This is a genomic window from Bacillus sp. HY001 (assembly GCF_007558965.1).
Lineage (GTDB): Bacteria > Bacillota > Bacilli > Bacillales > Bacillaceae_G > Bacillus_A > Bacillus_A mobilis.
The window spans coordinates 57,672-115,342 of the sequence record NZ_VLTE01000057.1; the positions used below are offsets into that span (position 1 = coordinate 57,672).

Annotated in this window: 63 protein-coding genes, 1 tRNA gene, 1 other RNA gene, 2 pseudogenes, 1 riboswitch and 1 other annotated feature (2 of these 69 cut by a window edge); of the genes and pseudogenes, 19 read left to right on the forward strand and 48 right to left on the reverse strand. The window is 35.9% G+C overall.

What is annotated here, in order from left to right:
- From tyrS to FOT98_RS23380, 5 genes are all read right to left on the reverse strand, one after another.
- Nucleotides 1-1,240: the 5' portion of a tyrosine--tRNA ligase gene (tyrS, locus tag FOT98_RS23360; protein WP_063263150.1), read on the reverse strand. It extends 20 nt beyond the left edge of the window; 1,240 of the gene's 1,260 nt are visible here — the first part of the coding sequence; it begins with the start codon at nucleotides 1,238-1,240; its stop codon lies off the left edge, out of view.
- 52 nt (nucleotides 1,241-1,292) lie between these two features.
- Nucleotides 1,293-1,508 (reverse strand) — a binding site (T-box leader).
- 97 nt (nucleotides 1,509-1,605) lie between these two features.
- Nucleotides 1,606-2,523, reverse strand: a complete 918-nt coding sequence (gene murB, locus FOT98_RS23365) for a UDP-N-acetylmuramate dehydrogenase (RefSeq protein WP_061679268.1) — start codon at nucleotides 2,521-2,523, stop codon at nucleotides 1,606-1,608.
- A gap of 388 nt (nucleotides 2,524-2,911) precedes the next feature.
- Nucleotides 2,912-3,307, reverse strand: a complete 396-nt coding sequence (locus FOT98_RS23370; protein ID WP_000573651.1) for an SET domain-containing protein — start codon at nucleotides 3,305-3,307, stop codon at nucleotides 2,912-2,914.
- A 197-nt stretch (nucleotides 3,308-3,504) separates the two neighbouring features.
- The gene (locus FOT98_RS23375; RefSeq protein ID WP_063263149.1) at nucleotides 3,505-5,007 is read right to left on the reverse strand and encodes a DUF4077 domain-containing protein; all 1,503 of its coding nucleotides are present in this window, start codon (nucleotides 5,005-5,007) and stop codon (nucleotides 3,505-3,507) included.
- A gap of 27 nt (nucleotides 5,008-5,034) precedes the next feature.
- Entirely contained in the window at nucleotides 5,035-6,093 is a 1,059-nt protein-coding gene (locus FOT98_RS23380) for an endonuclease/exonuclease/phosphatase family protein (protein WP_063263148.1), read from the reverse strand.
- A gap of 220 nt (nucleotides 6,094-6,313) precedes the next feature.
- Nucleotides 6,314-6,373: riboswitch (Fluoride riboswitch) on the forward strand.
- 55 nt (nucleotides 6,374-6,428) lie between these two features.
- Between FOT98_RS23380 and crcB (FOT98_RS23385) the strand changes: the two genes are divergently transcribed.
- Nucleotides 6,429-6,833, forward strand: a complete 405-nt coding sequence (gene crcB / locus FOT98_RS23385; protein WP_063263147.1) for a fluoride efflux transporter CrcB — start codon at nucleotides 6,429-6,431, stop codon at nucleotides 6,831-6,833.
- Complete coding sequence (gene crcB / locus FOT98_RS23390; RefSeq protein WP_063263146.1) at nucleotides 6,830-7,186, forward strand: fluoride efflux transporter CrcB; 357 nt, start codon at nucleotides 6,830-6,832, stop codon at nucleotides 7,184-7,186. The genes crcB (FOT98_RS23385) and crcB (FOT98_RS23390) overlap by 4 nt, the downstream gene beginning before the upstream one ends.
- 33 nt (nucleotides 7,187-7,219) lie before the next feature.
- On the opposite strand, the gene FOT98_RS23395 is transcribed toward crcB (FOT98_RS23390), so the two are convergent.
- The 7 genes and pseudogenes from FOT98_RS23395 to FOT98_RS23420 all read right to left on the reverse strand — a co-directional run bounded on the left by FOT98_RS23395 (nucleotide 7,220) and on the right by FOT98_RS23420 (nucleotide 12,525).
- A complete protein-coding gene (locus tag FOT98_RS23395; protein WP_063263145.1) occupies nucleotides 7,220-7,459 on the reverse strand; it encodes a DUF3947 family protein in 240 nt (79 codons plus the stop codon).
- Between the two features lie 60 nt (nucleotides 7,460-7,519).
- Entirely contained in the window at nucleotides 7,520-7,747 is a 228-nt protein-coding gene (locus tag FOT98_RS32520; protein WP_179194688.1) for a DUF3955 domain-containing protein, read from the reverse strand.
- A pseudogene (locus FOT98_RS32525) lies at nucleotides 7,721-7,927 on the reverse strand (DUF3955 domain-containing protein); the annotation flags it as partial. The pseudogene FOT98_RS32525 and the gene FOT98_RS32520, both read right to left, overlap by 27 nt.
- A gap of 197 nt (nucleotides 7,928-8,124) precedes the next feature.
- Nucleotides 8,125-9,318 (reverse strand): MFS transporter, encoded by a 1,194-nt coding sequence (locus tag FOT98_RS23405; RefSeq protein WP_140384192.1) that lies wholly within the window; start codon nucleotides 9,316-9,318, stop codon nucleotides 8,125-8,127.
- A 5-nt stretch (nucleotides 9,319-9,323) separates the two neighbouring features.
- Nucleotides 9,324-10,871, reverse strand: coding sequence for an ABC-F family ATP-binding cassette domain-containing protein (locus tag FOT98_RS23410; protein WP_063263143.1), 1,548 nt, complete (start codon nucleotides 10,869-10,871; stop codon nucleotides 9,324-9,326).
- Between the two features lie 437 nt (nucleotides 10,872-11,308).
- Complete coding sequence (gene speG / locus FOT98_RS23415; RefSeq protein ID WP_063263142.1) at nucleotides 11,309-11,824, reverse strand: spermidine N1-acetyltransferase; 516 nt, start codon at nucleotides 11,822-11,824, stop codon at nucleotides 11,309-11,311.
- A 149-nt stretch (nucleotides 11,825-11,973) separates the two neighbouring features.
- The gene (locus tag FOT98_RS23420; protein WP_061679276.1) at nucleotides 11,974-12,525 is read right to left on the reverse strand and encodes a PadR family transcriptional regulator; all 552 of its coding nucleotides are present in this window, start codon (nucleotides 12,523-12,525) and stop codon (nucleotides 11,974-11,976) included.
- A gap of 148 nt (nucleotides 12,526-12,673) precedes the next feature.
- Between FOT98_RS23420 and FOT98_RS23425 the strand changes: the two genes are divergently transcribed.
- On the forward strand, nucleotides 12,674-13,834 hold the full coding sequence (locus FOT98_RS23425) for an MFS transporter (RefSeq protein WP_063263141.1): 1,161 nt from the start codon (nucleotides 12,674-12,676) through the stop codon (nucleotides 13,832-13,834).
- Nucleotides 13,834-14,163: a DUF1516 family protein gene (locus FOT98_RS23430; protein WP_061679278.1), complete on the forward strand. Its 330-nt coding sequence runs from the start codon at nucleotides 13,834-13,836 to the stop codon at nucleotides 14,161-14,163. The genes FOT98_RS23425 and FOT98_RS23430 overlap by 1 nt, the downstream gene beginning before the upstream one ends.
- 31 nt (nucleotides 14,164-14,194) lie before the next feature.
- Here FOT98_RS23430 and psiE read toward each other — a convergent pair whose 3' ends face one another.
- From psiE to FOT98_RS23500, 14 genes are all read right to left on the reverse strand, one after another.
- Nucleotides 14,195-14,596, reverse strand: a complete 402-nt coding sequence (psiE, locus tag FOT98_RS23435) for a phosphate-starvation-inducible protein PsiE (RefSeq protein ID WP_000671178.1) — start codon at nucleotides 14,594-14,596, stop codon at nucleotides 14,195-14,197.
- A 43-nt stretch (nucleotides 14,597-14,639) separates the two neighbouring features.
- Nucleotides 14,640-15,599 (reverse strand): nuclease-related domain-containing protein, encoded by a 960-nt coding sequence (locus FOT98_RS23440; protein ID WP_063263140.1) that lies wholly within the window; start codon nucleotides 15,597-15,599, stop codon nucleotides 14,640-14,642.
- 369 nt (nucleotides 15,600-15,968) lie between these two features.
- Nucleotides 15,969-16,721: an iron ABC transporter ATP-binding protein gene (locus FOT98_RS23445; protein WP_063263139.1), complete on the reverse strand. Its 753-nt coding sequence runs from the start codon at nucleotides 16,719-16,721 to the stop codon at nucleotides 15,969-15,971.
- Nucleotides 16,718-17,782: an iron chelate uptake ABC transporter family permease subunit gene (locus FOT98_RS23450; protein ID WP_063263138.1), complete on the reverse strand. Its 1,065-nt coding sequence runs from the start codon at nucleotides 17,780-17,782 to the stop codon at nucleotides 16,718-16,720. The genes FOT98_RS23445 and FOT98_RS23450 overlap by 4 nt, the downstream gene beginning before the upstream one ends.
- Complete coding sequence (locus FOT98_RS23455; protein WP_063263137.1) at nucleotides 17,779-18,795, reverse strand: ABC transporter permease; 1,017 nt, start codon at nucleotides 18,793-18,795, stop codon at nucleotides 17,779-17,781. The genes FOT98_RS23450 and FOT98_RS23455 overlap by 4 nt, the downstream gene beginning before the upstream one ends.
- Nucleotides 18,796-18,814: 19 nt before the next feature.
- Entirely contained in the window at nucleotides 18,815-19,828 is a 1,014-nt protein-coding gene (locus FOT98_RS23460; protein ID WP_063263136.1) for a siderophore ABC transporter substrate-binding protein, read from the reverse strand.
- Between the two features lie 344 nt (nucleotides 19,829-20,172).
- A complete protein-coding gene (locus FOT98_RS23465; protein ID WP_063263135.1) occupies nucleotides 20,173-20,850 on the reverse strand; it encodes a response regulator transcription factor in 678 nt (225 codons plus the stop codon).
- Between the two features lie 361 nt (nucleotides 20,851-21,211).
- Nucleotides 21,212-21,566, reverse strand: a transfer-messenger RNA (tmRNA) gene (gene ssrA / locus FOT98_RS23470).
- 126 nt (nucleotides 21,567-21,692) lie between these two features.
- A complete protein-coding gene (gene smpB, locus FOT98_RS23475) occupies nucleotides 21,693-22,160 on the reverse strand; it encodes an SsrA-binding protein (RefSeq protein WP_001123922.1) in 468 nt (155 codons plus the stop codon).
- 373 nt (nucleotides 22,161-22,533) lie between these two features.
- Nucleotides 22,534-24,978, reverse strand: coding sequence for a ribonuclease R (gene rnr, locus FOT98_RS23480; protein WP_063263134.1), 2,445 nt, complete (start codon nucleotides 24,976-24,978; stop codon nucleotides 22,534-22,536).
- A gap of 144 nt (nucleotides 24,979-25,122) precedes the next feature.
- Nucleotides 25,123-25,863 (reverse strand): carboxylesterase, encoded by a 741-nt coding sequence (estA, locus tag FOT98_RS23485; RefSeq protein ID WP_161940854.1) that lies wholly within the window; start codon nucleotides 25,861-25,863, stop codon nucleotides 25,123-25,125.
- A gap of 162 nt (nucleotides 25,864-26,025) precedes the next feature.
- Nucleotides 26,026-26,259 (reverse strand): preprotein translocase subunit SecG, encoded by a 234-nt coding sequence (secG, locus tag FOT98_RS23490; RefSeq protein WP_000557263.1) that lies wholly within the window; start codon nucleotides 26,257-26,259, stop codon nucleotides 26,026-26,028.
- 94 nt (nucleotides 26,260-26,353) lie between these two features.
- On the reverse strand, nucleotides 26,354-27,046 hold the full coding sequence (locus tag FOT98_RS23495) for an LrgB family protein (RefSeq protein ID WP_000078299.1): 693 nt from the start codon (nucleotides 27,044-27,046) through the stop codon (nucleotides 26,354-26,356).
- The gene (locus FOT98_RS23500) at nucleotides 27,043-27,411 is read right to left on the reverse strand and encodes a CidA/LrgA family holin-like protein (RefSeq protein WP_000673220.1); all 369 of its coding nucleotides are present in this window, start codon (nucleotides 27,409-27,411) and stop codon (nucleotides 27,043-27,045) included. Before FOT98_RS23500 ends, FOT98_RS23495 begins: the two co-directional genes overlap by 4 nt.
- A 415-nt stretch (nucleotides 27,412-27,826) precedes the next feature.
- On the opposite strand from FOT98_RS23500, the gene FOT98_RS23505 reads away from it, so the two are divergent.
- On the forward strand, nucleotides 27,827-28,777 hold the full coding sequence (locus FOT98_RS23505; RefSeq protein WP_063263133.1) for a nucleoside hydrolase: 951 nt from the start codon (nucleotides 27,827-27,829) through the stop codon (nucleotides 28,775-28,777).
- 51 nt (nucleotides 28,778-28,828) lie between these two features.
- Here FOT98_RS23505 and FOT98_RS23510 read toward each other — a convergent pair.
- The 8 genes and pseudogenes from FOT98_RS23510 to FOT98_RS23545 all read right to left on the reverse strand — a co-directional run.
- Nucleotides 28,829-28,930: pseudogene (locus tag FOT98_RS23510) on the reverse strand (hypothetical protein); the annotation flags it as partial.
- A gap of 197 nt (nucleotides 28,931-29,127) precedes the next feature.
- Nucleotides 29,128-29,754: an NUMOD3 domain-containing DNA-binding protein gene (locus FOT98_RS23515; RefSeq protein ID WP_063263132.1), complete on the reverse strand. Its 627-nt coding sequence runs from the start codon at nucleotides 29,752-29,754 to the stop codon at nucleotides 29,128-29,130.
- Between the two features lie 207 nt (nucleotides 29,755-29,961).
- Nucleotides 29,962-30,498 (reverse strand): hypothetical protein, encoded by a 537-nt coding sequence (locus tag FOT98_RS23520; protein WP_063263131.1) that lies wholly within the window; start codon nucleotides 30,496-30,498, stop codon nucleotides 29,962-29,964.
- Nucleotides 30,499-30,581: 83 nt separating this feature from the next.
- Entirely contained in the window at nucleotides 30,582-31,016 is a 435-nt protein-coding gene (locus tag FOT98_RS23525) for a hypothetical protein (RefSeq protein WP_063263130.1), read from the reverse strand.
- An 82-nt stretch (nucleotides 31,017-31,098) separates the two neighbouring features.
- Entirely contained in the window at nucleotides 31,099-31,719 is a 621-nt protein-coding gene (locus FOT98_RS23530) for a hypothetical protein (RefSeq protein WP_063263129.1), read from the reverse strand.
- A gap of 568 nt (nucleotides 31,720-32,287) precedes the next feature.
- Complete coding sequence (locus tag FOT98_RS23535; protein ID WP_063263128.1) at nucleotides 32,288-32,500, reverse strand: hypothetical protein; 213 nt, start codon at nucleotides 32,498-32,500, stop codon at nucleotides 32,288-32,290.
- Between the two features lie 191 nt (nucleotides 32,501-32,691).
- Entirely contained in the window at nucleotides 32,692-32,937 is a 246-nt protein-coding gene (locus tag FOT98_RS23540; RefSeq protein ID WP_063263127.1) for a helix-turn-helix domain-containing protein, read from the reverse strand.
- A 69-nt stretch (nucleotides 32,938-33,006) separates the two neighbouring features.
- Nucleotides 33,007-33,252 (reverse strand): hypothetical protein, encoded by a 246-nt coding sequence (locus FOT98_RS23545; protein WP_063263126.1) that lies wholly within the window; start codon nucleotides 33,250-33,252, stop codon nucleotides 33,007-33,009.
- 525 nt (nucleotides 33,253-33,777) lie between these two features.
- Between FOT98_RS23545 and FOT98_RS32530 the strand changes: the two genes are divergently transcribed.
- From FOT98_RS32530 to FOT98_RS23585, 10 genes are all read left to right on the forward strand, one after another.
- Nucleotides 33,778-33,936, forward strand: a complete 159-nt coding sequence (locus tag FOT98_RS32530) for a hypothetical protein (protein WP_186292134.1) — start codon at nucleotides 33,778-33,780, stop codon at nucleotides 33,934-33,936.
- Between the two features lie 29 nt (nucleotides 33,937-33,965).
- A complete protein-coding gene (locus FOT98_RS23550) occupies nucleotides 33,966-34,307 on the forward strand; it encodes a hypothetical protein (RefSeq protein ID WP_063263125.1) in 342 nt (113 codons plus the stop codon).
- 51 nt (nucleotides 34,308-34,358) lie between these two features.
- Nucleotides 34,359-34,520 (forward strand): DUF5659 domain-containing protein, encoded by a 162-nt coding sequence (locus tag FOT98_RS32535; RefSeq protein ID WP_161940852.1) that lies wholly within the window; start codon nucleotides 34,359-34,361, stop codon nucleotides 34,518-34,520.
- A gap of 28 nt (nucleotides 34,521-34,548) precedes the next feature.
- Nucleotides 34,549-35,328: a hypothetical protein gene (locus FOT98_RS23555; RefSeq protein WP_063263124.1), complete on the forward strand. Its 780-nt coding sequence runs from the start codon at nucleotides 34,549-34,551 to the stop codon at nucleotides 35,326-35,328.
- Between the two features lie 56 nt (nucleotides 35,329-35,384).
- On the forward strand, nucleotides 35,385-35,771 hold the full coding sequence (locus tag FOT98_RS23560) for an HNH endonuclease (protein ID WP_063263123.1): 387 nt from the start codon (nucleotides 35,385-35,387) through the stop codon (nucleotides 35,769-35,771).
- Nucleotides 35,772-35,944: 173 nt separating this feature from the next.
- On the forward strand, nucleotides 35,945-36,439 hold the full coding sequence (locus FOT98_RS23565; RefSeq protein ID WP_063263122.1) for a phage terminase small subunit P27 family: 495 nt from the start codon (nucleotides 35,945-35,947) through the stop codon (nucleotides 36,437-36,439).
- 2 nt (nucleotides 36,440-36,441) lie between these two features.
- Complete coding sequence (locus FOT98_RS23570) at nucleotides 36,442-38,130, forward strand: terminase large subunit (RefSeq protein WP_063263121.1); 1,689 nt, start codon at nucleotides 36,442-36,444, stop codon at nucleotides 38,128-38,130.
- Between the two features lie 165 nt (nucleotides 38,131-38,295).
- Nucleotides 38,296-38,526, forward strand: coding sequence for a hypothetical protein (locus tag FOT98_RS23575; protein WP_235608029.1), 231 nt, complete (start codon nucleotides 38,296-38,298; stop codon nucleotides 38,524-38,526).
- Between the two features lie 298 nt (nucleotides 38,527-38,824).
- Nucleotides 38,825-40,156 carry a phage portal protein gene (locus tag FOT98_RS23580; protein ID WP_063263120.1) on the forward strand — a complete coding sequence of 444 codons (1,332 nt, stop codon included), beginning with the start codon at nucleotides 38,825-38,827 and terminating at the stop codon, nucleotides 40,154-40,156.
- Entirely contained in the window at nucleotides 40,137-41,864 is a 1,728-nt protein-coding gene (locus FOT98_RS23585; RefSeq protein ID WP_063263119.1) for a phage major capsid protein, read from the forward strand. The genes FOT98_RS23580 and FOT98_RS23585 overlap by 20 nt, the downstream gene beginning before the upstream one ends.
- A gap of 287 nt (nucleotides 41,865-42,151) precedes the next feature.
- Here the strand turns inward: FOT98_RS23585 and FOT98_RS23590 are convergent, their stop codons facing one another.
- From FOT98_RS23590 to FOT98_RS23650, 13 genes are all read right to left on the reverse strand, one after another.
- Entirely contained in the window at nucleotides 42,152-42,646 is a 495-nt protein-coding gene (locus FOT98_RS23590) for a DUF6998 domain-containing protein (protein ID WP_063263118.1), read from the reverse strand.
- A gap of 137 nt (nucleotides 42,647-42,783) precedes the next feature.
- Nucleotides 42,784-43,521 carry a hypothetical protein gene (locus tag FOT98_RS23595; RefSeq protein WP_063263117.1) on the reverse strand — a complete coding sequence of 246 codons (738 nt, stop codon included), beginning with the start codon at nucleotides 43,519-43,521 and terminating at the stop codon, nucleotides 42,784-42,786.
- Between the two features lie 130 nt (nucleotides 43,522-43,651).
- Nucleotides 43,652-44,557 (reverse strand): tyrosine-type recombinase/integrase, encoded by a 906-nt coding sequence (locus FOT98_RS23600; protein WP_063263116.1) that lies wholly within the window; start codon nucleotides 44,555-44,557, stop codon nucleotides 43,652-43,654.
- Nucleotides 44,558-44,701: 144 nt separating this feature from the next.
- Complete coding sequence (gene eno / locus FOT98_RS23605) at nucleotides 44,702-45,997, reverse strand: phosphopyruvate hydratase (protein ID WP_000103948.1); 1,296 nt, start codon at nucleotides 45,995-45,997, stop codon at nucleotides 44,702-44,704.
- Between the two features lie 30 nt (nucleotides 45,998-46,027).
- Nucleotides 46,028-47,557, reverse strand: coding sequence for a 2,3-bisphosphoglycerate-independent phosphoglycerate mutase (gpmI, locus tag FOT98_RS23610; RefSeq protein WP_001231145.1), 1,530 nt, complete (start codon nucleotides 47,555-47,557; stop codon nucleotides 46,028-46,030).
- Complete coding sequence (gene tpiA, locus FOT98_RS23615; RefSeq protein WP_063263115.1) at nucleotides 47,554-48,309, reverse strand: triose-phosphate isomerase; 756 nt, start codon at nucleotides 48,307-48,309, stop codon at nucleotides 47,554-47,556. The genes gpmI and tpiA overlap by 4 nt, the downstream gene beginning before the upstream one ends.
- Nucleotides 48,310-48,341: 32 nt before the next feature.
- Entirely contained in the window at nucleotides 48,342-49,526 is a 1,185-nt protein-coding gene (locus tag FOT98_RS23620; RefSeq protein ID WP_001036332.1) for a phosphoglycerate kinase, read from the reverse strand.
- Nucleotides 49,527-49,665: 139 nt separating this feature from the next.
- Nucleotides 49,666-50,670 carry a type I glyceraldehyde-3-phosphate dehydrogenase gene (gap, locus tag FOT98_RS23625; RefSeq protein WP_000161234.1) on the reverse strand — a complete coding sequence of 335 codons (1,005 nt, stop codon included), beginning with the start codon at nucleotides 50,668-50,670 and terminating at the stop codon, nucleotides 49,666-49,668.
- A 26-nt stretch (nucleotides 50,671-50,696) separates the two neighbouring features.
- Nucleotides 50,697-51,725, reverse strand: a complete 1,029-nt coding sequence (cggR, locus tag FOT98_RS23630; RefSeq protein ID WP_001258183.1) for a gapA transcriptional regulator CggR — start codon at nucleotides 51,723-51,725, stop codon at nucleotides 50,697-50,699.
- A 135-nt stretch (nucleotides 51,726-51,860) separates the two neighbouring features.
- On the reverse strand, nucleotides 51,861-52,106 hold the full coding sequence (locus FOT98_RS23635) for a glutaredoxin family protein (RefSeq protein ID WP_063263114.1): 246 nt from the start codon (nucleotides 52,104-52,106) through the stop codon (nucleotides 51,861-51,863).
- A gap of 9 nt (nucleotides 52,107-52,115) precedes the next feature.
- Nucleotides 52,116-53,423 (reverse strand): RNA polymerase factor sigma-54, encoded by a 1,308-nt coding sequence (gene rpoN, locus FOT98_RS23640; protein ID WP_063263113.1) that lies wholly within the window; start codon nucleotides 53,421-53,423, stop codon nucleotides 52,116-52,118.
- Between the two features lie 297 nt (nucleotides 53,424-53,720).
- Nucleotides 53,721-53,987 carry a hypothetical protein gene (locus tag FOT98_RS23645; protein ID WP_063263112.1) on the reverse strand — a complete coding sequence of 89 codons (267 nt, stop codon included), beginning with the start codon at nucleotides 53,985-53,987 and terminating at the stop codon, nucleotides 53,721-53,723.
- Nucleotides 53,988-54,335: 348 nt separating this feature from the next.
- Nucleotides 54,336-54,411, reverse strand: a tRNA-Arg gene (locus tag FOT98_RS23650).
- A 343-nt stretch (nucleotides 54,412-54,754) separates the two neighbouring features.
- Here FOT98_RS23650 and FOT98_RS23655 point away from each other — a divergent pair.
- Nucleotides 54,755-54,958, forward strand: coding sequence for a hypothetical protein (locus FOT98_RS23655; protein WP_063263111.1), 204 nt, complete (start codon nucleotides 54,755-54,757; stop codon nucleotides 54,956-54,958).
- A gap of 414 nt (nucleotides 54,959-55,372) precedes the next feature.
- Here FOT98_RS23655 and FOT98_RS23660 read toward each other — a convergent pair whose 3' ends face one another.
- Nucleotides 55,373-56,227: a hypothetical protein gene (locus tag FOT98_RS23660; protein WP_063263110.1), complete on the reverse strand. Its 855-nt coding sequence runs from the start codon at nucleotides 56,225-56,227 to the stop codon at nucleotides 55,373-55,375.
- 206 nt (nucleotides 56,228-56,433) lie between these two features.
- On the opposite strand from FOT98_RS23660, the gene FOT98_RS23665 reads away from it, so the two are divergent.
- From FOT98_RS23665 to spoVAC, 3 genes are all read left to right on the forward strand, one after another.
- Nucleotides 56,434-56,640, forward strand: a complete 207-nt coding sequence (locus FOT98_RS23665; protein WP_000216160.1) for a DUF1657 domain-containing protein — start codon at nucleotides 56,434-56,436, stop codon at nucleotides 56,638-56,640.
- A 93-nt stretch (nucleotides 56,641-56,733) separates the two neighbouring features.
- On the forward strand, nucleotides 56,734-57,219 hold the full coding sequence (locus FOT98_RS23670; RefSeq protein WP_071721503.1) for a YhcN/YlaJ family sporulation lipoprotein: 486 nt from the start codon (nucleotides 56,734-56,736) through the stop codon (nucleotides 57,217-57,219).
- Nucleotides 57,220-57,248: 29 nt separating this feature from the next.
- Nucleotides 57,249-57,671, forward strand: the 5' portion of a protein-coding gene (gene spoVAC, locus FOT98_RS23675) for a stage V sporulation protein AC (protein ID WP_063263108.1). Its footprint extends 54 nt past the window's final position; the window shows 423 of its 477 coding nt (coding positions 1-423); the start codon lies at nucleotides 57,249-57,251; its stop codon lies off the right edge, out of view.

Sequence of the window (57,671 nt, forward strand, 5' to 3'; positions counted from 1 at the left end):
TGTAGTTTTTCTTCCCTTTACGAATAATGATAAATCGTCCATCAAATGAATTTTCTACAGTAACATCTGTCCCCACATCTGTTACCTTTTCGCCATTCATCGAAATAGCTCCATTATTAATATCTTCACGCGCTTGTCGTCTAGATGGTTCAATTCCTAAATCAACTAGCCATTCTACGATGTTTTTCGTCTCTTTTGAAGACTGGAATGTTGGCATCTCTTTAAAGCCTTGTTCAATTTCATCAGCTGTTAACGATTTAATATCTCCGCTAAATAATGCTGCTGTAATTTTCACGGCTTGTGAAAATGCCTCTTCGCTATGAACGAATTTCGTCATTTCTTCCGCTAATACTTTTTGTGCTTCACGTTTATGAGGCTCTGTTTCTACCTTCACTGCCAATTCATCGATGCGCTCTTTCGTTAAGAACGTAAAGTATTTCAAGTATTTCACTACATCACGGTCATCTGTATTCACCCAGAACTGGTAAAATTCAAATGGTGTTGTTTTTTCAGGATCAAGCCAAACTGCACCACCTGCAGATTTACCAAACTTCGTACCATCTGATTTCAATAACAACGGAATTGTTAGTCCGAATACTTTCGCTTCGTGCCCTTCTAACTTACGAATTAAATCTAAACCACTCGTAATATTTCCCCATTGGTCACTACCACCAATTTGCAGTTGAACATCTTCTTTCGTGTATAAATGATGGAAGTCCATCGCTTGCAAAATTTGGTACGTAAATTCTGTGAAAGAAATCCCTGTATCTAAACGACTTGCTACAATATCCTTCGCTAACATGCTATTAACGCTAAAGTTCTTACCGTAATCACGTAAAAACTCAATAATATTTATTTCATGTGTCCAGTCGTAGTTATTTACCATCTTCACTTCACTATTTCCGCCAAAATCAAATAGCTTTTTCATTTGTGCTGTTAACGCATCCACATTATGCTGAACAACTTCTAACGTTTGAAGTTGACGTTCTGATTGACGTCCGCTCGGATCACCAATTGTTCCTGTTGCACCGCCAATTAAAATAACTGGATGATGGCCAGCTAACTGGAATCTCTTCATCATCATAAACGGAATTAAATGTCCGATATGCATACTATCACCAGTCGGATCAACTCCGCAGTATAATGAAATCTGTTTCTCTTCTACTAGCTTACATAAACCTTCTTCGTCCGTTTGTTGATTAATGGCGCCGCGCCATTCTAATTCATCAATGATATTCATCTTTTGTCATCCCCTCTATTTTTTTGAAAACAAAAAGTCCCTATGTCTATGACATAGGGACGATTATTCACCGTGTTACCACCCAGTTTGTATAAATAGCATAGCTACTCATACCACTCTTAGCAATAATATCGATTGCCAATCCGCTTAGCATTACCTAAGATACTCCAGAGTGTAATTCGCAAGTTTGTTTGTGCTAGGTTCCAGCAACCCCTAACTCTCTCGTTAACAGTGACAAACTGCTACTGGGCTCTTTCAACGTATATTATTTGTTAAATTATTAGCCATTATATTGAATTGAAAACAAATTGTCAACAATACCCAAATGTTATTTTAAAATAATTCACAGTTTCATACGTATTTCGTTACTCTTTATCTTCTCCAATAATCCTTACTTCTCGCTCTAACTTCACGCCAAATTTCTCTTCAACAGTCTTTTGTACAAAGTGAATTAAATCGATGTAATCTTGTGCTGTTCCGTTATCCACATTCACCATAAATCCAGCATGTTTTAAAGAAACTTCCACTCCGCCAATTCGCTTACCTTGTAGTCCTGATTCTTGAATCAACTTACCAGCAAAGTTATTTGGTGGGCGCTTAAATACGCTACCACATGAAGGGTATTCTAGAGGCTGTTTTGACTCACGTTTAAACGTTAAATCATCCATTTTCTCTTTAATTTCTTCGCGCACACCTTCTTCAAGCTCAAATCTCGCTTCAAGAATAATGTAATGGTTGTTTGCAAATACACTCTTACGATATCCAAATTCAAATGCTTCTTTCGTTAAAGTACGTAGCTCTCCATCACCTGTCATTACGACAGCTTCTGTTAATACAAACGATACTTCACCGCCGTAAGCACCAGCATTCATATATAATGCTCCGCCAACTGAACCTGGAATACCACAAGCAAACTCAAGGCCCGTTAAATTATGATCTAATGCAATACGTGATACATCAATAATCGCTGCACCACATTGCGCCACAATCGTCGTTCCTGTTACAGTCACACCTGTAATGTGAATTAAACTTACTGTAATCCCGCGAATTCCACCATCTTTAATAATGACATTCGATCCATTTCCTAAAAACGTAACTGGAATATTATATTCGTTCGCATATTTGATAACTTCTTGAATTTCATCATAATTTGTCGGCGCAACGAACACATCTGCTTTTCCGCCAACTTTAATATGCGTATGATTCTTTAACATTTCATCTTGTTTCACATGACCTTCAGGCAATACCGTACTTAAATATTTATAAACCTCTTGCATATTCATTTTACGATTCCTCTATTTCTATATTCTTTTTATCCCGTTATACGGGCCCATAATATCCCCACATACATGAACGAACCTAAAGTGGTGGATACAGTGTACCCAAAATCAATTCGAGACACCTATAAACCTCTTAATTTATAAGAGGTGCCACTCATATTAAAATATATATTGCATAATAAAGCAACCCAAATGGGCTACTAAACTTGACATGTCATCAGAAAGACAACAATTTGTAAAATATATTACTTTTTCAACACACTATCCTTCAGTATCTTACTATACCACACGAAAGGGAAGTGGTATTTTTTTGTAATTTTTACTTTTTTTTCATCAATAAAAAGGATGCTTTTACCTATGTAAAAGCATCCTTTTCATCACTTATTATAAATTACTTTTCGTTCTCTTCTTTTTCCTTATCGAACCATAATAATTCGTCATCATCAACTTCACCGTTATAGTTGATTAAAATTTCTTCTCCCGCTTTTATATCCTTATAAGCGAAGAAGTTAAACGTATGATTCTCGAAGACAATTTCATACGTTGCATTCGGATTATATGCATGATTAAATAACATGCCGTATCCTAACAGGAATGCTGTATGATTTACCCCATACTCAAATGCGTAGTCAGCAAGTAACGTTTTCTCAATGTGTTCATGCTGTTCATTCGGATAAGAGATAACTGGTGCTGAGTGAATCAACTCACCCTTTTTAATATCACGAGTTGCAAATACACCTCTATTAAATTCTCCATCACTAAGTTCAGAAGTCTTAACTTCAATCATATGCGTCACCTATATAATTCTTTCTTTGAAGTATTTTATCCCGCTATTTGCAGGGGTTCAACTAATAATCAGTAGGTATTAGTCTCACTTTATCTCCTTAAGCTTGGCAGAAAACGCGCAGAAAAGCAATTAAATTACTATCACGTATTCATTTAAATGAAAAAAGAGCACACATAGTGTGCCCTTTTCAAGAGATATTACTTTTCTAGAATATCTTCTAGCAACTTCACTTGCTCGCTAACCGTATGTAACGTCTTCACCGATATATCATTTCGATGTTTTTCTTCTTCCACACTTGCTAACACTTCTTCCGTAGCAGCAGAAGTTTGCTGAATTACATGAGAAGCATGTGTAACATCCTTTACGATATTCGTCGTTTTAACTTGGAAACTTTCTTGATGCCCAACAATTTCTCTCATTACATCATTAATTGTATCAATAAACTTCCCTAAATCTGTTACATTCGTTAAAACACTTGCTAACATTTCGTTACATTCTTCTTGTACTCTTTCTGATTTCTCTACCTGTACTTCCACTTTACTTGCTTGATTACTAAAATCCTTCAAAATACCTTGAATTCTCCCCGCTGAACGATTTGATTCTTCAGCAAGCTTTAATACTTCATTCGCTACAATAGCAAATCCTTTTCCATGCTCTCCTGCTCTTGCAGCTTCTATATTTGCATTTAGAGCTAGCAAACTCGTCTGACTTGAAATATTCGTTATTACATCTACAATTTCATTAATCTGCTTCGACTGCATCATTAAATCTCTAAATATAATTCCTGATTGTGAAACAACATCATTTAAACTTCTCATATTTGCTTCAAAATTTCGTAAAGTTTGTACACTGCCCTTTGAAATTTCTAAACTTTCATCCACACGAATCGATGCATTTCTTACTTGAGAAATGATTTGTTCAATATTTCCTTCCATATCATTCAATACTTCTACCGAACGATGCATCATCTCTGATTGTGATTGAGTGCCAACTGCCACTTCTTCAAAAGCAAAATTAATTTCACTCATCGACTCCATCGATGTATTCATATTTTGTCTTAAATGATTGAAATTACTATCTAACTTTACAACCGTTTCCTCAATAAGTCTTTGCGTTTCTTCTAACTCCTGAGCTTTTCTCATTACTTCTTGCTTCTCATCACTTAAGCGAGCTAGCAGATTAGAGCCAATCTTCGTTACGCCCCACATAGCGATCGTTACGATTGCTAACAAACTTGCGAAGTTTGCAGCTTCAGACGCCGCTGTATAAGCAAAAAATTGCTCCGGCCAATAACTACAAAGAATAAATGTAATAACAACCGCCACTCCGCCGAGAATAATAACGAGACGTTCACTTAAATAAATAAGTGAAACTGCTAAAGTAAAGTAGACCATTTGGAATACAGCCGGGCTTTCATTAAAAGCTTGTACCATAATGAAAGACATAATAAGCAACATAAATGTCATGATATATTTATACATCGCTTCCATGCTTTCTATAAAAGTAAGAAGCGTTCCAAATACAACAACTGAAATACCGCAAACCCAAAACGCTATTGCTCTCTCTGTAAAAATATATCCGTAATACCCAATCGCGATTATTCCGAGGAAGAAACTACAAATCGTGATAAACAGCAATAAATGATTTTTCTGTGATTCTTTCTCCAGGTTAGAAAAACAAGTTTTCTTTAACCACTCCATATATAAAGTCCCACCTTCTGCACTTAATTACTTCAACTTAAAGACCGCACTCACTGGGTTATGATCACTATTCTCAAACTTTAGATCTTTCCCTTGTACATTTACAATCTCCACATTCGGTGAAACGATAAAGCCATCAATAATCGTGACAAAGTTTTCACCTTCCACATACTTCTTCACATCATCTCTCACCGTCATAACAGACGGATCTACAGCCCATTTAAAGCCACCATTAGTAAAGTCCTTTGGCAACTCTACTAACCATTCTGGACGCTCTTTCACAAACTTCGGATCACTTAACTGAACATCAGAAAGTAATTGATTCCAATCTCCGCCCATTATTACGTAATCACCATTTTTATAATGCTTGTTCATATATTCCTTTAAATACTCTACTTGCTGCTTTCTAATTTTCCCGCCTTCATCATAAGCAGACAAATGTAAGTTTACGAGTCTAACAAACTTCCCATTACTAACAGGAATTTTATGCTCAACAATCGCTCGATCTAAATCAAACAAACGCTTTGGCCAAGGCTCCATTCCAGGAAGCTGGAACCTCTCCGCTGTTTGAACTTTATATTTAGAAAACGTACTTAATCCAGCCTCCGCATATCCCATTGGACTTGTAATTGGGACAGGGACCCATTTTGTATCATAGTTCTTTCCAAATGACGAAGCATAATCAGGTAATCTCTTTTTCAAAAACTCATGTCCATTTACATCAAAAGATCGCAATGATTTTATATCAACTTCTTGTAATAACGCAAAATCACTATTCTCATTTTGTAAAAACGAAAGCATATTCTTTAAATTCGTTTCCGTTTGCTCTTTACTACTTGAACCAGATCCCTTTCCGCCATCCATAAAGAAATCTTGATCCTTATCTAATCCAGCATATCCAATATTAAATGTTGTAACTTTAAACTCATTGTCAGACGCTAATACGCGCTCCTTATTATTTTCCACCTTTAAACTTATAACATCAGCCGGCTTTTCTTTTGTAAGTGTCATATACGCTAAAAAACCACCTAAAATGCAAGCTCCTATCAAAATACATATAAGTACTATTTTTAATAATTTCTTCAAACAAACGCCCCTTTTCTAAAACACATAACTAAATTATCTTTATTTTCAGTTAAATAAAACTGAATGACAGACATAAGAAATATTTTATCACATCGAAAACCTTATATCACTATATTTAGTTTATAAGCATAATACCCTATCTTAAACCATCACATACATACAAAACGACTCCACTTCTTCACTCTGGAAATTCAATGCAATTTTTAGTACACTATATGTAATAATCATAGGCGATGGAGTTCGCCATAACTGCTGCTTAGCTAATGACTCCTACCAGTATACCTACTGGTAGGAGTCTATTTTTTTGAGCAAGCTATTTTAAAGAGGTGAAGAAATTGATTTATATTATCGTTGGCATAGCCGGTATATTAGGAGCCCTCTCTCGCTATTATTTAGGTCTTACTATTCATACTTCATGGCAGCATTCATTTCCATTAGCCACGTTGCTCATTAACTTAATCGGCTGCTTCTTATTAGCATGGCTAACTACGTATATAGCTCGGCGAAATATCTTACCTTCAGAGATTATTACAGGCATTGGAACTGGATTCATCGGTTCCTTTACGACGTTTTCGACATTCTGTGTAGAAACTGTACAATTAATCAATCATTCTGAATGGAGTACGGCTTTCTTATATGTATCATGCAGTATACTTGGTGGGCTCATTATGTCTGCTCTTGGCTATACACTAGGTGATTTCTTAATTAAGAAACAGCTTACGGAAGGTGATCACTTATGATGGAAGCTTTATTAGTGGCAACTGGAGGTTTCTTCGGTGCTATTACACGATTTGCAATTAGCAATTGGTTTAAAAAAAGAAATAAAACTTCCTTTCCAATTGCTACATTTCTCATCAATATAACAGGCGCATTTTTACTCGGATATATAATTGGCAACGGAGTCACCACAAGTTGGCAATTATTATTAGGGACTGGATTTATGGGTGCCTTCACAACATTTTCAACGTTTAAATTAGAATCTGTTCAGCTTTTCAACCGCAAAAACTTCGGCATACTATTTCTATATTTAAGTGCCACTTATATGATTGGAATCCTTTTTGCATTCCTTGGCATGAAACTAGGCGGAATATAAAGAAAGAAAGCGACTCTGATTAGTCGCTTTCTTTCATAAGAAGTATGTCCCGCCATATGGGATGGAAAATAAATATGCTGGATGCACATCATAATGTACAGCTTGCATCGGAAACTGTGAGTACGACATATACTGCCCTTGCATCATTTGTGCAAAATATGCTTGTTGCTGCATTTGAATCGCTTGATTCACAGCATGAATTGTCCCCTGTGCTCCTGCCAGTGTAATAGCTGCTCCCACTTGTCTACCGCTATAAAAATAATGATTCATCATGATTCAGCTCACTTATTATTTTTCTTCCCTATCTTATGTTTCTATTTCATGGCAAGTGTTTTATCGTGCTGTCTTTTTTCGAATCACTGAGAAAAGAGCCACACACAAAATTGCAACAATTCCAGTGAAAGTAAATAAATATGCTAACGGAATCAAGTAAAATGGCTCCACTAAAGTTCCGTCTGGTTTTACTTCAGAACCAATTATATTAAACATAATTATGCATAACACTCCTAAAAATATTGGACTAGAAGCTAATAAGTATTTTTTCTCCTTATTCGAAGTAATAAATTCAAATACTGACACACCAATACCACTAATGAACAATAAATAGCTCACTGGTACTAGGAAGAAGTAAGGTTCTATAAGCAAACCACTTCCATCCATTTTACTTGTCGTCCCATGTATGATTAAACAAGTAGCCCCTAATGATATCAATACAATTGCTAATAAATATTTTTTCATAATATATTCTCCTTTGATTTCACAATTCATTTATCTGCATTCCTTTTTACTATTCTTACTACCATCATAATAAGCTTCACTGCATTATAAGTCAATAACAATTTATTGTTTTACGATAAACTATTGTTGACTTACATAAAACAAAAAAAGGTTTATGAAGCAACTTAAATTGCCTCATAAACCTTTTCAAACATAAATATTTACACTTCAAATCTCTTACTTACTACAACATAAATTGCACACAATAGTACGAATATCCCAGCATAAATTAACAAAATTTCTACACTAAACATATCAGCCAATGGGCCAAATATTATCATTCCTAAGGGAAGCGCGCATGAATTAGCGATTTGTACAAGACTAAACATTCGTCCATGCATTGAAGGTTCTACTTTTTCCTGCAATAACACAGTAACTGGTGTATTGAAGCACGGCATTGTTATACCAATTAAAAAATTAAATACTAAATATATAATAAATATTGGAGCGATCCCTAGTCCAATCATAAGCAGTCCATACAACGCACAAGCTAGCGCTGTTGTATGCATACGATTACGGAAACCACCCCACGCTGCAATCAATACGCCACCAGCTGCCGCCCCCGCACTAAAAGTCATCTCGCTAGCAGTAAGTCTCCACATTTCCGCACCGAAAGAACGAGTTACCATTAAAGGTGTTAAAAAAGCAGCCGGACTTATTAAAATCATGACAATGATTAATAAAACAAGTAGCCTTTTAATAAATACATTTTCTTTTAAATAGGCAAAACCTTCTTTTATGCCTTGTAGATTAGATTTCTGTTTACTCTCTTCCTTCACATGTCTCTCCACTTGAATGATAAACATAATAGTGATTCCAATTATAGCTGTAATAACATCAATCAAAAATGTCGTTTCAATGCTAGCAATAGAAAGAATTGCAGCACTTGCTGCTGGTGAAAGAAACATAATTAAAGATGTAATACTGCTATTTATCCCATTTACTTTCATAAGATAATCTTTTGGAACGATTTGTGGGATTAACGCATTCACAGCTGGTGTTTGTACCCCTGTCCCAGCTGAACGAATGAGTAGTACTATAAAAAGTAACCAGATACTTTTATATCCTGCTAAAAATAAAGTTGCTAAAACTAATGTAGCAATTGCTATAACCCCGTCGGATAACATAATCATCTTTTTACGGTCATAACGATCAATCCAAACACCTGCAAATAAAGAGATTGCAATTTGTGGTAAGAAACCGCAAACTGTTGAAATAGTCAACATTAACCCTGACGATGTCGTTAAGGTGATATACCATATAATCGCGTATTGTACGAGAGATGAACCGAACAACGAAATAGTTTGAGCGGTCAAAAATAATATAAATTTCGTTTTCCATTTGTTTTCAATCATATGTTTCACATCCCCTTAACTAATCCTGTCTCTATATTAAAAATACTATCTGCCCAATCAAGATAAAAACTCGCTTCGTGAGATACGAGTATAACGCTCCCCTTAAACTGTATTAACGCCTTTTGCAAAGCTTCCTTTGCTTCTGCATCTAGATGATTTGTCGGTTCATCTAAAATTAAGAAATTACAAGGTGATAATAATAATCCGCATAATTTAACCTTTGATTGTTCACCACCACTCAACGTACGAATTTCTTGTGAAACATGAGTATCCTTCACACCACATGCAGCTAAATGATGACGTATCTCCTTCACATTTAGTTTAGGAAACTGTTCTGAAATAATTTGCAGCGGCGTTAAAGAATCGTTGCTCCAATTCAGATCTTGCTCATAATATCCAATCTTTATTTGCTCTGAGAAGTGAAATTCTCCGGCAATACTAGAAATAGTTCCAACAATTGTTTTTAATAAAGTAGATTTCCCTACTCCGTTGAACCCTGTAATAACAAGTTTTTGCCCACCCATCACTGAAAAATTCAATTTTGGTAAGAGAGCAAAATCGTAACCAACTTCAAGATTATTTACTTCAAGAACTGTCTGAGCTGAAATGGGAAGCTCCTGAAAATAAATACACGGTTTATGAGTAAAACTTGGTGGCGCAATTCTTTCCATACGTTGCAACTGCTTCCTACGCCCTTGCGCTATTTTTGAATTCACTCCAGCAATATTTCTACGAATATACTCTTCCGTTTTTTCAATTTTCTTTTGTTGTGCATAATATTGGCGAATATAATCTTTTCGCAAATGCTCCTTTTGTCTTACAAAATCTGAGTATTTTCCGTAATACTTCTTCACCGTTCCAAACTCTACATCACATATGCAAGAAGTCACTTTTTCTAGAAAATCAAAATCATGTGATACGACAATAAACGCTCCTTCAAAATTCATTAAATAATTAGCAAGCCATTCAACATGCTCTTTATCAAGAAAATTCGTAGGCTCATCTAGTAATAAAATATTAGGCTCTTCTAATAAAAGCTTTGCTAAAATCACCTTTGCCCGTTGTCCTCCGCTTAATTGCCCAATAACACGATCCATCCCAATAGCATCAATACCTAAACCTGCTGCCACCTTATTTATTACGCTGTCTACTGAATAGAAATCACGAGCCTCAAGCTGCCCTTGTATTTCAGCTGCTTTCAATAGTTGATTCTCATCTCCATTCATCGCACTTTCTTCATATAAATTATTCATTCTCTTTTCCATTTCAAACAAATCATAAAAGGCTCGTTTTAAATATTGTGAAATGGTATAGCTCCCATCAATTTCTGCATATTGATCAAGATGTCCAATTTGAATATTAGGTTGCCACTTAATGCTCCCCTTATCATAAATAATTTCCCCCACCAACATTTTCATTAACGTACTTTTTCCTGCACCATTCTGTCCAACAACCCCCATATGTTCTCCTTTATGCAACTCAAAAGAAGCATTTTCGTATAATACTTTATCTATAAAACTATGTGATAAACTTTCAACTTTAAGTAAACTCATTTTTATTCCTCTTTTCCTGAAATTAAAAAAAGCAGAGAGATAGCGTCATTCGACACTAGCCCTCTGCTTCGTGGTTTTTCCCATACTACTCCAATTTATAGTAAAAGCTCATTGGAATAATATACACAAAGGGCCATAGACAAAGCATTGTCTATGGCCCCTTAATCTATTTTATACATCAGCTGAAAAACCATAATCAAATAAGCATAGATAAACTATACTTTTTTCGAAAAGTTATTCAGCCGATGAATATAGGGGATTTATACCCCTTGATTAAGCTCCGTACAACGCTTCACCGTATACATTTGTGCGGAGCAAAGTTTTCTAATGAGTTTTACAAATTTTATATAAAGCATGTTCTGCACCTTCCTTAATACTTAAAAGGGATTTTAGCACACGGTTTTATGAAGCGTCAACATTACTTCCAAATCATTCAACTATTTGCTTTCAAAATATTCCTTCTGAAACATACACATTCTTATCGCATTATGATAGTTACCATCTACGAAAAACTCGTCGAGAAGTTCTCCTTCTACCATAAATCCAACTTTTTTATAAACGTGTACAGCTTTTTCATTCTCTTTATCAACAACTAAATATATTTTATGCATATTTAATACAGAAAAAGCGTAATCCATCGCTAAACGCGTCGCCTCTGCTGCATAACCATGCCCTTGATAATTAGGATCAATAATAATTTGGAATTCAGTTCTTCGGTGAATATAATCGATTTCCACTAACTCGACCAATCCAACCATCTCATTATTTTTCTCAACGATAAATCGGCGTTCACTTTGATCATGTATATGTTTATCGTATAAATCCTGCAGCTCCACAAATGCCTCATACGGCTCTTCAAACCAATACGACATAATATGGGCATTATTATTAAGTTCATGTACAAACTTTAAGTCTTCCCGTTCTAAAGGACGTAACTTCAATTCCTGACTCATTGCTATAACCTCCAAGTAAAAGAAACCTCTTCACTTAATTTCTCAAATTTTTTCAATTTCAAACGCCCTATTTACATTGTAAACTTTCAAGCAACTTGAAGGTCAAGACATAAAAAAGTAGTGCAAACTTATGTCTGCACCACTTTCCCTTACTCTTCTTCTCGCAATGTTTCTAACACTTCAATTGCCCATTCACACCAATCGATGTACATTTTTGAATATCTTATTCCATATTCAACAGTAATATACTCTCCTATCACTTGTTTGCGAATAGCAGATTGATCTGGAAAACCATAATCTTTCCATTTTTGAGTTTCCCGCATGACATGCGTTTCTCTATCAATTATCTTCTGTAATAGTGAAATAGCTTCACTTACTGAAATAACATTAAAACTTGAGGCTTTTAATAAAAACTCATCCTTTATACGTTGGGGCTTCGTTTTCGAATGAATAATCCATTCAACAAGAGCCTTTTCGCCCTCTTTCGTCAAAGAATATATTTTTTTATTTGGACTTCCTTCTTGATAAATATATTCGAACGTAACCAGGTTATCCTGCTCCATTTTTGATAATTCTTTATACACTTGTGAATGACTTGAATTCCAAAAATAAATGAGTTGTTCTTGAAAAGTATGATACAAGTCATAACCAGTTTGTTCTTTTTTTGAAAGTAGTCCAAGTAATGCATAACGAATAGACATTCTTAATTCTCCTAACCGGACTTTTAAATTATGAATAATTTGTTTCAATTTTATTATATCGATTGTACTCCTTTTAATAAACCATTATTATAACCATATGACTATTTAGTCATATGTCATTTAATTAATAAGAGGAAAGGAGGATATGATGAAAAGGAATATAATTCCGTTAATGATTGTTCAATTTTTCATCTTTTTAGGATTCGGTATGATTATCCCTGTTCTACCAGAAATCATTACAAATTTACATGTGCCGTCACATCATTTAGGTATGCTGTTATCTTCTTATTCACTTGCTTCATTCTTAACAGCTCCACTTTGGGGAAAGATTTCTGATCAAGCAGGTCGGCGTCCTGTACTACTAATTGGCATACTCGGGTATTCCATTAGTTTTTTCTTAACAGGTTTACTAATTGATAATTTAACGGGCTTATACATCGCAAGAAGCCTAAATGGATTGTTTGCAGGGGCATTATACACTACTGCAACAGCTTCAATTGTCGATATGACAAATGAAACCGAGCGTAATCGTTATATCGGAATGATGGGTTCTTGCATCGGCATGGGCTTTATTGTCGGACCAGCAATTGGCGGCATGCTAAGTCATTTGGGAAATGCGGTTCCGTTCCAAATTGCTAGCAATCTTCTTGTCATTTTATTTCTCTATACATGTTTTACTTTTAAAGAGAGTTTAAACAATGCAGAAAAAAAAGATGCGGGAAACCCATTTAAAAAGTTTATCCATTTACCAGCGGCATCAATCGGCTTGTTTTTCATTACTTTCACGATTTCTATGGCATTAGCTGGATTAGAAGGCACCTATCAACTATTCGGTAAACAAGCGATTGGTATTACACCATTACAAATCGGCATAATCTTTTTAGCGAGCGGCCTAGTAGACGCATTCATACAAGGTGGACTCATACGCTACATTCGTAACGGAGATGAAAAACGCTACATTATAATCGGACAAATCATTTCTGCAACAGGGTTATTTTTAATCCCTTTCATTACGAATTTACTATGGGCCGGCATTTGCTTATCCATCTTCACAGCTGGAAACGCACTCGTACGAACATGTACCTTATCCTTTTTAACAAAACAAGTAAAAAGCGATCACGGTACCATTTCAGGCTTAAATTATTCATTTGATAGTTTAGGAAGAATTATCGGACCAATATTTTTCACAATGATATTTACATCACAAGGGGCAGTATCTTTCATAATAGGCGGCATGATGACGATGCTTTCTATCGGATTAGTAATCCTATTTTCAAAAAAACAACATACATACGGGAGTGAACTGTAATGCTTAATACTTTTTATCAAATTCACGCGGGATCATGGGCAATTCTTATCATCTTATTTATTATGAGTTACATGCTTAACAAACAAGAATTTACACTGTGGGGGCAACGTGCCTTTTATGTTCTTATGTTAGGTTCAGGAATTGGGATGGTTGTCATTAAAAACTTCCCTGTCATTTCTATGATAAAAGCTGTATTCGCTCTTATCCTTATTATGTCGATGGAAATTATCGTTGCCAGAAAAAGAAGAGGACAAACACATACGTTATGGTGGGGCATATTTGCTATCACGTTCATCGTTATTTTATTAATCGGATTTCATATTATATAAAGTAAAAACCCCTATACTTAGGGGTTTTTTACTACTCTTTTCTCAAATCTCTCATATTTGATATGTATAACGCGATGACTAAAACGAGAATGGATCCCGCATACAACAACGTCTCCATCGGTTCCTCATGAGATACAATAATTAAACGAATTAACGCCGTAATTCCGATATAAATAAAATAACGTAACGGGAAATGATAATTCGACTTAAAATACTTAATAATCAATGCGATGAACTCAAAGTATAAGAAATAAACGATGATGCTCTCAACCAATTTATACGATGTATATTCCTTTGTTGAAAATATGTATTGAATAAATGTGATAGTCTCGTTAATTAAAAAGATAGATAAAACAATGGATAATATAATTAACGCTATATTCAATATCCACTGTAAAACGCTAGCTATATAATGATCAATATTAAACTTCATTTCACACTCTCCTTCACATAAATACTTATTTATTATAGCAAAATTATGATTGAAACGAAGTTAAATCATATATTCGTCCTTTGTTGTCACCTGTGTGGGGGATGTTCATTGTTTGGAGGAGTCTTTTAACAGTCGCACTCGATTGAACGTTAAGAAATTTCTTCAACTGCATATTTGTACAAGTGTCACCAATAAGAAGTGCATAATCTTTTAAAGCAAATTCATGCGCCACTTTAGAGATAGCTTTACATTTCGAACAATACCACCCTTTTTTCAATTTAAACATTGGCAGTATAGAACACACCTCACATTGCACACCGTCTAACAACTCTTCTTTTTTTACTTTAAATTGTTCAAGGATATTTTGCCGTAATGGTGCATGTTTAGCTACTATTTGGCAAATAAGATTGTCTACATTTTTTATAACTTTTTTCTTATATTTACTCTCAAACCATTTCATTTTATTAGGTAAATTTGCACTGTGGATAATTTTATTAAGAAGGTTATCATCTGAAGATTTAATAATAGTTCGGGGCGTACTAATTACAACAAGTGACTCAATTGGAAAACGAGAAAATCCATTTAAACTTAACCATTTCCTAAGCTGTTCCTCTTGTCTTTTCACTTGTAAAATTGGATCTGGAAATCCTTCTGAATTTCCCTCTGATATTCTAATAAGCTGATTAAACTTTGAATCAAATAGTAATGTACCCGCTATATTTTTTATTTCGAGGAAAAGAAGAAAATAGGGGGAAATTATAATCGTATCAATTTGGAAATGGTAATTTTGGTCGAACAACCTTATATCGTGCAAAATACGATATTTTTCCTCCGACAGAAAACTTAGCGGATAATTAATAGCTTGTTCACCTTTATAACCAGCTTTATGCTTCGCTAAACTTTCTACAATTATATCTCGTTTCGGATGATGAGCGGGTAATCGCCTAAGTAACGCTTCTAATTGCCGTAAATAAATCGGCATTTGTCGCTCTTTCACAATCATTTTTAGCCCTCCCCAGAATATATCGACGATTTTTCAAATATATCGACGATAACTCACAATATATCAACGATTTTTTCAATATATCGACTATTCGACAAAGAATATCGACTTACCGACAAAAAACGACACAACAAACACTCATAAAAACCCTATCCCCAGTATATCACCACATATAAAATCGCACTGTAAGCATAATATTAATTCTCCCTTTTGATTACGACAATTTTAAAATGAAAGAATAACATTTATCGTATGTAAAAGAACTTTTTTATAAAGTGAAACTTTAATCAGCCCTCACAGGCAATTGCACAAAAAAAGCTGCTGCCTATAAAATATAGACAGCAGCTTGTTTACATACTCATTTTGTAATTAATAAACAGCGATTGGCCCATAAGGACCTTTAATAATTTCTATTTTTGTTTCAAAAATATCTGTTAAAAGTGTTGGGTCCATAACCTCTTCTACTGTTCCAAAAGCAGCAATTTGTCCATCTTTCATAGCACAAATTTTATCAGAGTATTTAGCTGCAAAATTTATGTCATGCATAACAGTCAAAATTGTTCTTCCGAATTCATTAGCTGCACGTCTCAAATGCTCCATCATTTGAACAGAGCGCGCAACATCAAGGTTGTTCAGAGGTTCGTCTAAAAGTACATACTCAGTCTCTTGGCACAAGACCATCGCTACATATGCCCTTTGTCTTTGACCACCAGAAAGCTCATCTAAATATCTATTCTCTAAACTAGTTAAATCTAGAAAATCAATATATTTAGAAATGATAACCTCATCTTCTTTAGTTAATCTTCCCTTTGAATACGGAAAGCGCCCAAATCCAACTAGTTGTCTAATCGTAAGCCTCGTTACAAAATGATTTTCTTGTCGCAATATAGTCAAAATTTTTGCTAAGTCTTTTGATTTGGATTCAGAAACATCCATATTCGCTACTTGAATTTGACCTTCATCCATATCTAAAAGTCTTCCAATCATCAAAAGTGTCGTAGACTTTCCAGCGCCATTTGGTCCAATTAAAGAAGTAAAGCCTGCTTTTGGTATTTCAATATCCAAAGGTCCTATTTTCACCTTATCAGTATAGAACTTTTTAACATTATCGATTTTTATCATAAAGCCCTCTTCCTTAAAACTATAGTTAAGAATATGATTCCACCAAATAATTCAATAATAACTGAAACTACACCTTGAGCATTGAATACATGATACATTAAAAAGTATGCACTCGTCATTATCAAAAATCCTATAGCAAAAGCCATCGGAAAAATATATCTATGATCATAAGTTGATGCCGCCTGATAACTCAAAGTTGCCACTAAAAAACCATAGAACGTAAGGGGTCCAATTAGAGCAGTTGAGATGGACATCAAAATAGCAACTAATACAAGCGTATAAATTACACTAGGTTGATATTTAACCCCGAAAGAAGTAGCAACATCCTTTCCTAGTGATAAAATATTTAACTTCTTAGAATGAGCAAAAATTAATACCGCGACAATTATAATCATAGGAATTACAATAGGAAAATATGCAGGATCTGCATGATTAACAGAACCAAATAATTTCGCTTGTAAAATATCAAACTCTGAAGGCGCAAGTAGTTTTCTCATAAAAGTTGATACAGAATTCAGTCCAGTACCAATAATAATTCCAACTAAAAGCATAAGTTGTAAATTCCCGTATTTACCGGAAAGTAACCATCCATAAAGTATCAAACTCATCAAGACCATAGCAATAACTTGGACTAAAAATGATCCAATCCCATTAAAGTTTATTAATGCACTAGCACCAAAGAAGAATATTGTACTCGTATGAATTGCTGAATACAGTGATTCGAAACCTAAAAGTGAAGGAGTAATAATCTTATTGTTCGTAATAGATTGGAAAGCAACTGTTGACAAACTATGGCAAACTGCAGCAATAATCATCGCAACAATAGCTATTATCCTTCTCTTAACAACTGGGATAAAAGAAGGTGAATCTATCGGAACTGGATTGTTATACACTAAAAGTCCATATGAAGAAAGAAGACCTAAAGCAATCAATGTTATCAGTACAATCCAATAACGTCTTGCTTCTTTCTTAGAACGAAAAGCACTAGCTGATCTACTTTTATTATGAAGGCTAGAATCAACTTCGACATTTTCTTTATTTTTATAGTCTAATGTGATCATCGCAGCCTCCTTGGTTTTCTTTTTCTCAATAAAATAGTAATAAACACGACTGCTCCCACTGATGCAAGTATTAAAGAAACAGGTAGTTCAAAAGGCTTTATAATTGTTCGAGAAATGATGTCACAGGTAGTTATTGTCCCCATTCCGATCACACATACCCAAGGTAAATTACTCCTAAGATCATCTCCTCTAAACATGGAAACAATGTTTGGAACAATTAACCCTAAGAAAGGTAAGTTTCCGATAACAGCAGCAACAATTCCAACAGCAACAGAGATAAGGCCAGTCCCAAAAAGAACAATTCTATTGTAATTAACGCCAAGGCTTGTTGCGACATCTTCTCCTAGTCCAGCTAAAGTCAATCTATTCGCATACATAAAAATAAGCAAAGTAACGATAACAATCAGCCATAAATATTCGTATCTTCCCACCTGAATGTTAGCAAATGAACCTACAAACCAAGTTTCAATACTTTGCGTCATTTGAAAAAGGAGTCCCAAAAAAGTAGACACTGCAGAAATAACTGCTCCAAGCATCAATCCAATAATCGGAACAATTAAAGATGAGCGAAGCTTAACTCTTCTTAAAAATAGAAAGAAAATCATAGTTCCTATAAAAGAAAAAATGATTGCACCAGTCATTCTTTGAACTAAAGTCGGGGCAGGAAATAGTAAATACACAAAAAGCAGGCCTAAGCCTGACCATTCAATAGTCCCCGTTGTAGTAGGTTCAACAAAACGATTCTGTGTAATTAATTGCATTACAAGCCCTGCCATCGCCATTGCAGCTCCGGTAAGCATTAATGCAACTGTTCTCGGAACACGAGTGATGAAAAACATCTCCATTCCGTCCTCTTGTCCACGTATATCATAAACTCCAGTAAACAGTGATATAATCCCTAAAATTATAACAACTAAAACCGCTATTATAAAAGGTTTTGTCCATATTTTATTGTGATTATAAAACTGGGGTTGAGAAATATTCTCAACCCTAGAAATCATATTTTTTGACACTGCTTCGTACTCCTTTACACTACTTAGCTAAAGTTTTTGCGATATCTCCAAATAACTTTATATAAGTCTGAATTGATTCATTTGTGTAAGTATCTGCTGGTGCATAAACAACTTGTTTTTTAGAAACAGCAGTTGTGTTTTGAAGAGCTGGTGATTTAGAAATAACATCTTGAGCAGGAGCTGACTTAGCAGCATCAGATGTTGCAGCATCACGATCTAATACGAATAGCCAATCAGGATTTGTTTGTGCGATAGCTTCAACAGAAACGTCATCACCTTTATGACCTGCAGTAGAATTAGCAACTTCTAGTGCTGGAGTCCAGCCAAAGATTTCATACATCGGTCCCCAAACGCGACCAGAGTGTGGCGCAGCAAAACCAATATTTCCACCAGTAACGATAACACTCATAACTTTATCTTTTCCGTTATAAGCAGATTTTACTTTTTCAATAGATTTATCAAAATCAGCTACTACTTGTTTAGCTTCTTTATCTTTATCAAAGATTTTCCCTAAAGTAATTGTAGAATCTTTAAGTCCTTTTACTAAGTTTTCGCCAGGCTTAGTAGCTTTCTCAGAAACATCAACATTAAGATCAATAACAGCTGCATTTGGCACTAATTTTTTGATTTCTTCGTAATGGCCAGCAAATCTTTGACCAACGATTACAAGTTCAGGGTTTGCCGCTGCAATAATTTCAAGATTTGGTTCACGGTGATTCCCAATATTTTTAACTGAATCATCCTTTACATATGGTGAAGTTGCAGGCATTACATCCTTTGGAGCAGCCGCTAATTTAATTCCCCAATCAGATAAAGTTTCAAAAGTTCTATTATCTAAAGCAACTACATTCTTTGGATTTACAGGGACTTTAACAGTTCCATGTGCATCAGTGATTTCAACCGTTTTTGGCTTATCACTACTATCACCTTTATTAGCTTTCGAAGTTTCCTTACCTGAATCTGAGCAAGCTACTAACATTAAAGTGAAAATTGCTAGAATACTTACTAATTTTAAAAGCATAGTTTTTTTCATACGTATACTCCTTATTATGTAATTTAGTTTGAAAATGATGAAGTCCATAGATTAAATTAGATAGTAACTTTTATGTATCTAAATTGCTATTGATAATCATTTTCATTTGAATATCCTGTTAATAAGTATAGTCATTAATTCTGTGAAAATCTTGTGAATGGTGTGAGTTAATAAAATTAAAAATAAATTAGATACGCTCTCCACCAAATCCATCCCCCACACGTACTAACCAATAGATTAGCACTATATAAACCATGATTTCTATTGCAAAAAAATGACCATTTCCTGATAGCAATCTTCTTTTTAGGGTTTCCTTCTTTTCATATTTCACAGAAACTATTTTATTATTCAACCATTGAATAGCCTCTGCCATGTATTGTTTGAATATATCTGTCTTTCTTCTCACACTTTAACTTTTTTCTTACATACCCAATATATAAGTCTACTACATTCGGATTTACTACTACATTATATCCCCAAACCTGGTTCAAAAGCATTTCACGGCTCAATATTGTATTTTTATTCTTGATTAAAAATACAAGTAAATCATACTCACGCTTCGTAAGTGAGAGGTTTTTACCACCTTTTTTCACAATATTGCTAGATGCATCAACAAAGAGATCTTTAAACTGAAAAAAACTTATCTCATTTTGCTGGTTACAGTCAGTTCTCCTTAAGATTGCTTGAACCCTTGCTACTAATTCTTCTTTCACAAATGGTTTTCTTATATAATCATCTGCTCCTGCTTGCAACCCTGCTATGCAATCCTTGCTAGAAGTATTATCAGTCACAATAATGATCGGTGTCGTTTTAACAAGTCGTATTTGTCTGCAAATTTCTGGTCCCGATATACTTAATGAATCCCAATCCAATATGATAATATCCCAATCTTGTTCATATATTATATTTAAACCTTGGTTTTCATTGTGAAGTTTTAAAATGAAAGAGCCTTCTTGCGTTAAACCACTTACGATTTTCTTCGCAAAAGAACGTTCATTTTTAATTACTAACACCTGCTTCACCTATGGTTCACCTCTATTTCAATATAACTTAGTTAGATACTCTATAAATATTAAATTCCTAAAAAAGCCATTATAACAGCTTATTAGGAGAACACTATATAATCTTACAATAGATATGAATAGAAACACAAAGGATATGAAGATTTAAATACATATTATTTAATCATTAAGGGCATCTATAGTATCTATCTGCTTATCAGCAATAACTATTCCTTCCGTTTAAGTTTCAAGGATACCGCCCCACCTCTATCAACTTAAGCATTTTATAAACCCAGAAAACAAAAAGAACCATACCCCCGCCAATCTGGCAAAGTTATGGTTCATATCCTACAAAATAAAAAACCACCAAACAGTTATGTATTGGTGGAGACGGTGGGAGTCGAACCCACGTCCAAAAATATCGGCACTTAAGCTTCTACGAGTGTAGTCGATATATTAGCATTTCGCGAACTCTTCGGCCTATCGACAGGCTTCCAAGTTGCTAGTCTGATTGTTCTCTTCCTTCGCCCTCAGACGGCGAACTCCGGCGTAGTCCACTTAGTTTGAGTCCCTTACCCTACCACATGGACGATGGAGGGAGGAACCTTTAGTGCAATTAAGCAGCTAAAGAAAGATTGTTTTGTTTGCCAATTATAGGCTTTGACGTTTTAACGAGGCCGATCCCCTCGACTCGCAACCTAAGCTCGAACTATCCCTGTCGAATCCGTAACGTCCCCATGATAAAAATGGAGCATACGAAGAAAATATCGTGATAGCTACTAAGAGCTGTTTTTCAATGTGCAACAATCTTACATAAGTTATTATATCATACGCGCGCCGTTTTACAAATGTAAATATCTGTATTACATCTTTTGACGATCACGGAACGCGCGTGCAATTTCACGTTTAGCTTCTTTCTCTTTTAAATCGTTACGCTTATCATATTGCTTTTTACCTTTTGCTAAACCAAGTGCCATTTTCGCGAATCCATTTTTTAAATAAATTCTAACTGGAACTAATGCATAGCCTGTTTCTTTTGAAGCACCCGTTAACTTCTCAATTTCTTTTTTATGAAGAAGTAACTTTCTTGTACGAAGTGGATCATGATTGAAACGATTCCCTTGCTCATATGTACTAATATGCATATTATGAACCCATACTTCACCATTATGTACACGAGCAAATGCATCTTTCAAGTTCACGCGTCCAGCACGAATCGACTTAATTTCCGTTCCTTGAAGGACAAGCCCTGCTTCGTATGTTTCTTCGATGAAATAATCATGAAAAGCTTTTTTATTTTGTGCAATAACCTTACCTGTACCCTTTGGCATATAACGTCCCTCCTCTATTTTTACTATTGTAACAAATGTTAATAAAAAGCGAAAGTGGCTCGCTCAGAATCTTTGGACATTGGAACTCCCGACAGAGAAGCGCTTTTTGCTTCGTCCGAGGGAGTGAAATGGCCAATAGATTCTAGCCACTGTAGCTGGATTCCATTAAAAAGCGAAAGTGGCTCGCTTAGAATGTGAGGTGGATGGAGCTTCTAACCTTGAGGCGCTCTTTGCCTCTCTTGGAAGAAGCGAAGCCGCCGAACATTCTAGCCACTGTAGCTAGATTACATTAAAAAGCGAAAGTGGCTCGCTCTCAAGCCACCAAGAAAAAAGAAAAAGCCTCGCTTTTCATCAAAGCGAAGCTTTCCTTTTCTTACTTACGCTTTTTCTTTTTCTTCTTGAATCCTGGTACGTTTTCGAAGAATGCTTTTTTCTTCTTGCCGTTACCATCTTTTTTCCCTGGCTGGCTAGCGGATGCGGATGCTGACGCGGATGCGGATCCTCTTCCTTTTCCTGTGCCTTTACCTTTGCCACCACGGTCAAATTTTCTACCTGCACCACGTTCTCCGCCGCGCTCATTACTGCGCTCGCTACGCCCACCACGTTTCTTTCTGCCTGTTCTTGGCTGTTCGATAACGACTGGGCGATCTTTGAACTTACGACGAGGTGTACCTTTCATTCCAACGATTTCAAAGTCGATTGCACGTTCGTCTTTGTTTACGTTAATAACGCGAATTGTAATTTCGTCTCCGATGCGGAATACGTTACCTGTACGTTCTCCAATCATTGCGAAATGTTTCTCGTCATAACGGTAGTAATCATCCGTTAAGTAGCTAACGTGTACAAGACCTTCAATTGTATTTGGAAGCTCTACGAATAAACCGAAGTTTGTTACAGAGCTAATCATACCGTCATACTCTTCGCCGATCTTATCAACCATATACTCCGCTTTTTTCATTTCGTCTGTTTCACGTTCAGCTTCAACAGCACGGCGTTCCATATTAGAAGAATGCTCTGCAATCTCAGGTAAGTTTTCACGCCATTTTGCTTGTGTTTCGTTGTCGACTTTGCCGTTAATGATGTATTCACGAATTAATCTATGAACGATTGTATCTGGGTAACGACGAATTGGTGATGTGAAATGTGTGTAGAACTCAGTTGATAAACCGAAATGTCCTAAGCTTTCCGAATCGTAACGCGCTTGCTTCATTGAACGAAGCATTACTGTTGAAATAACTACTTCTTCCGGCTGTCCTTGAACCATTTCAAGAATTTGTTGCAGCGCACGAGGATGTATTTCATTCGCACGTCCTTTTACTGCATATCCGAAGTTCGTTACAAACTCGAAGAAACGTTCCAGCTTATCTTCTTTCGGATCTTCATGGACACGATACATGAATGGTACGTTCATCCAGTGGAAATGCTCTGCTACTGTTTCGTTCGCAACAAGCATAAATTCTTCAATTAACTTCTCTGATACAGAACGATCACGCATGACAACATCTGTCGGTTTTCCTTCTTCATCTACTAATACTTTCGCTTCTTTAAAGTCAAAGTCGATTGCACCGCGGCGCATACGTTTTTCACGTAGGATTTGTGCCAATTGCCCCATCTCTTTAAACATCGGTACGAGCGGCTCATAACGCTTGATTAACTCTTCGTCCTCATCTTCTAAAATGCTTCTTACGTCAGCATACGTCATACGCTCTGTCGTTTTAATTACACTTTGGAAAATCTCGTGTTTTACAACATCACCTAAGTTGTTGATTTCCATTTCACAAGATAACGTCAGACGGTCTACTTTCGGATTTAATGAACAAATACCGTTAGATAGACGATGTGGAATCATCGGAATTACACGGTCAACAAGATAGACACTCGTCGCTCTCTCCGCTGCTTCTACATCAATTGGAGAACCTTCTTGAACGTAATGACTTACATCCGCAATATGAACGCCAAGCTTGTAATTACCGTTCTCAAGCTTCGTTACTGTAACAGCGTCATCTAAATCTTTCGCGTCTGCACCGTCAATCGTTACGATCATTTGGTCACGCAGGTCACGACGATCTTTTAAATCTTCTTCTGAAATCGTTTCTGGTACACTGTTTGCATGCTCCATCACTTCCTCAGGGAATGCTAAAGGTAAATGATGTTTATGAATGACAGATAAAATATCTACTCCTGGATCATTTTTATGACCTAGAATTTGAATAACTTCACCTTCTGCACTTAAACGATTCTCTGGATAGCTCGTAATTTTCACAACTACTTTATGGCCTTCTACAGCACCCATTGATGCACTTTTCAAGATAAAGATATCACTCGTCCAGCGCTTATTGTCAGGTATAACAAATCCAAAGTTTTTCGATTCTGTATATGTACCAACTAGTTCTTTCGTGCCGCGCTCTAAAATACGTACAATTGAACCTTCTTGGCGTGATCCACTTGATTGTGCGCTAACACGTGCTAATACTGTATCGCCATGAAGTGCACCGTTTAACTCTGTAGGCGGGATGAAAAGATCATCATCTCCCGTTTTCTTTTCGTCTGGTACAACGAATGCAAATCCACGTGCATGTCCAATTAACTTACCACGTACTAAACTCATCTTTTCAGGAAGACCGTAACGGTTGCTACGTGTGCGAATAACAAGTCCCTTCTCTTCCATCGTTACAAGTGCCTTTACAAAATCTTTAAAGCCCTCAGAACCTTCAATTCCAAATGCCTCTTCTAACTCTTGTATCGTTAGCGGTTTATACGCTTCTTCTCTCATAAATAATAACAACTTATCAATATGTTCTTGTATGATTTCTTCCAAGCAAAAATACCTCCTTTAAACCCTTATATTATTTAGTGTATCCGAAAGATGGGGGATGTATAAAGCGAAACTTCAATCATCTCCCAATGATTTTTTACAGCTTCCATAAAAAATTCCCTTATGAAAAAAAGAGGCAACTAGATCTTACCAATCTAGTTGCTCCAAGAAGTTATATACATCCTCATGTAGCTCGTCACGTTGCTTATCAAGTGTAATGACATGCGTAGAGTCTTCATACCATTTAATGTCTTTTAACGTAGATTCTACACCGTTATAAATAATATTAGCACTATCTGTATTAATCATTTCATCATGACGTGCTTGTACAACAAATGTCGGTGCATAAATCATATCCACATTGTTACGTACGTCAGCAATTAATTGTTGTAATGCTTTTAATGTATTCATCGGCGTCTGTTGGAATTCCAACATTTCTTGTTCGATTTGCTCTGGTGATTTTTGCTCACGCTTTTTATATTCGCGGGCGTATGCCAATATACCTTGGTACATCGTTTCTTCACTCTTAATATACATTGGTGCACACATTGGTACTACACCTAAAACCGGTACTGTATAACCTAATTTTAAAGAAAATACGCCGCCAAGTGATAGTCCAGCAACAGCAATTTTCTCAAAGCCTTTATCTTTTAAAAGCTGATATGCCTCCATTACGTCTTGCCACCAATCTTCAGGACCTGTATGAACAAGCTCTTCTGGTGGTACACCGTGCCCTTTAAAAATTGGGGCATGACAAGTGTAGCCTTTCTTCTCTAAGAAACGCCCTAACATACGTACATCAGCTGAGTTTCCTGTGAAACCATGTAGTAATAAAACAGCGCGGTCTCCACCCTCAAATGTAAATGGTTTCGGAGATGCTAATTTCATCATGTACTTCTCCTCTTTCTCTTCTGTAATCTAGTCGTATTCTTTCTATATCTTAGTGTACCATATTTATATTTCTATAATCTAATTAGAAACATCTTTCAAATGGCAAAATAAAAAAAGAAGAACCATTAGTACAACTTACTAACGCTTCTTCTTTCAATTCTATAAATTTAAGTACGTAACAGCAATTGTTAATACGAAGAATAGAACCGCTAAAACAATTGTAATACGGTTTAATACTGCTTCAATTCCACGTGCTTTTTGCTTACCAAATAATTGCTCTGCACCGCCTGAAATTGCACCTGAAAGGCCTGAGCTATTACTAGACTGCATAAGTACCATAACAATCATTAAAATCGATACAATAATAAGTAAAACGGATAATAACGTATGCACTTGGCGTACCTCCTACAAAGATTCAGTTATTTTAACTGTAGCATAAATTCTATAGAAAAGCGAGAGCTATAGAGTCGCTCTCGCTTTTCTTCTATTACATAAACATCATTGCAAATAATGGCCCGAGCAAACATGTCAAAATTGCTGTTAATGTCATTGTTACCGATCCAATAACACCTTCATGTTCATTATTTTTCATCGCTCTCATGACGCCCATAATATGAGAAGCACATCCAAATCCGATACCTTTACCAACTGAGTTTGTAACACGGCTCCATTTTAATAAAAGCGGGCCGGTAATCGTTCCAGTAATACCTGCGATAACAACGAAAGCTGCTGTTAATGACGGTACACCACCAACTTGCTCTGAAACACTCATTGCAACTGGCATTGTCACCGATTTTGGTAAAGAAGATAAAATTAAGCTTTTATCCGTTCCCATAAGTGATGCAATAGCAAAATCACTCGCAATGGCAACTGTTGTACCTACTAATACGCCACCAGCAATCGGTACAACATACTTTTGAAGAACGTGACGTTGTTTATAAAGAGGAATTGCAAATGCTACAACACCGGGTCCCAGTAGTTTTGCAATCCAGCCGCCACCACTTTCCATATAATGTTGATATGGTATATCAAGCATAATAAATAAGAAAGCCATTAATCCTGTTGCTACAAGCATTGGAATGGTGAATGGTGTTGGAAATAATTTATAGATTTTTTTAGATAATTGGTATAATAGCACCGTAAAAAGAACCCAACCAATTCCGATTAATATTTGGCTCATCGCGACTCTCTTTCCTTTCTATTCGCAAGATATTGTCCTGTATGTCCTGCGACAATAATAATTAAAAATGTACTCGCTACAATTGTAATGAAAAGAGAAATTCCTTTACTCATAAAAAAAGCACCGTAATTCATTAGGCCAAGCGTTGGCGGAATTAATAAAAACGGCATAATAGCAACGAGTGTTTCTGCTCCTAAATCGAACCATTTCACTGGAAGAACTTTTAGGCTAAGTAAAACAAGTAAGAGGAACATTCCAATCAAACTTCCTGGAATCGGAATATTTAACATTTCTTGTACCCAAGTTCCAACCATATAAAAAACGTAAAGAGCAGCAATTTGGACAAGAATCTTTGTAAATTTCATGTTCATCATCCCTCATGTTTATACGATCTTCTCTTAATATCTTTATCATAGTATAAATTGTAAAAAGCTGCAATTTATCAATTCGGCAGAAAAAACAGCCTATGTTAGACGCTTACAACCTTGATATGACTGGATTTCTAATCCGAAATTAAGTCAAAAACCTTGACCTAATATAAAAAGTTTTTATTTTCTGAATTTATAAGGTTGTTATTTCAATAAAATAATCTTTTTATCCTTAAGCTTACATATATATAAAGTGAAACTTTAATCAGTGGGGGGTTCTGATTATTAGCCCTCACCAATCGGACTTTTATAGGCAGCCCGATCCCCACCTAAATTCTTTGCTTTCGCTGAATTTTGAGGTGGGGGTCTTACTGCCCATTAAAGTGGGATAAATAAGATAGGTGGTGAACATATGCCAAAAAAAGTTCTTATTTTTTGTGATCCTGGGATTGATGATGCGATGGCCCTCCTCTTAGCTTTCTTTATCGATGAAATAGAAATCATCGGCATTGTTGCTGATTACGGCAATGTTCCAAAAGAAATGGCCGTACAAAATGCTCATTTTCTTAAGCACGAAACAAAAAATAGAAATATTAAAGTATTTGGTGGTTCAGAACAACCGCTTACTGGTGCCCCTCCTTCTTTCTTTACGAATGTACACGGGAAACAAGGGCTCGGCCCAATTATTCCAAAGGAGAATGTGACTAACGGAGAAATGGAGAATTTTTTTGAAGTTATCCCTCTTATTGAGCAATATAAAGATGAATTAATCATTGTAAGTTTAGGAAGACTTACCTCTCTCGCAATTTTATTCATCCTATGTAAACAGCTAATGAAGCAAATTAAATCTTACTACGTAATGGGCGGTGCCTTTTTACACCCTGGTAATGTTACACCTATTTCAGAAGCAAACTTTTATGGCGATCCTACTGCCGCTAATATAGTCCTTCAATCCACAGCTAACATGTATATATACCCGTTAAACGTCACTCAATATTCTGTCATTACACCAGAAATGGCTGAATACATTGAAGCAAAAGGAAAAGCCCCACTTGTCAAACCATTATTCGATCATTATTACTACGGATATTATAAAAATGCCTTACCAGATTTAAAAGGAAGCCCCTTTCATGACACAATGCCAATACTCGCTTTACTTGATAACTCTATGTTTACGTATCATACATCACCTATCGTTGTCATGACAGAATCCTATGCACAAGGAGCAAGCATTGGGGAATTTCGCTCTTTAGAAGAATCCAAACCATTTACTGATTGGCCGAGTCATCAGATCGCAATCGATTTTGATTATACCCGTTTCTTTAAACATTTCATGTCACTTATGACGAGTGAGCAATTTTAAGCATAAAAAAACAGACCGTGATTTCTCACGGTCTGTCGTTATTTTCTACAATTATCGTTTGATGTTGTAGAAAGATTTGATACCATCGTAAACAGCGATTTCGCCTAGTTCGTCTTCGATGCGTAATAATTGGTTGTACTTAGCAATACGGTCAGCATTGTAAACATCTTACAGACACTAAACCCTATTATATCAACGTTTATTGGTAAATCTCTCTTGTTTATATGTAATTGGTATTGCGTAATTCACACACAATACATTATCAATAATATAAATCGTGTATTGTTAATTACGATTATAACATAAAACAAGAGAAATTATATCTATTTTCCAAATTGGAACACAATCATTTATGCACCAATATATTTAACAATCATACCTTTTGCCTTTTCATGTTTTTTATATCGTGCTTGCAATGGCTCTTCGGTCAAAATTAATTGATTGACCATGCTAATACTGATATTATATTCGTCTTTTAAAATTTCCGCTAATTCACTTCTTGAAGATGCCTTGATTTCTTTACCGTTTGGAAACAAAGCAATTGCTTCTTTTGAACAACTGTGTTTAGCGCCTGTTTTCCCATAATAATAATTTTTCTCGCCAGCGTTTGCAGCTGACATTTTTCGTTTGTGCTGATTGGTGAATGTTTTTCCATACATTGGATTATTTTCGCCTTTCCCTTTTTCACTTATCAATTTCTTTGTTTCTTCAGCATGTTTTTTACCTATGCTAATATTCGCTTTGCATTGCCCTATACTTTTATAATGTTCGGTTAATTTAGCTTCAAAAGAATATGCTTCTTGTTCTGTTTCGAAATATTTTACGATTTCCGCTTTAACGAGATTCACATTATTTTTCACAATGTTTCTCCATCGTTTATTACGATTTGAAAATTCTTTCGCTCTACGTTTTTGACCTTTACCAACATAGATTATTTCCCCATGCAATTCATGTGTATATACATAATGCTTCTTCATATCAATTTATCCTTCCTTTAGATTTATACTATTTTTTGGTAATCCCTCATTCAAATTCATCAAATCACGAAAATTTGACCGTTCAGATTCGTTTGTAGCGTGTCCCTAAAAACGTTTTAATGTTATTTATCGTGAATACGTTAAAATGTGATGCTCGTCCGTTTGAATCGTTTAGTGAAATGTACCCACGGAATGGATACATTCACATCAAAAATCAGGTATATCAACATCATTTGTTGACGTAGATGATTCTTTCAATCTTTCTTCTCTTTCTCGGTAAGCTTCATGTAAATTTTTGTGTAGTTTTTCAAAAGCACTTTCGACTGAATCATATTTGTCATCAAGATTGTTCAAAGATAATTCATCGCCACGAATATAAATTTGTTGTGAAATTAACATATCATCTATTGAACTTTCAATTACGATACAGCCATATATCGAATCCCAAACATACGAATGAAGTTCATCTTTAGCAATTTCTTCAAGTTGCTTTATTATTTCAAACGTTTTTATAATTGATTCTTTCACTTTGATATTTGTGATTTTTTCATCCTCAAGCCATTGCATTAATCCATATTTATCAATCATATCAAAGCGTTGTTTTTCCGAAAGTTCATCACGAACTTTCCATGATTCATCAATTTCATTTTGCACTTCAACCATTTTTTCAAGAACTTTCGCTCGTCTTTCAGCATCTTTCATATCTTTAATTGCACCAATTAACATTTCTTTTTTAATTCCCATTATGATCTTCTCCATTCGATTTATAATTTATTTTTTGTTTTGTTTTATCAACCGTCAACTCATCGAGTCAACGGTCATGTATTTTATAGTATTGATTCAATGTAATTTAATAAGTGTAAAATTGAATCACCGTGATTTTCACCATCTAAATAAAGTGCACCGTCTTTGTAATCAAGAGTCCAATCTCCACCGCAGTATTCGGAAATACTGTCCATATCAACAACGCCATTAGCAAAATGTAATCGGTGTTCAATATCAAATTCATCATTCATTGCCCATTCATGCACTAATTCGATTAATTCCCACCATTTTTTTGCTTTTTCTATATCTGTAATAAATCCATCTTCAATTTCATCACGTAGCTGAAATTTGTTATAAATCATGGATTGTCTCGCATATGATAATTCTTCAAACGGACAATCCCCGATAAACGCTTTTTCCAATTCGTTTAAAATTTCTTCCATCGTTTTCAATCCGTTAATTTTTTCTACCATTTCCGTGTATTGTTTCATTTCCATTTTTATTAGCTCCTTTAGGTTTCATATAATTTTATTTTCATAATTATCACCGACCCAAAAGGGTCAGTGATATTTGATTGTTTTATTTGTTCCACGTATCAATTGATAAATCAATTAATCCGAATACTTCACTATTAGGTAACCAACAAATTACATAACGTTCGCCAGTTTCTTCATCGACAACAATTTCATCATCAAATTCAACATATTCTGTCATACGCTTTCCATTGGAATCCGTGTATTCAATAGTAATTTCATTTTCATCCAATTCAGCACTTGCATTTAAATGTTCAAATTCTTCCTCATCTATGTTACTTTCTACATTTTCCATAAAAGATTTCAGAGCATCTTCAAGCGTTTTATCAAATAAATCCAGTGTGTATAGACCGTTGTACCAACAATGACCGCTAATAACACAATTGAACATTTTATTTAGAACACCTTCAGGCGTTGCGAATGTTTTCGATTCAACATTGCCCCATGTCTTTTTGTATTTTGCTTTCAATTTTGTATGTAAAACATACTCATCATTTGAAACTTCAATAATGTGATTTAATCGGAATTTCTTGTCTTTTGACACGATTTCAATTTCAATTTTTTCATCAGTTGTAACGAATGAAGATTTATCTCCGTAACGCACTAATTTAATTCCTTTTTCCTCAATTGCTTGTACCATATCGTTTAATTTTGTTTTGTTTGTCATAATAATTTCCTCCAATAGGTTAATGTTTTTTCTTTACGACATCGTTTTGACGTCGTTTACATGACTATTGTATTGATTCCGTACGATTTGTAAGGCAAAAACCGAAACTTTTTTAAAAAACTTTTTCTGAGACGAGTTTCTTCATATATAAGTGAAAATAAAAAAGGCACTCGGTAAAACACCGAGTACCTTTTAGGTGTCCCCTGTTTTAGGGAATACCTATTATGTCAGTAGGTCTGTCGTGAAATGCGACACACCTAATATTATTGGGTAGGTAACGTTTCGTTATAAACCTAAAGATTGTTTAGGGTTATAAACAATGTTTATCACCTTCAAGGGTACATATATTACATGTACCCTTGAAATAATAAAAGGCCTTGCGTAGCGCAAGACCCTTACTCCATATTCTTCAACCAAGCTTCACGTTCAATCCGTCTTTCTTCTCGTTCCCTTTCAATACGTATCGTCTCATCATCTTTAGCAAATAAGTTATTGTACACTTGATACATAAACAACACCATCATTATCCCAACTGACAGAAATAACAAGATCAATTCTATTCGTGATTTCATTGTTTAAATAACTTGGCGTATGTTTCATCGTTTCGTTTGTTTATTTCCATCATATCTCGTATCAGCTCGGGCGTTTCCACGAATACAAACACTTGGAATCTATCATCTTTTCTATTACGCATCGTGTGATTCAAGTCATGTCCCAATCGTATTAATTCAATCGCTAGAGTTTTTTTGTATATATTCTTTAGTGGTTTTTTCTTTTTCATATGTATCTCTCCCTTTTTGGCAATTGGTCAAACATTTATCTCGACAAATTTTGATATTTAACGTCACAAAATTGTGACGTTGATTTAATCTGCAGGTTAACCGAGCTTTCTAATTTATCTGAAGATAGGTCGAGAAATCGGCACATCTCATCAAAATTGATGACATCTTCACAAAATTGTGGCGGTCTAAATCATCTATTTGGTTGGAACTTAGCTCGCAAAATTTTCAATTCCTCAAGTTTATTTTCCAAATCTTCTCGTAGGAACAGAGACGTACAACCTTGTTTCTTCAAGGGCGTTATCTTTCCATTCTTAATCATGTTTGATAATCTCGCTCGTGATATTCCCAATATTTCAAGAGCCTCAGGGGTTGTTAAAATATTTGCCTTAGCCCATTTCCGTTTATCAAATTTTTGTAATATGTATTCTTCGTGCATAATATCGCTCCTTATATAAAATAAAGTTGGCAACGCTAAATTGCGTCACCAACGTTGTTTCAAACAACCTTAGAATTTAACACCACGTAGAATGTCTTCTATCCGTCGTGCAGCCAAATCATCAAACAACCGTATTACATTCAATAAGTCGTAACACTGTGTTTCTTCGAATATCTCCGCTAGTAATTCTTTATCATTCAATAGCCCATTCTCGATAAAAAATTCTAAAGTTGCAATCCCCAATTCTTTGTCCTTATGTCCATAGAATATAGTCGTCAGTGCGGAAATTGCTGAATGTACGCTTTGTCGTTTCATTTGAATCATCTCCTAAATACCATATATTGGTAAAATATTAATTTCATTATATATCTCTATCAAACCTACTGACAAGAAAAAATCACGCCATCGGTCTAGTAGGTCATGTAGTGAACACCCTAATTTATAGTAGGTCACCACATGAGCACCTAGTAGGTCACTTAGTAAACACCCTCTAGGTCATATGGTGAACACCTAGTAGGTCACCAAGTGAGCACTAACTATACTTATATAACTATACTTAGTAACTATACTTATAAAACAAAACTTATATACTCCTCGAAAACTGGCGTTTTCTCCGTGTGTCGCTCTTCTTCTTTTTGTTTTCTTTTAGGTCTATATAATGAAGAAAAAAATAATTTCAACAAAATGACCGAGCCAACTTTACGTTGACCAAAAGAACAATACAATAGTGGTGTGTTAAAAAACGACATCAAAAAAATTATAAAAAGATGTCAAAATGTCTTTCGTTATATGTCCGCTATGTACATATATAATAGGACGACTTTTAGGAGGTCATGAAAAATGGAAAACAAAATTATTAAAAAAGAAAAGACAAAAACAACATTACATTTGTTGCTTGAAGATAAAGAAAAGGCATTTGAAAAAGCGGAAAGTTTGGGGCGTTCATTCAGCGTTTACATTTCGGATTTAATACGTGCCGATAACAAAATTGAAAATTAATATTCAAAAATCAAATGGAGGAAATTATTATGACAAACTATGCTGAAGATATTTTAAATGAAGAAAAAACAGGACAAGAAGTGAAAACATCAAAACCTAAAAAGAAGAAATTTAAACACAATAAGTTTTTCGGGCGGTTATGGTTAGGTTTAGCAATCATTGATATTGTAACAATGTGTATTACACAAAATTGGAGTTCTTATTCAATCCCAATGTTAGAATTATTGATTTCGAGTTTATGTTTCACTATCAATAGAGAAGAAGAAATGAATGACATCGCTGATGAAATCATTGAGCGACAAGATAAAGTTATTCAAAATCAAAAAACCATAATCGAATGTCAAAAAAAAATCGGATTCCACCAAAATTAAATGAGTCACTCCGGTGGCTCTTATATTTTTATAACTTAGGAGATGACAAATATGAGTACTAAAAGAATTTTTGCAGTGAGAATGGTTAATTATTTATTAAGCAACGGATACCCACCAGTGAAAATATCCAAACGTGATAACGAGGATAAATTGGTGTTCCATTTTCAACAAAGCGAAAAATTAAATGAACTATTGAAGAATTACCCATTCTAAAATTTGAAATTACAGGGAGTAAACGAACATGACAACTAAAGAAAATTATTTATTGGACCCAAAATTTGACCAAAACAAATTTTATCAAATGCGTAAAACAATGTTTAAAGAAGACCGAATCATGAAGGATAAACGAGGAAAACACAACGCAGTATTATTATACGGTGGAATTGAAGACAAGATCAATTTATCGAAAAAAACACATTTAGAAAAAGGCGATAGCAGTTTTATGACTCTTGATGGTGAATACTATTGTGTTTTCCCAGTAGGAACCGCAAAAGAAGAATTAAATATTGAACGTGGGAAATACAATCAGCATAAGGCGTTATTACGAGATGCAGGGTTGATTCATTATGAACCACAAGAAGTAGAAAAAGAAGGCGATGCTTCAAGAATCACATATACACCGTGGGATATTTGGGTACAACAAAACGGATTGTATTCTGATGGCGAATGGATTATTCCACCGTCAATGGATGATTACTATAATCCAACTGATATTGTAACGGTACAACCGACTATTACACCAATATCATATGATGAAGGACAACAACCTATTGGTGAACTTGATAAACCAATTACGCAGGAAGACATTGCCGAATATGACGCACTGATGAAACAAGCACATGCACTCGCAGTTCAATTTCATAAAGCAAATCGTCTACCCGAATTGACACCGATTGTTGAAAAACATTTAGGTGAAGGCAATAAATTAAATGAAACAATTGTTAAGGACTTACCATTGGTACGTCAAATATATGCGGATATGGAAAATCAATTTACATCTGAAATATTGAATAACCTTTAAAAGTTGAATATTTATATTCAATTATTCAACTAATATAATTATATAGGAGTGGTGCTATGGCAATGCTAACAACGTGTAGTCACGGTAAGTTGATACCAATAGGAACTACATGTGATTGTAATAAACGGACGGTAGCACGTATCAAACGTGAACCAAATGATGTAGATAAATTACGTAACACTCACCGATGGAAACGAATAGTACAACCACGGATTATTGAACGTGATGGTTGTGTGTGTCAACGATGCTTGATTAAGTATGGAATCATAACGACAAGCAAACTATCGGCACATCATATCAAACCAGCGTCCAAATATATTGAATTGTTCTTCGATGAAAGCAACTTAGTTTGTTTATGTATGACATGTAATAGGCAATTAGGAACTCGAGAACAATTAGATTTTGATTATGAAATACCAAACGAATATGAATACAAATTGTAGAGTTTATCGAAAATGATGAACTCTATTTTTTTATGCAATTTAGTAGATATCCCCCTTATGCAAATAAAAAAAATCCTTGGGGGAGTGTACGGACAATAGGGGACTCCATTTTCTGTGGATGTACCTAAACGAAATTTTTATGTGAAATTGAAAACAAAGAAAGGTTGATAAATATGGCTAGACCACGTAAACCAGCACGATTTAAACAAGGCAAATCCGAAACAAAACAACAATTATCCGTTCGTGAAGAACAAGAGCAACGACTCATGGGTGATAACGATAAATTGCAATACATACCAAATTACCTCGATGAAACCGCAAAGGCATATTACAAATTTTTAATTACGGAAATGGAAATTAGCGGTCTTCTTACTAATTTGGACATACCGTTGCTAGAACAAACAGCGGATGCACTAGCGAAACTTAAACAGTGTGATGACATTATCAACAAAGAAGGTCTTATCATTCAGCAAATTGACCGCTACGGACATGAAGTAATGAAAGATAACCCAGCAATTAAAATCAAAATGCAATACATGAATGTATTCAAATCGCTATCGACTCAACTTGGAATGTCCCCTTCTTCTCGTGCCCAATTGGCAGGCATGCAAATTGAGAAAAAACAAGAAGAATCAGACCCACTACTACAATTACTCGGAGGTAAATAATAATGAATATACTCGACCATAAATCATATCAATATGCTAAAGATGTAGTCGATGGAAAAATCGTTTCCGCAAAATACATCAAGAAAGCGTGTCAGAATTTTATAGATGACATACAAGATCATAACTGTAAATATTTTATAGATGAAGAAAAATTGTCATTGATTACGAATTTAACAAAATTAATTAACATGGCGGACGGATTGCGTGTCGGTCAATCGGCATATGAATCATTGGTTGGTTTCCAATGGTTTTTCCTTGTGAATGCTTTATGTTGGTATCACAAAGATAATAAAGAAAAACGACGTTATGAAAAATCTGTATTATTAATCGCACGTAAAAGCGGAAAATCATTCTTAACCGCATTGTTAATTTTAATTTTGATGATTTTGGAACCAAAAAACAGTGAGTTCTACTCCGTTGCCCCAGACCGTGAACTTTCCTCAATTGTAAAAAATGAAATTGCTAAAATGTTAGAAGCGAGTCCATTAATCAATAAAAAATTTAAAACAGTTAGAGCGGAAGTACGTTTTGAACTAAAGAATTCAAAATTTATTCCATTGGCATATTCCGAAAACCGCCTTGATGGTCGTAAAGCGAATGTATTCGTCGCTGATGAAGTTGGAGCATTGAAAACACGTTACCCAATTTCCGCTATGGAATCATCCCAAATGAACATGGTCAATCGTGCTGGCATCTTAATTTCTACCGCTTATGAATCATTGAATAACCCAATGACCGAAGAAGTAGAATATGCTGAAAAAGTTCTCGATGGTTTGGTTGAAGATGAAACGCTATTTGCATTGTTGTACAAGCCCGATGATATAAAAGATTGGTTATCCGATGAAGCACTTTTACAAGCGAATCCTTTAGCAATTGAACTACCTGAGAACTTGGAGCAATTAAAAAAACAACGTAAAAAGGCAATGGAAATTCCTTCAGAAGAAACAAATTTCAAAACTAAACACATGAACATTTTCGTTGATGGCATTGAAACCGAAGTATATGTTTCCACTGATGATTTACGTAAAGGGAAATTGGACGAGCCATTCGATTGGGAAGGGCGTAAAGTTCACATTGGCGTCGATTTATCACAAACCAATGATAATACCGCAGTATCAATGGTTACATACGATGAGGAAAACGATAAATTTATTACTAAAGTGTGGGCATTTTTACCTGAGGGTAATATTGAAACAAAAAACAAACTTGAAAAAATTGATTATCGTATCATGAAAAAAAATGGTTTTTGTTTCTTTAGCGGTAACAAAGTAATCAATTACGGCGACATTGAAAAGTTCGTCATGGATCTTGAAGATACTTACAGAGTAACAATTGGTCAAATTGGTTATGACCGATACAATGCTATGTCATCTGTTAACAAATGGGACGAAGCGAGTTATGTCACTGTTGAAGTTAAACAACATTCCAGTTATTTGCACCCAGCAACTAAATTGCTAAAAGAAACGATTCTCAATGAAAAATTCAACTATGAATCGAATAGATTGTTTGAAATTAACGTAGCGAACGCTCGTGAAGTCAAAGATAACAATTTGAATAGTTACGTAAATAAAAAGAAATCGAAAGGCAAGATTGATATGTTAGCAGCAACAATAAATGCTATGTATCTATGGAACCTTGAATTGTTGGAAGGTAAAAGCGTATATGAAGACCGAGGGCTTATTATGTTGTAAAAAACTTTCGTTTTTTTGCGTTTTGCTCTTTATTCATCGTCAAGAACTGTATATATATTATGAGGGTCACTGAGCATGACCTTTAATGCCTTTTGTCATAGGCATTTTCCTAAGGTGTTATAGTTTTTAGTCCCGTCTTTATCGGAAAAAGGCGGGATATTTTTTATGAAAGATGGTGACCACATGGCAGTATTAGATAAATCGCTAATTAAAATCATTGGCGAAAATGAATATTATAGGATTCTTGCAATAATGGAATTAGAAGAAGCACAAGCAAGAGAAACCGAATTAAAACAAGTGGAAGCGTTAGAAATAATTAATGAAATGTTATCAAAACATGACCAACCGCCACTTACATTATCGTGGATTAAAAAATGGTGGAATGAATTTAAATGATTTCCGTTGTAGCAATTATCATCGTCACCCATATCGTAATCCCATGCGAAATTCCTCGGCGGTGATAATTGGTGTAACGGAAATTGCACCATATTTACAGTAACTGTTACTTCCATTTCTGTTACTGTTTTTCGGAATGTGTAAATGTCACTTCTTCACATTTGCACGTAGTTCTTTTAATTGTTTTTCGTGCCAACAATTTACCGTTTTGTTGGCATTATAAAGGAATTAAATATTTAACGTAGGCGTAACCGAGTGTTACGTCTATTTGTATTTCTCATGAAAGGACGTATAAAGAATGTCAAATGTTATTACAAGAGCAAGAGATTCATTTCTCGGTTTTTTTGAAAAACGAGATATGACCGCAGAAACAATAAAAGCACTGACACAATCGGCACCCACTACAGAAGAGTCAGTAATGACCATTTCGACTGTTACAAGTTGCATGGATATTATCACTGGTTCAATGGCACAAATGCCTGTTCATTTGTATCGTGAAGCAGAAGACGGATCAATGGAGAAAGTTCATGATGATTACCGCATAAAATTGTTGAATGACCAATCAGCACCAAATATGAATGCAATTAATACAAGAAAATTAATGGTCAAAGATTATATGTTGCACGGTGAAGTTTTTATTGACATCGAAAGAGAAAAAGAAGTTATCAACGACAACATTACCGTTTATGGGGATATTGAAAAACTTGTTCATTTACCAGCCAAAAATGTGAATGTGCAAGCATATCATGATGGGAAAAATTTAGTAAGTGCTGACTTCACATTAACAACACTTGAAGGAAATAACATCTTTTTTAAACAAAAACAAACAACAAATTTGAATGAAGGAGATTTACTCCGTATTTTAAACAACCCATTGAATACGTATCAAGGTGTTGGTGTGTTAAAACGTGGAGAAAAAATTTTAAGTCAAGCTTTAGATGAAATGGAGTACACATCTAATATTTATAAAAACGGTGCAATGCCGACAGGTGTGTTAAAAACAAACGCTCGTCTTAAACAAAGTATGGTTGACCGTTTAAGAGATGCTTGGGCTTCTTTATACGGCGGTGTGCAAAACTCCGCAAAAACGGTGATTCTTGAAGAAGGTATGGAGTATGAACAAATTTCACTGAATCCTGATGAAATTCAAATGCACCAAACGAAAAAGGAAACAAACTCTGAAATTTGTAAATTATTTGGTGTGCCTGAGTCAATGATTAGCATTGCAGCTAACAAATATGGCTCACTTGAACAGAACCAATTACATTTCTTAAAGAGCACTTTAACTCCAATCATCGTAGACTTTGAAAATGCGTACAATCAATATTTGCTAACTGAGGAAGAAAAAGCAGAAGGATATTTTTTCCGTTTCGACACTTCCGAATTGATTCGAACAACGGAAAAAGAAAAAATCGAAGCGGTTGGACTGGGTCTTGAAAAAGGATTACTTACAATCAATGAAGCTCGTTACAAATTAGATTTACCACCAATTAAAAATGATGTGTTCATGTGGGGATTACAACATGCCTTATACGACCCTGAAACAGGCGAAATGAAAGTACCTAATATGGACGGTGGGACAACAAATAAACAGAAAGAAGGCGTTGCCGATGGCAAACCAAACAATTGAATTACGTAATTATGATGTGAGCCTGTCGGAAGTCAACGAAACTTCTGATGGGCTTCTTTTAGTTAGAGGGATTGTTAATCGCCCTGGTTCTTGGTCTGAACCATTACCAGCGAAGAATGGGAAAGCATTCATCGAACGTATTATGCCTGATACATTCGCCAATGCGATTAAACGTGGTGGCAATATCAAATTTCTCAAAGAACACAATCGAGATAAGTTACTTGCATCAACAAAAAATGGAACTTTGAAACTTGAAGAAACACCTGAAGGTCTTTACATGGAAGCTCGTATTTCTCCAACTCAATATGGAAAGGACACTTATCAATTAATTAAAGATGGCGAATTATCGTCAATGTCCTTCGGAATGACAGTTCTCAAAAACACTTGGGAAAAAGCAGGAGAAATCATGAAAAGAACAATTACTGACCTTGCTTTATCAGAAGTCAGTTGTGTAAGCGACCCCGCTTACGTTCAATCAAATATCCAAGCACGCTCTATAGAAGTCGTAAATGAAATTGAAATCCCAAACATGAAAGAAAGGAACTTAACAGATATGAATATTAAAGAACTCCACGAACTAAAAACAAAAATTTACAACGAAAACAAACAAATTTTAACAACAGAAAATCGTTCGCTCGATGAAGGTCAGCAATATGCAAAATCTGAAATTCTCGCAGAATTACGTTCGATTGATGAAAAAATCCAATCAGTTGAATATACCAATAAAACAGAAACAAGAGGAGCAATTACAATGAATAAAAATAATACTTTCGAAACAGAAACTCGTGCGGTAGAGCAATTCATCCGTAAACAAGATGGAGAAGAACTTCGTGCAATGCAAGCTAACTACGGGACACAAATAGGAACAGGATTTTTAACTATCCCAACAATAATGTCAGATTATATCGTTGAAAAATTGAATGAGCAAGCACCAATTTTTGCTCGTACTAACAACTTCACTCCTGTAAGTGGATTTTTAGAAATTTTACGTGAAAAATCAATGGGTACTGCTGGATTCGTCGGTGAAATGGAAGATGTTGTTTTAAACGATTTCACAATGGACAAAGTACGTTTAGACCAAAAACGTGTTGGTACTGCTATTGAGCTTTCTCAACAATTAGTAAATGACTCAGGTATCGACGTTGTTAACTATTCTATCGGTTTACTATCTCGTCGTCTTGGTTTAACGCTTGATAATTCTGTTTTAATCGGTAAAAAAGAAAAAGGCGAATTTGAAGGTATCTTAAATGACCTTACAATTGGCGAACAAGCAGGTCTTGCTACTAATGTTATCGCAATCGAGGAATTACTTGACCTTTACAACTCAATGAACCCTGCGTACATCGGTGGAGCAGTTTGGGTAGTATCTCGTCAAACGTTCAACATGATTGCTAAACTGAAAAATGACAAAAACGGTGAATACTACTTAGTACGTGACGTTGCTGAAACTGGCCCAGTCTTCAAGTTATTCGGTCAACCTGTTTTAATTAACGACACAATGCCAGCACCAGAAACTGGACAACGTGCTGTATTATTCGCTAACTTCAGCGAAGGTTATGTAACAATGACTAAAAAAGGCTTAAACTTACAACACATCACTGGTGACAGTAAACAAGCTTTACGTGGTTCTCAGTTAATCGTATTAGATGGCTATATGGATGGTAAAGTATTGAATCCAGCGGCTATCAAAGTTTTAAAAATGAAGTAATCCATTAGGAGTCGATTTTCCGACTCCTAATTTTTTTTTATGAGTAAAATCAGCATTTTATTAGATTCTCAAAGATCATATTTCTTCATGTGGCTTCCTTACAAATCAAAGTGATTCAATATAATAGTATTATAAGTTGCATTTGTTTGCCTTCTCAAACAATGTAATTTAAAACATCATTCGGTAAAAATGTTCGATTCGAGATAGTGAATAACGAATTTTAGGTTTGTTTCGCTACGACCACGCATCATTAATTTGGTGTGTGGTCATTTTTTTGTTTATGTATGTTATAGTTCATATATTATTTTGGATTTACGCTTTAATGCGTTGCTAACGGTTAAATACCATGTTCTTTTAGATGTGTTCCACTTCTTCAATGACAAAAACGCTTCCCAATCAACCTCATATATCGCCTGTAGCGAAACATCTTCATCAAATAACACCACAATCACATAATCGAACAATTTTTCCTGTGGCATATCGGAGTCAGGGTCATTGAGACCATTGAACACTCCTGTCATTTTGGTACGTGTGGCTTTTATACTATAACGTTCATTTGTATCACTAATGGCATCTATGTGCTTCATTCCTATTTCCACCATACGCAAATTTGGTAAATGTGGCGAATTACAGTAATGTTCAATTGCAATAGATTCCCCAATATCGCCTACGAAATTGCGTGTGCGTGTCACTTTACGCTTTTTAAACATCTTCATGAGTTTACTATATTCTTTCAATCCATCAGCAATTGTCATATTTTCATATTCTTCATCGGATGGCATACATATCACCCCCATATGGCATACGTCATTTTTACCACATACAGGAAATACCGTCATTCAAACGACTGTTCGTTGAATATTAATATTCAATAAAATATCCTTAAATCTCGTTAAATATGGTCAAAAATGAGCGTATATCACTCGTTGAGCCATTGATAAAAAAATTGATTCATTGGATTGTCATATATTTTTGTACCGTCACGGAATGCAATGTGATTGATTATGTTGTTAATCGTGCCACGGATATATGATTTGAGATTACGTATATTATTTTTATTTTTGATTTCATCAATGACTTTAGAAAACATCTTCCTACTGATTCCGTTTTTACGTGCATGTACATATTCCTCGTGAATAATATCGTTTTGTATAACGTCCTCTTTGTTAACAATACTAGTATTTAAATTATTATTATGATTAGAAGAATAAACTACGGAATGAGTAGAAAAACAACTAGAAGGAGATTCAGCAATATCATGACATTCCGTATCATCATTGCATTGCTCCGTTTGTTCTCCGTTTGACACTACCGTTTGACATTCTAAAGGTTGCACCGTTTTAGGGTCTCCTTTTTCTTGTGGAATCAGCGTAAATACTAACGAAGCGAATTGTTCTGATACATTACGATTTTGTTCAATCTGAACTAAATCCGCACATTTATCCTTAATCTTCTTGAGGTTTCGTGAAATAGTAGAAGCGGTAACGCCACATTTAATTGCAAGCGTAGAATTTTTCTGTGACACTACGAACGAAGCTTTTGCGTAAGCTTGTTGAGAAATTGCCTCGATAATAATAAACAAGGTGGATCGATTTTTAACGTTCAGTCGTTCAAGCAAACGTTTCTGAATGTGGTTGATTTCATTTTTAATATCCATACATAATTCTCCTTTTGATTCAAAGAGACAATCATGCTAAAATAAAAGCACAATAGTCCTTTGGGATTGTTGTATCATGGGTAAACGAGCGGTAGGATGCCAGTCCTATAATCCGTTCGTTTTTTATTTTTTATCGTAAATTCATTAGCGGACTTGTTTTTTGTGCCATTTCCAATATATTTTCCGTTTCAAGTCCTTGAAGATAGCGTTTTGTCACTTGAATATTCTCATGTCCCGCAATCTTTGAGCATGAATACAGGTCTAGCCCGTTCCTGAGGTTTGCCTGAATGGCGTAATGACGTAATGTATGCGGACTACAACGAATGTCTTTTCGAACGTCAGCACGTAAACCAGCGTTTTTGACGATGTTTTCAATTTGCACCGTACATATCGGTTTGCCAGCCCTTGTTAAAAAATAATTATCATGCTCCAGTGCCTTCTTCTCGAAATACTTCGCTTTAATCCGCTCGTATCTTATCATGTACTTCTTGAGCATCAAGCTTATTGGAGCGAATCTCCATTTCGAGCCCTTTCCCATAATTCGTATATTCGTATCGTAAACCCACTCAGATTGTAAATTGATTAATTCCGACATTCGTATGCCTGTATCAACAAACATTGCAAGGATGACCTTGTTACGTGCGTTTAAATACGATTTAAAATCATAGGAATCAATCATTTTTGCCACTTCATCATCCGTGAACGTCTTTATCACTTCTGTATCTTCTTTCAGCAATTTGATTTTGTTCATAACATTCATCGGTACATATTCTTCGGTCACAAGATATTTGAAAAAGCTCCTCAAGGATTTAATCAATGTATTAATGTAATTCGCTTTCTTGCCTAATCCAATTTGATGTTGAACAAATTTCTTAATATGAAATGGCGCTATATCCTCAATATCATCAACTTCATGATGTTCATTCAAATATGTTATCAGCAATCCCACATTGTACTTGTAGGTATCAATCGTCCTATCCGAATAGTTCTTAATCTTCAATTCGAATATAAATTCCTTTAACAAATTATCAAGCAAAACAAAAAACCTCCTGTCTACGTGGATTAACACATAAACAAGAGGTTTGTGTATGACAAACTTCATCGTGTCGTATTGCTTACCTCGAACGTAAGCAATATAACGTGTACAACAAAGTTCAGTCGATTTTTTTACTTATTACGATTATCGTTTGATGTTGTAAAATGACTTGATACCGTCATATACAGCGATTTCGCCTAACTCATCCTCGATACGTAATAATTGGTTATATTTAGCAATACGGTCAGTACGGCTCATAGAACCAGTTTTGATTTGGCCAGCGTTAGTTGCAACTGCGATGTCAGCGATTGTAGCATCTTCAGTTTCACCAGAACGGTGAGATACAACTGCTGTGTAACCAGCACGTTTAGCCATTTCGATAGCTTCGAAAGTCTCAGTTAAAGTACCGATTTGGTTAACTTTAATTAAGATTGAGTTAGAGATACCTTTTTCGATACCTTCAGCAAGTTTTTGTGTGTTAGTTACGAATAAGTCGTCACCAACTAATTGTACTTTATCACCGATACGCTCAGTTAATAATTTGTGACCATCCCAGTCGTTTTCGTCTAAACCATCTTCGATAGAGATGATTGGGAAGTCTTTGCAAAGCTCTTCGTAGAAATCAACCATTTCTGCAGAAGTTAAGCCAGTACGGCCTTCGCCTGCAAGGTCATATTTACCAGTTTCTTTGTTGTAGAACTCAGAAGAAGCAACGTCCATTCCTAAGAATACGTTCTCGCCAGCTTTGTAACCAGCTTTTTCGATAGCTTCGATGATTACTTCTAATGCTTCACGGTTAGAACCAAGGTTTGGAGCGAATCCACCTTCGTCACCTACTGCAGTGTTAAGACCTTTGTCATGTAATACAGCTTTAAGTGCATGGAATACTTCAGCACCCATACGGATTGATTCTTTGAATGTTGGAGCACCAACTGGTAAGATCATGAACTCTTGGAAGTCTACGTTGTTATCAGCGTGAGAACCACCGTTGATGATGTTCATCATTGGAGTTGGTAATTGTTTTGCATTGAATCCACCAAGGTAACGGTATAATGGAAGACCTACGAAGTCAGCTGCTGCGTGAGCTACTGCCATAGATACACCAAGGATAGCGTTAGCGCCTAGTTTACCTTTGTTTGGAGTGCCATCTAATTCGATCATAGCACGGTCGATACCAGCTTGGTCAGTTACGTCGAAACCAACGATTTCTGGAGCGATTGCTTCGTTAACGTTGTTTACTGCATTTAGAACACCTTTACCAAGGTAACGAGATTTGTCACCGTCACGTAATTCTACTGCTTCGTGCTCACCAGTAGATGCACCACTTGGTACGATAGCGCGTCCGAAAGCGCCGCTTTCTGTGTAAACTTCTACTTCTACAGTTGGGTTACCACGAGAGTCAAGGACTTCGCGAGCATAAACATCAATAATTGTTGACATAATAAATTCTCTCCTTTTTATATAAGCAAATTATTTAATAATTGTTTTACCTGTCATTTCTTTCGGTTGTTCCACATTTAAAAGTGTAAGCATTGTTGGGGCGATATCTCCTAAAATACCACCTTCACGAAGCTCTACGTCATTTTTTGTAACGATGAAAGGAACCGGGTTAGTTGTATGAGCTGTCATTGGTCCACCATCAGCAGTTAACTCCTGATCAGCATTACCATGGTCAGCAGTAATAAGTGCTACACCATCTTTTGCAAGAATCGCTTCTACAACTTTTCCTAAACATTCGTCAGTTGCTTCTACTGCTTTAATTGTTGGTTCCATCATCCCAGAATGGCCAACCATATCACAGTTCGCAAAGTTAAGAATGATAACATCGTGTTTATCATTTTCGATTTCATTTACTAAAGCGTCTGTTACTTCGTAAATGCTCATTTCAGGTTTCAAGTCATACGTTGCAACCTTCGGTGAGTTAATTAAGATACGCTCTTCTCCTGGGAATTCAGCCTCACGACCACCACTAAAGAAGAATGTAACGTGCGGATACTTTTCAGTTTCCGCGATGCGAAGTTGCTTTAATCCCGCTTGCGCAACAACTTCACCTAATGTGTTATCAAGGTTCATTGGCTTGAATGCCACGTAACCATCTACAGTTTCACTGAAATGTGTCATACAAACGAATTCAGGAATGTGAGGTACTTTTTCACCACGATCGAACTCACGGAAGTCTTCGTTTGTAAATACACGAGCAATTTGAATTGCACGGTCTGGACGGAAGTTATAGAAGATAACTGCATCATCATCATTGATTGTTGCAACTGGCGTGTTATCTTCGTTAACAATTACAGACGGCAATACGAATTCATCGTAGATACCATTTGCATAAGAGTCTTCTACACACTCTTCTGCTGATTTATAAGTAGGGCCTTCACCATTCACCATAGCACTGTAACATTTTTCTACGCGATCCCAACGCTTGTCACGGTCCATAGAGTAATAACGACCAGAGATAGTCGCGAATTGTCCTACTCCTGTTTCTTTAATCACTTCATTTGTTGCATCGATATAACCTTTTGCTGTTTGTGGTCCAACATCGCGGCCATCTAAGAATGCATGGATATAAACTTTCTCCACGCCTTCTTTTGCTGCTAAGCGAAGAAGAGCAAACATATGGTTCATGTGACTGTGCACACCACCGTCAGAAAGTAAACCGAATAAATGAAGAGCAGTACCTTTTTCTTTTACGCTTTTAATTGCATTTTGGAACGTTTCGTTCTGATCGAACTCACCTTCACGAATTGCAACGTTTACGCGTGTTAAGCTTTGATATACAATGCGGCCAGCACCGATATTTAAGTGACCAACCTCAGAGTTACCCATTTGACCTTCTGGAAGACCCACTTCCTCACCACAAGCTGTAAGCGTTGTGTGAGGGAATTTGTTCCAGTAACCATCAAAATTAGGTTTCTTAGCTTGTGCTACAGCATTCCCGTGAGTTTCTTCACGTAGTCCGAAACCATCAAGAATGATTAAAGCTGTTGGCTTTCTCATTTTACCGCCCCCAGAAGACCTAAGAACGAAGCAGGCTCTAAGCTAGCACCGCCAACTAAAGCGCCGTCGATGTCAGATTGTGCCATATACTCTTTAATGTTTTCTGGTTTTACGCTACCGCCGTATTGAATACGAACAGCTTCTGCAGCTTCTGGAGAAACAGCTTCTGCAACAACTTTACGGATGTGCGCACATACTTCGTTTGCATCTGCAGAAGAAGAAGATTTACCTGTACCGATAGCCCAGATTGGCTCATAAGCGATAACAGTTGCTTTAACTTGTTCTTCTGTTAAACCTGCAAGTGCTTTTGTCACTTGACCTGCTACTAGATCAAATGTTTTTCCGCTTTCGCGCTCTTCTAAAGTCTCACCACAACATACGATTGGTGTTAAACCATGTTCAAATGCTGCAAGAGTCTTTTTGTTTACTGACTCATCTGTTTCAGCAAACATTTCACGACGCTCAGAGTGGCCAAGTACTACGTAGCCTACTTTTAAGTCGCTAAGTGCTACTGGGCTAATTTCGCCAGTGAATGCACCATTTTTTTCGAAGTGCATGTTTTGTGCACCTACTTGTAAGTCAGTTCCTTCAGTCGCTACTACAAGACGCTCTAAGAATAGAGCTGGAGAGCAAACTACTGCATCAACAGCTGTAGCTGCTGGGATTTGACCTTTAACTTCCTCTACGAAGCTAACTGCTTCAGATAGAGTTTTATTCATTTTCCAGTTACCTGCGATAATTGGTTTACGCATGCTTTGCACCGTCCTTTTTCTTTGGCTGCTACTTATTTGTCGTTAAGACAAACTACACCTGGAAGCTCTTTACCTTCCATGAATTCTAATGACGCACCGCCGCCAGTAGAAATGTGGCTCATTTTATCAGCCATACCGAATTTTTCAACAGCTGCTGCAGAGTCACCACCGCCGATAACAGAGTATGTATCTTCTGCATCTGCTAATGCTTGTCCTACTGCTTTTGTACCTTCTGCGAATGGAGTCATTTCGAATACACCCATTGGTCCATTCCATACAACAAGCTTAGAGTTTTTAATTACATCTGCATAAATTTCACGTGTTTTAGGACCGATGTCCACGCCTTCCCAGTTAGAAGGGATAGAGTCGATACCAACGATTTGAGTTGTTGCAGTTTCAGAGAATTCCTCTGTGATTACAACATCAACTGGCATGTAGAAGTTTACGCCTTTTTCTTTTGCAAGTTGCATAAATTCTTTAGCTAGTTCGATCTTGTCGTCTTCACATAGAGATAGACCAATTTCATGACCTAAAGCTTTAACGAATGTGTAAGCAAGTCCGCCACCGATGATTAAGTTATCTACTTTGTCTAATAGATGACGAATTACACCGATTTTATCTTTTACTTTCGCACCACCGATGATAGCTGTGAATGGACGTTCTGGGTTAGAAAGTGCTTTACCTAATACATCTAACTCTTTTTCCATTAATAGACCAGATACTGCTGGTAGGTAGTCTGCGATTCCTGCTGTAGAAGCGTGAGCACGGTGAGCTGCACCGAATGCATCGTTTACGAAGATGTCAGCAAGTGCTGCAAATTCTTTCGCAAGTTCTGCATCGTTCTTTTCTTCGCCCGCATAGAAACGTACGTTTTCAAGAACTAATACGTCGCCTTCGTTCATTGCTGCAACCATTTCTTGTGCAACTGGTCCGAATGCTTCGTCTGCTTTTTTAACATCTTTACCAAGAAGCTCGCCTAAACGTGCTGCTACTGGAGTAAGACGTAATTCTTCTACTGCTTGACCTTTTGGACGGCCTAAGTGACTTGCTAAAATAACTTTCGCACCTTGCTCTACTAAATATTGAATTGTAGGAAGAGCTGCACGGATACGAGTTTCATCTGTAATTTTGCCTTCTTTCATAGGTACGTTGAAATCAACGCGGCAAAATACACGCTTACCTTTTAAATCTACGTCACGAATTGATTTTTTGTTCATTGGATTTCCCTCCGACTACTAGTTAGGATTGACAAAACCCACTCAAAAGCTTAACACATTTGCTTTTAAAACGAAAGAAGAGAGAGAGGGAACAAACCCTCTCCCTCGTTTTGTCATTGATTACTTATATAATTAAGAATTAAAGACCTTTAGAAGTCATGTATGCTGCTAGGTCTACTACACGGTTAGAGTAACCAGTTTCGTTATCGTACCAAGAAAGTACTTTAACCATGTTACCTTCCATTACCATTGTAGATAATGCATCGATTGTAGAAGAAGCAGTACATCCGTTATAGTCGATAGATACTAATGGCTCTTCGCTGTATCCAAGGATACCTTTTAATTCGCCTTCAGCTGCTGCTTTGAATGCTGCGTTTACATCTTCAACTGTTACTTCTTTGTCAAGTTCAACAACTAAGTCAACAAGAGAAACGTTAGCAGTTGGAACACGTACAGCGCCACCGTTTAATTTACCTTTAAGTTCTGGTAATACTAATGCTACAGCTTTAGCTGCACCAGTAGATGTTGGGATCATGTTTTCAGCTGCTGCACGAGCACGACGTAAATCTTTGTGTGGTAAGTCTAAGATTTGTTGGTCGTTAGTGTAAGAGTGAATTGTTGTCATCATTCCGCGTTTTACGCCGAATTTTTCGTTTAATACTTTAGCGAATGGAGCTAGACAGTTTGTAGTACAAGAAGCGTTAGATACTACGTTGTGGTTAGCTGCATCGTATTGTTCGTGGTTAACACCCATAACTACAGTGATATCTTCGTCAGAAGCTGGAGCTGAGATGATAACTTTCTTAACTGATCCACCTAAGTGTTTTTCAGCGTCTGATTTTTTAGTGAAACGGCCAGTAGATTCTACTACTACTTCTACTCCGTAGTCGCTCCATGGTAATTGAGCTGGGTCACGCTCAGCGATAACTTTAATTTCTTTACCGTTAACAACGATGCTGTTTTCGTTAGCAGATACTTCTGCATTTAAAGTTCCGTGAACTGTGTCATATTTTAAAAGGTGAGCTAATGTTTTAGCATCTGTTAAGTCGTTGATTGCTACTACTTCTACCTCAGAGTTGTTAAGAGCTGCGCGGAATACGTTACGTCCGATACGTCCAAATCCATTAATACCAATTTTAGTCATTTGAATTTCCTCCTTGGGGGATTATATTAAAGGGTAATACCCTTTGTTAACTGTTTTGCTGCACCTTCATCTGTAATTAGAATTGAAGTGTGCCCTTGTTTAATTACAGCTTGTATTGCCTTTGCCTTTGAAGAACCTCCAGCGACTGCAACAACGTGAGATACATGTTGTAAATCCTCAAGTTGCATACCAACTGTTCTTACTTTATGAACAACATTTCCTTGTTCATTAAAGTAGTAACCGAAAGCTTCGCCAACTGCTTCGCTTGCTTGAATCTTTAACCAATCTGCTTCTGAAGTATTTCTGCGACGTGCCATTGTTAACGCATCACCTATTCCATGAATGACGATATTGGAAGATCGAATCAACTCAAGAACTTCTTTCACGGAAGGCTCTGTCACAATAGACGCATATGCTTCGCTACTAACATGGTCTGGAACATACAATAAGCGATAATTACTCATCGTATTTTGCGCCATTTTGGCACAAATGGTGTTGGCTTCTAATTCGACGCCTTCTCCAATTCCACCACGTGCTGGGACAAATAGCATATGTAAATCTTTGCAATCAAGCTGCATCATGTCCGCAGCAGCAGCTAGCGTAGTTCCTCCAGCCACAGCAACGATATTATTCGCTGTCAGACGGTCTTTTATACAAGTCACACAAGCACGGCCCATCTCCAGTTTGACCCAAGGCGATTCATCACTATCACCAGGGACAACGAAAACTTCATCCAAGTCTAATGTTTCCTTAAGTTGCTTTTCTAAAACCTTTAACCCGGAAATTTCTTTCATAAAGTCTTCCAAAGCAAGAACTAAAGCTGTTCCTTCTTCTGTCAAAGTCATTCCAGAAGAAGCGACGTGAACTAAGTTTTGTTCTTTCAAAACTTGAACTTCACTTCGCAATACTCGTTCTGTCATACCGAGACTTGCTGACAAATTTCTTCTTCCAATCGGCTGCATGAGCCTAATGTATTGAAGAATTTGCATTCTCGTTTGCATAACAGGTAGCAGATCAGGTAATAATTTTTTTGTGTTCTGAATCCATGAGCGCATATCTTTTCTCCTCACTACATTGGTTCATTTTTCCTCGTGGTCACTTTACGTCCCGTAGTGACATTTTGTGTCCCACATAGATTAAAAAAATAATCCCTGCTACGTGTATTATTGTAACAGGAGATAGAAACTTATTCAACTCTTAACTGCATTCTTTATATAGTTTATTATGACACCTTTGTGAATGTTACCATATTCCACCTGTTTCCCGCCTATTTCTACAACCGGAATCATTAGGTGATATTTTTCTAAAAGGTCATTATCTTCATATATATCTATTTCCTCAATTTGAAAAGAATATTCACATTGTACTTCCTGTAAAACTTGTTTCGCCTGCACGCACAGGCCACAATCTTTTTTTGTATACAGTACAACTTCCATCTTCTTCACCTATCCAATCGTTTTTCGTAATGACGACGCTGGAATGTGCATTTGTTCTCTATACTTTGCCACTGTTCTTCGAGAAATAACGATTTCATGCTCTTCTTCTAATAATTTTGAAATCTTTTGATCTGAAAGTGGCTTTTTCTTATTTTCCGCTTCAACAAGCGTTTGAATAAACTGTTTCACACGCTTTGTAGAAACTGCTTCATCTTCAGTAGTAGAAACAGCATTACTAAAGAACGATTTCATCTCAAATAAACCGTGTGGTGTTTGCACATATTTATTTCGCGTTGCACGACTAATTGTAGACTCATGCACACTTAACTCTTCCGCTACCTCTTTTAAAGCAAGTGGCTTTAAATGTTCTGGACCTTCCCAGAAGAAATCATGTTGTTTTTCCATAATAATGGTCATCACTTGCAGAAGCGTTTGTTTTCTCTGTTTTAAACTGCGCATAATCCACTGCACATGCTGATACTTTTCTGATACGTAAGATGCTACTTCACTTTCACTATCATTCAGAAGTGCACTATACTCAGAATGAATTTCAATTCTCGGCATATTTCTCTCATTCATTTGTAAAACGAGACGATCACCATCTTTTTTCACCGCCATATCAGGCACAATGTAAAGTGGTTTATCAGAAGAAAACGCAAGACCTGGTTTCGGCTGCAGGGACGTAATACAGTTCACCGCCGATTGCAATTCTTCATTACTACACTTCAACACTTGAACAAGCTTTCGCCAATCCTTCTTCACGAAATAAGCGAAGTGATCCTCTATAACCTCTTCCGCTAATCCATTCCGCCTTTGTAAGCGCTTCAATTGTAAAGTTAGACATTCCTGAATATTACGCGCCCCTACCCCTGCTGGCTCGAGCGATTGGACAAGCTCTACAGAGCGGTCGACTACATGAATTGGTGCGGAAAGGAGATCCGCTAACTCTTCGTTCGTTTCTTGTAAATACCCATTTCCATCCATGTTCATAATAATGAAAGAAGCTACTTTTCGCTCTTCTTCATCTATTTTATAATACTGTATTTGATTTAATAAATGTTGCTGAATCGTTGTAGAATCCACACTGTAGATTTCCATCTGATTCTCGACTTGTTTGCTGGTACTTTTACTGTTGTTAGAGCTCTTTTTCTTCTCCCTCTCAAAACCACCTAACTCAATAAGGGGATTCTCTAACGATTGCTCATACAAAAACTCCGATAATTCTTGTACATTATACTGGAGCATTGTAATCGCTTGCCTTAACTCTTGTGTCATTGCCAAACGTAAGCTTTGTTCTTGTAAAAGACTTGCCTTCAAACTAATCTCCCCCTTGTTTCTATTGTACAATAAGTTTGGTAAAAGGAGAATCCTCACGCAGACACCCATTCCAAAATATTATTAATTTATATGTATTAATGAGATTTACAACTTACAACCAAAATTTGAATAATATTGAAAGAAAATAATAGCGAGATAAAATTATTACCACATACTAATAGTAAATCTTATCACTAGATATAACAAGTAGTAATAAAAAAAGGTCTGAACTTACAAATGTAAGTTCAGACCTTTTTTTACAATAGAGAGTACATATCGAATACATGTACTTTTTACTTAACTGCAATAAATACCTAACGATGCCGTTATCTTATAAACTTCATTGAAATTTTCATCTTCCATAAATAGATCCATAATTTCCGGTATCCCTTTTGCATACGCAACTAACATCTCGAATGCATCATCTTTCGTTATTCTATGACGAGTCACACTACTGTTGTGATGTGTCATCATTACATAATAGACTTTTTCTCCGCACTCCTCTTCTTCCATACATGTAAGAAACGGTTTTATCTCAAATAGCTTACGAGGATCTTTTTTCATTTTTCTTCTCCTTCATAACAGTCAAGAAAGTCCCATAGTGCCAACGAAAAATGTTCACTTTTATTAAACTTCATCTTCCTGGCAAATGCGTCGATTCTATCCCTATCACTTTGTGAATCACTACTATCTTACTTGCCCTAACTTCGTTTCAGCAACTTAATAATACGCTTGTGCAACATATCTCGTTCAATTTTTAGTATCAAAAAATATTCTAAATTAAATTGCATTTCACACTTTCATTCTTTTCATAACGAAACAACCCCCTGTACACGATTATTTCTAATCATACACAAGGGATTGTTTTAGATTTACTATTCATTTTCAACACGTAACATCAACAATACATAACGCGCCCAGAGGGATTCGAACCCCCGGCAGACGTGGTACCGGAAACCACCGCTCTATCCGACTGAGCTATGGGCGCATGATCTAATTTTATAAACCGTTTATTATCAAGGTTTTAAGCCTTCTTCTATTCCGCTTTTCCACATTTAATTTCTTGCGAAAAACCTCTAATAGAAGTGAAATATAACAAGTAAATACCTGCTTATTTTCTCTCCATATAATAGCAATAAAACCCAGCCAAATCAATAAAAATATCTGATAACACATTATATAGAAGAAACTGCTCTCCCAACAAAATCATTCTAACATTAGCATGTATTAATTTTCATTAGATTTAAAATATAACATCTTTTGAACGACCTCTCTCAAACCTGTATTATGTATATATGTAATATTTTAACTCATAAGAAAGGAGTTCCCAAATGCTTATACAAAAATATAAAGGGTTAATGCTTGCAATCGCCGGTTGCATTATCGGTGTTTTCTCTGTTTTTTATCTCCAAGACCTCGCATATCCATATAAACTGAGTATCAAAATATTTGCAGCACTATTAGTAATGATTGGATGGACTATCACCAGCGAGTCCGACCATTTTTATAAAAAAAAGAGGGATAATGACGTATAAAGCGTTGTTATCCCTTTACTGTCACTCCCTTGCATTTCAATATACAGACATACGAACACAGTGTAAACCTGCTACAATTTGCACCTATACCATATATACTTGCTTTGTAACACTTTCAAACTATAAACCATCTCCGCTAGTTACAACTGAGTAGACATGGTTTTAATATTTGCTTTTCTAATCATTCCGCTACCTCTTTAGGAGCTACGTTTACAATGCCGTCCTGCTTCATAGCGTTTAATACTTTGCTAATGTTTTCGCCATTCATTTCATACTTTCCTAAATTCGCTACGTAGTCTATGTTTTCTATGCGTTGATCATCTAGTACACGTTTAAGTATTTATTTGTAGGAAATAATACCTAATTTCAATAAATTCAACCATGAAAAAAGGAGCGAATCCGTTCCTTTTTTAACTACTTAATTAGCTTTCCCTTATACATTTTCCAATAAGAGTACAACTCTTTCTCTGGCATATATGCTCCTCTGCTCTCTACCGAACCAGACACCGTAATCTTATCTCCTGGCTTAACATTCGCTAGTTCTTTCTTATTATCAAAACTCGCAATAAACGTATGTGCTTGTTCCTCACCAGTAAATTCGTTCCACGGTTTAGTAATTTGCTTCGTATTCACTACAACTTTAGAGCCCATCACATCCGCTACATAACCGCTCCATGTAAACACTTTTTTATGAATATTTTCATCATAAACCTTACCATTCTCATCTACACTTAAAGCATAATATTTATTTAAAAACTCTTCAAAAGGCAACGTTGTTAACTCAGCTTCTGCTTTCTTCTTTTCAGCTTCTTCTGCCTTTTTCTTTTCAACCTCTTCTACTTTGCGCTGCTCTTCTTCTGCCTTTTTCTTCTCAGCTTCTTCCACTTTTAAGCGTTCAGCTTCCTCTTGATCCTTTTTCTTCTTCGCTTCTTCCGCTTCTTTCTGTTCCTTCTCTTCGGCTTGTTTTTCTTTTTCAGCTTGTTGTTCTGCCTTTTTCTTCTCTTCTTTTGCAGCCTTTTCTTTTGCTTTTTCTTCCTTCTCTTTCTTCGCTTCCTCAGCTTGCTTCGCGGCTTGAGCCTTTTCTTCCGGGCTAGGTTCGTAAGTAACAGATCCTATAATCAACAAAAGAAATCCTATTGTCATAGCAACCAATATTTTTTTCTTATGTGGTTTTAATCGTTTCATAAAAAAAGACAAAATAAAAACAACAGTCAGGATTGGAAAAGTAACAAATCCTACTATCGCCATTAATAAAAATAAAGTATTCATGTACAACCTCCGCATTTAAATTCCATAAGCAACTATTATAAACATTTATATCATAATAAATAAAGGTTTTTATATTAGTATTAATTTCCTCCTATTTTCATATAAGATCTCCTCGCAAGCTTCAAACCTAAATTTTCCAATCATAAATTCACCCCAACTCACAAATTATAACCTTTGAATTGATATTCCAAAGGGGGCTTCATTCAATGACTGTAATTACAAAACTAAAGCAAACTGTTTCTGGATTAAAAAGTGCACAAGCTAGCTTAGAGGGATTCGCTCTTGATACGGATAACCAACAAGCAAAGCAACTTTTCCAAACAGCTGCAGAGCAAACACAAACGATTATCGATTCTTTAAACCCACGCGTTGAAGAAGTCCAACAAGAAGAACCACAATACTCACAGCAATAACGGATTCGTCATGCTGTGAAATAGAAAAAGGATGATATGCAGTCATCCTTTTTCTATCACATTACATATTGCAATAGAAATGGAATGATAATCATGCGAAAACTCGGCCTCATAACCGCATTATTTGCCCTTCTATGTAGCTCTTTTACCGGATGTGATAATAGTCCCTTAGATAAAAAAGTGAAAGAAGAAGCAAAACGAACGGAGAAAGAGAAAGGTCCCAAATTAACAAAGACGAGTACGGAATCATTTAATCAATCTATATCACAAGGAGCCAAGAAAAGAGCTCTCGCTATGGATGAAATTATAAAAAGCACAGCAGTGAATTCAAATTTAGATCTCTACATAGCAGTTACACCGGAGCACCACGAAAGGTTTGGATTAAAACCTTTACGTAAGAAGCTTCAAAAGCAGATAAGTGATGAACATCCTACTTTCGACGTTCGTGTAAGTACAGATAAAAAAATCTTTATGTTACTCGAAAAGCTTGAAAGAAAGATTAAGGAAAAAAAAGTATCTAAAGATGAGATTAATAAGCAATTAAAGCTCATCGGGAAAAAAATGGAGTCTAACACTTAACGCTTTTTAAAAGAAAAGGAAGGATCGCAATGTCTAGTAAAGATAAGAACTTAACCCCTGTACAACAGGAGTATAAAAAATTTGAGCAAGAACGAGAACCGAAGCGCCCTGTCTTGAAAAATTGTATAAAAGCCTTTTTCGTCGGTGGCTTTATTTGTTTCATTGGACAACTCATTTCTACGTTTTATATCACATATTTTGATTTCACTGAGCGTTCCGCAGGAAATCCAACAGTTGCAACTCTTATTTTCATCTCCATGTTGCTAACTGGATTCGGCGTATACGATCGCCTCGGACAATTCGCTGGAGCTGGCACCGCTGTACCTGTTACTGGATTTGGGAATTCCGTAATCGCAGCATGTATTGAACATCGGACTGAAGGATTCGTACTCGGCGTTGGAGGAAATATGTTTAAATTAGCCGGCTCCGTTATTTTATTTGGTGTATTTTCA

Bases quoted from the DNA above. Each gene is read 5' to 3' on its own strand.
- murB (WP_061679268.1), bottom strand. From the start codon at position 2,523: ATGAATATGCAAGAGGTTTATAAATATTTAAGTACGGTATTGCCTGAA.
- FOT98_RS23635 (WP_063263114.1), bottom strand. From the start codon at position 52,106: ATGGAAGTTGTACTGTATACAAAAAAAGATTGTGGCCTGTGCGTGCAG.
- FOT98_RS23670 (WP_071721503.1), top strand. From the start codon at position 56,734: ATGCGAAAACTCGGCCTCATAACCGCATTATTTGCCCTTCTATGTAGC.
- FOT98_RS32535 (WP_161940852.1), top strand. From the start codon at position 34,359: ATGAGTACTAAAAGAATTTTTGCAGTGAGAATGGTTAATTATTTATTA.
- FOT98_RS23460 (WP_063263136.1), bottom strand. From the start codon at position 19,828: ATGAAAAAAACTATGCTTTTAAAATTAGTAAGTATTCTAGCAATTTTC.
- smpB (WP_001123922.1), bottom strand. From the start codon at position 22,160: ATGCCAAAGGGTACAGGTAAGGTTATTGCACAAAATAAAAAAGCTTTT.
- FOT98_RS23405 (WP_140384192.1), bottom strand. From the start codon at position 9,318: ATGATTGAAAACAAATGGAAAACGAAATTTATATTATTTTTGACCGCT.
- FOT98_RS23395 (WP_063263145.1), bottom strand. From the start codon at position 7,459: ATGATGAATCATTATTTTTATAGCGGTAGACAAGTGGGAGCAGCTATT.
- FOT98_RS23560 (WP_063263123.1), top strand. From the start codon at position 35,385: ATGGCAATGCTAACAACGTGTAGTCACGGTAAGTTGATACCAATAGGA.
- speG (WP_063263142.1), bottom strand. From the start codon at position 11,824: ATGAGTCAGGAATTGAAGTTACGTCCTTTAGAACGGGAAGACTTAAAG.
- cggR (WP_001258183.1), bottom strand. From the start codon at position 51,725: ATGCGCTCATGGATTCAGAACACAAAAAAATTATTACCTGATCTGCTA.
- eno (WP_000103948.1), bottom strand. From the start codon at position 45,997: ATGTCAACAATTATTGATGTTTATGCTCGCGAAGTCCTTGACTCTCGT.
- estA (WP_161940854.1), bottom strand. From the start codon at position 25,863: ATGAAATTAGCATCTCCGAAACCATTTACATTTGAGGGTGGAGACCGC.
- FOT98_RS23445 (WP_063263139.1), bottom strand. From the start codon at position 16,721: ATGATAAAAATCGATAATGTTAAAAAGTTCTATACTGATAAGGTGAAA.
- FOT98_RS23585 (WP_063263119.1), top strand. From the start codon at position 40,137: ATGGCAAACCAAACAATTGAATTACGTAATTATGATGTGAGCCTGTCG.
- FOT98_RS32530 (WP_186292134.1), top strand. From the start codon at position 33,778: ATGGAAAACAAAATTATTAAAAAAGAAAAGACAAAAACAACATTACAT.
- FOT98_RS23645 (WP_063263112.1), bottom strand. From the start codon at position 53,987: ATGAAAAAAGATCCTCGTAAGCTATTTGAGATAAAACCGTTTCTTACA.
- FOT98_RS23660 (WP_063263110.1), bottom strand. From the start codon at position 56,227: ATGAATACTTTATTTTTATTAATGGCGATAGTAGGATTTGTTACTTTT.
- FOT98_RS23580 (WP_063263120.1), top strand. From the start codon at position 38,825: ATGTCAAATGTTATTACAAGAGCAAGAGATTCATTTCTCGGTTTTTTT.
- FOT98_RS23525 (WP_063263130.1), bottom strand. From the start codon at position 31,016: ATGGAAATGAAACAATACACGGAAATGGTAGAAAAAATTAACGGATTG.
- FOT98_RS23425 (WP_063263141.1), top strand. From the start codon at position 12,674: ATGAAAAGGAATATAATTCCGTTAATGATTGTTCAATTTTTCATCTTT.
- FOT98_RS23570 (WP_063263121.1), top strand. From the start codon at position 36,442: ATGAATATACTCGACCATAAATCATATCAATATGCTAAAGATGTAGTC.
- FOT98_RS23620 (WP_001036332.1), bottom strand. From the start codon at position 49,526: ATGAACAAAAAATCAATTCGTGACGTAGATTTAAAAGGTAAGCGTGTA.
- FOT98_RS23665 (WP_000216160.1), top strand. From the start codon at position 56,434: ATGACTGTAATTACAAAACTAAAGCAAACTGTTTCTGGATTAAAAAGT.
- FOT98_RS23410 (WP_063263143.1), bottom strand. From the start codon at position 10,871: ATGAGTTTACTTAAAGTTGAAAGTTTATCACATAGTTTTATAGATAAA.
- FOT98_RS23540 (WP_063263127.1), bottom strand. From the start codon at position 32,937: ATGCACGAAGAATACATATTACAAAAATTTGATAAACGGAAATGGGCT.
- FOT98_RS23530 (WP_063263129.1), bottom strand. From the start codon at position 31,719: ATGACAAACAAAACAAAATTAAACGATATGGTACAAGCAATTGAGGAA.
- FOT98_RS23595 (WP_063263117.1), bottom strand. From the start codon at position 43,521: ATGGATATTAAAAATGAAATCAACCACATTCAGAAACGTTTGCTTGAA.
- tpiA (WP_063263115.1), bottom strand. From the start codon at position 48,309: ATGCGTAAACCAATTATCGCAGGTAACTGGAAAATGAATAAAACTCTA.
- FOT98_RS23655 (WP_063263111.1), top strand. From the start codon at position 54,755: ATGCTTATACAAAAATATAAAGGGTTAATGCTTGCAATCGCCGGTTGC.
- crcB (WP_063263146.1), top strand. From the start codon at position 6,830: ATGATGGAAGCTTTATTAGTGGCAACTGGAGGTTTCTTCGGTGCTATT.
- FOT98_RS23555 (WP_063263124.1), top strand. From the start codon at position 34,549: ATGACAACTAAAGAAAATTATTTATTGGACCCAAAATTTGACCAAAAC.
- gap (WP_000161234.1), bottom strand. From the start codon at position 50,670: ATGACTAAAATTGGTATTAATGGATTTGGACGTATCGGACGTAACGTA.
- FOT98_RS23535 (WP_063263128.1), bottom strand. From the start codon at position 32,500: ATGAAAAAGAAAAAACCACTAAAGAATATATACAAAAAAACTCTAGCG.
- FOT98_RS23520 (WP_063263131.1), bottom strand. From the start codon at position 30,498: ATGGGAATTAAAAAAGAAATGTTAATTGGTGCAATTAAAGATATGAAA.
- psiE (WP_000671178.1), bottom strand. From the start codon at position 14,596: ATGAAGTTTAATATTGATCATTATATAGCTAGCGTTTTACAGTGGATA.
- FOT98_RS23590 (WP_063263118.1), bottom strand. From the start codon at position 42,646: ATGCCATCCGATGAAGAATATGAAAATATGACAATTGCTGATGGATTG.
- FOT98_RS23375 (WP_063263149.1), bottom strand. From the start codon at position 5,007: ATGGAGTGGTTAAAGAAAACTTGTTTTTCTAACCTGGAGAAAGAATCA.
- FOT98_RS23430 (WP_061679278.1), top strand. From the start codon at position 13,834: ATGCTTAATACTTTTTATCAAATTCACGCGGGATCATGGGCAATTCTT.
- FOT98_RS23440 (WP_063263140.1), bottom strand. From the start codon at position 15,599: ATGATTGTGAAAGAGCGACAAATGCCGATTTATTTACGGCAATTAGAA.
- FOT98_RS23450 (WP_063263138.1), bottom strand. From the start codon at position 17,782: ATGATCACATTAGACTATAAAAATAAAGAAAATGTCGAAGTTGATTCT.
- gpmI (WP_001231145.1), bottom strand. From the start codon at position 47,557: ATGAGAAAGCCAACAGCTTTAATCATTCTTGATGGTTTCGGACTACGT.
- FOT98_RS23515 (WP_063263132.1), bottom strand. From the start codon at position 29,754: ATGAAGAAGCATTATGTATATACACATGAATTGCATGGGGAAATAATC.
- FOT98_RS23495 (WP_000078299.1), bottom strand. From the start codon at position 27,046: ATGAGCCAAATATTAATCGGAATTGGTTGGGTTCTTTTTACGGTGCTA.
- FOT98_RS23565 (WP_063263122.1), top strand. From the start codon at position 35,945: ATGGCTAGACCACGTAAACCAGCACGATTTAAACAAGGCAAATCCGAA.
- FOT98_RS23575 (WP_235608029.1), top strand. From the start codon at position 38,296: ATGAAAGATGGTGACCACATGGCAGTATTAGATAAATCGCTAATTAAA.
- FOT98_RS23370 (WP_000573651.1), bottom strand. From the start codon at position 3,307: ATGATTGAAGTTAAGACTTCTGAACTTAGTGATGGAGAATTTAATAGA.
- FOT98_RS23500 (WP_000673220.1), bottom strand. From the start codon at position 27,411: ATGAAATTTACAAAGATTCTTGTCCAAATTGCTGCTCTTTACGTTTTT.
- FOT98_RS23550 (WP_063263125.1), top strand. From the start codon at position 33,966: ATGACAAACTATGCTGAAGATATTTTAAATGAAGAAAAAACAGGACAA.
- FOT98_RS23420 (WP_061679276.1), bottom strand. From the start codon at position 12,525: ATGTCTATTCGTTATGCATTACTTGGACTACTTTCAAAAAAAGAACAA.
- FOT98_RS23505 (WP_063263133.1), top strand. From the start codon at position 27,827: ATGCCAAAAAAAGTTCTTATTTTTTGTGATCCTGGGATTGATGATGCG.
- FOT98_RS23545 (WP_063263126.1), bottom strand. From the start codon at position 33,252: ATGAAACGACAAAGCGTACATTCAGCAATTTCCGCACTGACGACTATA.